The organism is Neobacillus vireti (genome assembly GCF_036962345.1).
GTDB lineage: Bacteria > Bacillota > Bacilli > Bacillales > Cytobacillaceae > Neobacillus > Neobacillus vireti_A.
The window spans coordinates 1-48,809 of sequence record NZ_JBALNB010000007.1; the positions used below are offsets into that span (position 1 = coordinate 1).

54 protein-coding genes and 1 riboswitch are annotated in these 48,809 nt (G+C 37.1%); of the genes, 36 read left to right on the top strand and 18 right to left on the bottom strand.

Going from position 1 to position 48,809, the window contains the following annotated elements:
• The first annotated feature begins 180 nt into the window (after positions 1-180).
• Positions 181-1,542, top strand: a complete 1,362-nt coding sequence (locus V7108_RS07395; RefSeq protein ID WP_335567770.1) for an aspartate kinase — start codon at positions 181-183, stop codon at positions 1,540-1,542.
• A 142-nt stretch (positions 1,543-1,684) separates the two neighbouring features.
• On the opposite strand, the gene V7108_RS07400 is transcribed toward V7108_RS07395, so the two are convergent.
• Positions 1,685-2,281: a hypothetical protein gene (locus V7108_RS07400; protein WP_335519283.1), complete on the bottom strand. Its 597-nt coding sequence runs from the start codon at positions 2,279-2,281 to the stop codon at positions 1,685-1,687.
• 139 nt (positions 2,282-2,420) lie between these two features.
• Here V7108_RS07400 and V7108_RS07405 point away from each other — a divergent pair, with 139 nt between their 5' ends.
• On the top strand, positions 2,421-3,038 hold the full coding sequence (locus V7108_RS07405) for a TrkA C-terminal domain-containing protein (RefSeq protein ID WP_335519280.1): 618 nt from the start codon (positions 2,421-2,423) through the stop codon (positions 3,036-3,038).
• Between the two features lie 32 nt (positions 3,039-3,070).
• Here V7108_RS07405 and V7108_RS07410 read toward each other — a convergent pair whose 3' ends face one another.
• Both V7108_RS07410 and V7108_RS07415 read right to left on the bottom strand, forming a co-directional pair.
• Positions 3,071-4,624, bottom strand: coding sequence for an ABC transporter permease/substrate-binding protein (locus V7108_RS07410; RefSeq protein WP_335567771.1), 1,554 nt, complete (start codon positions 4,622-4,624; stop codon positions 3,071-3,073).
• Positions 4,624-5,748: an ABC transporter ATP-binding protein gene (locus tag V7108_RS07415; protein ID WP_335567772.1), complete on the bottom strand. Its 1,125-nt coding sequence runs from the start codon at positions 5,746-5,748 to the stop codon at positions 4,624-4,626. Before V7108_RS07415 ends, V7108_RS07410 begins: the two co-directional genes overlap by 1 nt.
• 201 nt (positions 5,749-5,949) lie before the next feature.
• Between V7108_RS07415 and V7108_RS07420 the strand changes: the two genes are divergently transcribed.
• Positions 5,950-6,678 carry a M50 family metallopeptidase gene (locus tag V7108_RS07420; RefSeq protein ID WP_335519272.1) on the top strand — a complete coding sequence of 243 codons (729 nt, stop codon included), beginning with the start codon at positions 5,950-5,952 and terminating at the stop codon, positions 6,676-6,678.
• A 19-nt stretch (positions 6,679-6,697) separates the two neighbouring features.
• A complete protein-coding gene (locus tag V7108_RS07425; RefSeq protein WP_335519269.1) occupies positions 6,698-7,183 on the top strand; it encodes a nitroreductase family protein in 486 nt (161 codons plus the stop codon).
• Between the two features lie 47 nt (positions 7,184-7,230).
• Here V7108_RS07425 and V7108_RS07430 read toward each other — a convergent pair whose 3' ends face one another.
• The gene (locus V7108_RS07430) at positions 7,231-8,193 is read right to left on the bottom strand and encodes an NAD(P)H-dependent flavin oxidoreductase (RefSeq protein WP_335519306.1); all 963 of its coding nucleotides are present in this window, start codon (positions 8,191-8,193) and stop codon (positions 7,231-7,233) included.
• Between the two features lie 334 nt (positions 8,194-8,527).
• Between V7108_RS07430 and V7108_RS07435 the strand changes: the two genes are divergently transcribed.
• A complete protein-coding gene (locus V7108_RS07435; protein WP_335519266.1) occupies positions 8,528-9,502 on the top strand; it encodes an acyltransferase family protein in 975 nt (324 codons plus the stop codon).
• A 67-nt stretch (positions 9,503-9,569) separates the two neighbouring features.
• Here V7108_RS07435 and V7108_RS07440 read toward each other — a convergent pair whose 3' ends face one another.
• The 3 genes from V7108_RS07440 to V7108_RS07450 all read right to left on the bottom strand — a co-directional run bounded on the left by V7108_RS07440 (position 9,570) and on the right by V7108_RS07450 (position 12,176).
• The gene (locus V7108_RS07440) at positions 9,570-10,094 is read right to left on the bottom strand and encodes a MerR family transcriptional regulator (RefSeq protein ID WP_335519263.1); all 525 of its coding nucleotides are present in this window, start codon (positions 10,092-10,094) and stop codon (positions 9,570-9,572) included.
• Positions 10,095-10,145: 51 nt separating this feature from the next.
• Positions 10,146-11,183 (bottom strand): MerR family transcriptional regulator, encoded by a 1,038-nt coding sequence (locus V7108_RS07445; RefSeq protein ID WP_335519260.1) that lies wholly within the window; start codon positions 11,181-11,183, stop codon positions 10,146-10,148.
• A gap of 204 nt (positions 11,184-11,387) precedes the next feature.
• Positions 11,388-12,176, bottom strand: a complete 789-nt coding sequence (locus V7108_RS07450) for an HAD family hydrolase (protein ID WP_335519256.1) — start codon at positions 12,174-12,176, stop codon at positions 11,388-11,390.
• A 109-nt stretch (positions 12,177-12,285) separates the two neighbouring features.
• Between V7108_RS07450 and V7108_RS07455 the strand changes: the two genes are divergently transcribed.
• The 10 genes from V7108_RS07455 to helD all read left to right on the top strand — a co-directional run bounded on the left by V7108_RS07455 (position 12,286) and on the right by helD (position 22,971).
• On the top strand, positions 12,286-13,011 hold the full coding sequence (locus V7108_RS07455) for a polysaccharide deacetylase family protein (RefSeq protein ID WP_335519253.1): 726 nt from the start codon (positions 12,286-12,288) through the stop codon (positions 13,009-13,011).
• A gap of 164 nt (positions 13,012-13,175) precedes the next feature.
• Positions 13,176-13,317, top strand: a riboswitch (cyclic di-AMP (ydaO/yuaA leader).
• A 103-nt stretch (positions 13,318-13,420) separates the two neighbouring features.
• Positions 13,421-13,816 (top strand): sporulation protein, encoded by a 396-nt coding sequence (locus V7108_RS07460; protein WP_335567773.1) that lies wholly within the window; start codon positions 13,421-13,423, stop codon positions 13,814-13,816.
• 144 nt (positions 13,817-13,960) lie between these two features.
• Positions 13,961-14,305 carry a hypothetical protein gene (locus tag V7108_RS07465; RefSeq protein WP_335567774.1) on the top strand — a complete coding sequence of 115 codons (345 nt, stop codon included), beginning with the start codon at positions 13,961-13,963 and terminating at the stop codon, positions 14,303-14,305.
• 108 nt (positions 14,306-14,413) lie between these two features.
• Positions 14,414-15,940: an aminotransferase class V-fold PLP-dependent enzyme gene (locus V7108_RS07470; protein ID WP_335519892.1), complete on the top strand. Its 1,527-nt coding sequence runs from the start codon at positions 14,414-14,416 to the stop codon at positions 15,938-15,940.
• 36 nt (positions 15,941-15,976) lie between these two features.
• Entirely contained in the window at positions 15,977-16,471 is a 495-nt protein-coding gene (locus V7108_RS07475; RefSeq protein ID WP_335519889.1) for a L,D-transpeptidase family protein, read from the top strand.
• Positions 16,472-16,600: 129 nt separating this feature from the next.
• On the top strand, positions 16,601-17,047 hold the full coding sequence (locus V7108_RS07480) for a DUF3784 domain-containing protein (protein WP_335567775.1): 447 nt from the start codon (positions 16,601-16,603) through the stop codon (positions 17,045-17,047).
• Between the two features lie 534 nt (positions 17,048-17,581).
• Positions 17,582-19,102, top strand: a complete 1,521-nt coding sequence (gene ltrA / locus V7108_RS07485; RefSeq protein WP_335567776.1) for a group II intron reverse transcriptase/maturase — start codon at positions 17,582-17,584, stop codon at positions 19,100-19,102.
• 97 nt (positions 19,103-19,199) lie between these two features.
• Positions 19,200-19,475: a PH domain-containing protein gene (locus V7108_RS07490; protein ID WP_335567777.1), complete on the top strand. Its 276-nt coding sequence runs from the start codon at positions 19,200-19,202 to the stop codon at positions 19,473-19,475.
• Between the two features lie 121 nt (positions 19,476-19,596).
• Positions 19,597-20,466 (top strand): hypothetical protein, encoded by an 870-nt coding sequence (locus tag V7108_RS07495; RefSeq protein WP_335567778.1) that lies wholly within the window; start codon positions 19,597-19,599, stop codon positions 20,464-20,466.
• A gap of 177 nt (positions 20,467-20,643) precedes the next feature.
• Positions 20,644-22,971, top strand: coding sequence for an RNA polymerase recycling motor HelD (gene helD / locus V7108_RS07500; protein ID WP_335567779.1), 2,328 nt, complete (start codon positions 20,644-20,646; stop codon positions 22,969-22,971).
• A gap of 48 nt (positions 22,972-23,019) precedes the next feature.
• Here helD and V7108_RS07505 read toward each other — a convergent pair whose 3' ends face one another.
• Positions 23,020-23,157 (bottom strand): BA3454 family stress response protein, encoded by a 138-nt coding sequence (locus V7108_RS07505; RefSeq protein ID WP_335518573.1) that lies wholly within the window; start codon positions 23,155-23,157, stop codon positions 23,020-23,022.
• Positions 23,158-23,249: 92 nt separating this feature from the next.
• On the opposite strand from V7108_RS07505, the gene V7108_RS07510 reads away from it, so the two are divergent.
• Positions 23,250-23,717 (top strand): GNAT family N-acetyltransferase, encoded by a 468-nt coding sequence (locus V7108_RS07510; RefSeq protein ID WP_335518570.1) that lies wholly within the window; start codon positions 23,250-23,252, stop codon positions 23,715-23,717.
• A gap of 39 nt (positions 23,718-23,756) precedes the next feature.
• Here V7108_RS07510 and V7108_RS07515 read toward each other — a convergent pair whose 3' ends face one another.
• Positions 23,757-23,987: a hypothetical protein gene (locus V7108_RS07515; RefSeq protein ID WP_335518566.1), complete on the bottom strand. Its 231-nt coding sequence runs from the start codon at positions 23,985-23,987 to the stop codon at positions 23,757-23,759.
• A 250-nt stretch (positions 23,988-24,237) separates the two neighbouring features.
• Here V7108_RS07515 and asnS point away from each other — a divergent pair, with 250 nt between their 5' ends.
• Positions 24,238-25,629: an asparagine--tRNA ligase gene (gene asnS, locus V7108_RS07520; protein ID WP_335518563.1), complete on the top strand. Its 1,392-nt coding sequence runs from the start codon at positions 24,238-24,240 to the stop codon at positions 25,627-25,629.
• A 51-nt stretch (positions 25,630-25,680) separates the two neighbouring features.
• Here the strand turns inward: asnS and V7108_RS07525 are convergent, their stop codons facing one another.
• Entirely contained in the window at positions 25,681-25,854 is a 174-nt protein-coding gene (locus V7108_RS07525; protein ID WP_335567780.1) for a hypothetical protein, read from the bottom strand.
• A gap of 167 nt (positions 25,855-26,021) precedes the next feature.
• Here V7108_RS07525 and V7108_RS07530 point away from each other — a divergent pair, with 167 nt between their 5' ends.
• Entirely contained in the window at positions 26,022-26,243 is a 222-nt protein-coding gene (locus V7108_RS07530; RefSeq protein WP_335567781.1) for a helix-turn-helix domain-containing protein, read from the top strand.
• A 254-nt stretch (positions 26,244-26,497) separates the two neighbouring features.
• Entirely contained in the window at positions 26,498-26,698 is a 201-nt protein-coding gene (locus tag V7108_RS07535) for a cold-shock protein (protein ID WP_335518555.1), read from the top strand.
• Between the two features lie 85 nt (positions 26,699-26,783).
• On the opposite strand, the gene V7108_RS07540 is transcribed toward V7108_RS07535, so the two are convergent.
• Positions 26,784-27,398, bottom strand: a complete 615-nt coding sequence (locus V7108_RS07540; protein ID WP_335567782.1) for a PH domain-containing protein — start codon at positions 27,396-27,398, stop codon at positions 26,784-26,786.
• Between the two features lie 227 nt (positions 27,399-27,625).
• Between V7108_RS07540 and V7108_RS07545 the strand changes: the two genes are divergently transcribed.
• Positions 27,626-28,594, top strand: a complete 969-nt coding sequence (locus V7108_RS07545; protein WP_335567783.1) for a DMT family transporter — start codon at positions 27,626-27,628, stop codon at positions 28,592-28,594.
• A 47-nt stretch (positions 28,595-28,641) separates the two neighbouring features.
• Here the strand turns inward: V7108_RS07545 and V7108_RS07550 are convergent, their stop codons facing one another.
• From V7108_RS07550 to V7108_RS07570, 5 genes are all read right to left on the bottom strand, one after another.
• Positions 28,642-29,502: a DUF421 domain-containing protein gene (locus tag V7108_RS07550; RefSeq protein ID WP_335567784.1), complete on the bottom strand. Its 861-nt coding sequence runs from the start codon at positions 29,500-29,502 to the stop codon at positions 28,642-28,644.
• A gap of 20 nt (positions 29,503-29,522) precedes the next feature.
• Positions 29,523-29,726 carry a DUF1657 domain-containing protein gene (locus V7108_RS07555; protein ID WP_335516093.1) on the bottom strand — a complete coding sequence of 68 codons (204 nt, stop codon included), beginning with the start codon at positions 29,724-29,726 and terminating at the stop codon, positions 29,523-29,525.
• Between the two features lie 82 nt (positions 29,727-29,808).
• Positions 29,809-30,012, bottom strand: coding sequence for a DUF1657 domain-containing protein (locus V7108_RS07560; RefSeq protein ID WP_335516090.1), 204 nt, complete (start codon positions 30,010-30,012; stop codon positions 29,809-29,811).
• 76 nt (positions 30,013-30,088) lie between these two features.
• Entirely contained in the window at positions 30,089-31,342 is a 1,254-nt protein-coding gene (locus V7108_RS07565) for an erythromycin esterase family protein (RefSeq protein ID WP_335516087.1), read from the bottom strand.
• Positions 31,343-31,454: 112 nt separating this feature from the next.
• Positions 31,455-32,237: a GNAT family N-acetyltransferase gene (locus V7108_RS07570; RefSeq protein WP_335568123.1), complete on the bottom strand. Its 783-nt coding sequence runs from the start codon at positions 32,235-32,237 to the stop codon at positions 31,455-31,457.
• 1,107 nt (positions 32,238-33,344) lie between these two features.
• Here V7108_RS07570 and V7108_RS07575 point away from each other — a divergent pair.
• The 3 genes from V7108_RS07575 to V7108_RS07585 all read left to right on the top strand — a co-directional run bounded on the left by V7108_RS07575 (position 33,345) and on the right by V7108_RS07585 (position 35,377).
• Positions 33,345-34,217 (top strand): YitT family protein, encoded by an 873-nt coding sequence (locus tag V7108_RS07575; RefSeq protein WP_335516100.1) that lies wholly within the window; start codon positions 33,345-33,347, stop codon positions 34,215-34,217.
• 96 nt (positions 34,218-34,313) lie between these two features.
• Positions 34,314-35,180, top strand: a complete 867-nt coding sequence (locus V7108_RS07580; protein WP_335516086.1) for an SPFH domain-containing protein — start codon at positions 34,314-34,316, stop codon at positions 35,178-35,180.
• A 14-nt stretch (positions 35,181-35,194) separates the two neighbouring features.
• Positions 35,195-35,377, top strand: a complete 183-nt coding sequence (locus V7108_RS07585; RefSeq protein ID WP_335516084.1) for an Arc family DNA-binding protein — start codon at positions 35,195-35,197, stop codon at positions 35,375-35,377.
• Between the two features lie 355 nt (positions 35,378-35,732).
• Here the strand turns inward: V7108_RS07585 and V7108_RS07590 are convergent, their stop codons facing one another.
• Positions 35,733-35,984 carry a sigma-G-dependent sporulation-specific acid-soluble spore protein CsgA gene (locus tag V7108_RS07590; protein WP_335516081.1) on the bottom strand — a complete coding sequence of 84 codons (252 nt, stop codon included), beginning with the start codon at positions 35,982-35,984 and terminating at the stop codon, positions 35,733-35,735.
• Positions 35,985-36,119: 135 nt separating this feature from the next.
• On the opposite strand from V7108_RS07590, the gene pssA reads away from it, so the two are divergent.
• Together pssA and V7108_RS07600 are read left to right on the top strand one after the other, a co-directional pair.
• Positions 36,120-36,611, top strand: a complete 492-nt coding sequence (pssA, locus tag V7108_RS07595; RefSeq protein ID WP_335567785.1) for a CDP-diacylglycerol--serine O-phosphatidyltransferase — start codon at positions 36,120-36,122, stop codon at positions 36,609-36,611.
• A 119-nt stretch (positions 36,612-36,730) separates the two neighbouring features.
• A complete protein-coding gene (locus V7108_RS07600) occupies positions 36,731-37,000 on the top strand; it encodes a hypothetical protein (RefSeq protein ID WP_335567786.1) in 270 nt (89 codons plus the stop codon).
• Positions 37,001-37,250: 250 nt separating this feature from the next.
• Here the strand turns inward: V7108_RS07600 and V7108_RS07605 are convergent, their stop codons facing one another.
• On the bottom strand, positions 37,251-38,135 hold the full coding sequence (locus V7108_RS07605) for a VanW family protein (protein ID WP_335520593.1): 885 nt from the start codon (positions 38,133-38,135) through the stop codon (positions 37,251-37,253).
• 211 nt (positions 38,136-38,346) lie between these two features.
• Here V7108_RS07605 and V7108_RS07610 point away from each other — a divergent pair, with 211 nt between their 5' ends.
• From V7108_RS07610 to V7108_RS07660, 11 genes are all read left to right on the top strand, one after another.
• On the top strand, positions 38,347-38,541 hold the full coding sequence (locus V7108_RS07610) for a hypothetical protein (protein WP_335510171.1): 195 nt from the start codon (positions 38,347-38,349) through the stop codon (positions 38,539-38,541).
• A gap of 251 nt (positions 38,542-38,792) precedes the next feature.
• Complete coding sequence (locus V7108_RS07615) at positions 38,793-39,494, top strand: response regulator transcription factor (protein ID WP_335510173.1); 702 nt, start codon at positions 38,793-38,795, stop codon at positions 39,492-39,494.
• Positions 39,466-40,884: a HAMP domain-containing sensor histidine kinase gene (locus tag V7108_RS07620; RefSeq protein WP_335510175.1), complete on the top strand. Its 1,419-nt coding sequence runs from the start codon at positions 39,466-39,468 to the stop codon at positions 40,882-40,884. The genes V7108_RS07615 and V7108_RS07620 overlap by 29 nt, the downstream gene beginning before the upstream one ends.
• A 209-nt stretch (positions 40,885-41,093) precedes the next feature.
• Positions 41,094-42,455 (top strand): S1C family serine protease, encoded by a 1,362-nt coding sequence (locus V7108_RS07625; RefSeq protein ID WP_420489177.1) that lies wholly within the window; start codon positions 41,094-41,096, stop codon positions 42,453-42,455.
• Between the two features lie 17 nt (positions 42,456-42,472).
• Positions 42,473-43,366, top strand: a complete 894-nt coding sequence (locus tag V7108_RS07630; RefSeq protein ID WP_335567788.1) for a peptidylprolyl isomerase — start codon at positions 42,473-42,475, stop codon at positions 43,364-43,366.
• A 19-nt stretch (positions 43,367-43,385) separates the two neighbouring features.
• Positions 43,386-43,802: a hypothetical protein gene (locus V7108_RS07635; RefSeq protein ID WP_335567789.1), complete on the top strand. Its 417-nt coding sequence runs from the start codon at positions 43,386-43,388 to the stop codon at positions 43,800-43,802.
• Between the two features lie 119 nt (positions 43,803-43,921).
• Positions 43,922-44,056 carry an RAxF-45 family protein gene (locus tag V7108_RS07640; protein WP_335510182.1) on the top strand — a complete coding sequence of 45 codons (135 nt, stop codon included), beginning with the start codon at positions 43,922-43,924 and terminating at the stop codon, positions 44,054-44,056.
• Between the two features lie 142 nt (positions 44,057-44,198).
• Positions 44,199-46,073 carry a ribosomal protection-like ABC-F family protein gene (abc-f, locus tag V7108_RS07645; RefSeq protein WP_335567790.1) on the top strand — a complete coding sequence of 625 codons (1,875 nt, stop codon included), beginning with the start codon at positions 44,199-44,201 and terminating at the stop codon, positions 46,071-46,073.
• Between the two features lie 119 nt (positions 46,074-46,192).
• A complete protein-coding gene (locus V7108_RS07650) occupies positions 46,193-47,509 on the top strand; it encodes a Na+/H+ antiporter NhaC family protein (protein ID WP_335567791.1) in 1,317 nt (438 codons plus the stop codon).
• 94 nt (positions 47,510-47,603) lie between these two features.
• Positions 47,604-48,182, top strand: coding sequence for a YitT family protein (locus V7108_RS07655; protein WP_335567792.1), 579 nt, complete (start codon positions 47,604-47,606; stop codon positions 48,180-48,182).
• Between the two features lie 64 nt (positions 48,183-48,246).
• Positions 48,247-48,753 (top strand): mismatch-specific DNA-glycosylase, encoded by a 507-nt coding sequence (locus V7108_RS07660; RefSeq protein WP_335568124.1) that lies wholly within the window; start codon positions 48,247-48,249, stop codon positions 48,751-48,753.
• Positions 48,754-48,809: the final 56 nt, after the last annotated feature.

Sequence of the window (48,809 nt, forward strand, 5' to 3'; positions counted from 1 at the left end):
GTGTTTCCTTTATCTCAGTTAGAGCGCTCCAGGCCATACGCCGCTGACCAGGGCGCTTCCGCTTTTCCCTTTGTCTTTCCTAGAAATACAAATGTCTTTTTGTGGAAGAAAAAAACACTTGATTATTTTCTGAATAGGATTAAAATTAAGATTATACTTTTTGGGATAGGTGATGTTGTAATGAAGGTAGTAAAGTTTGGTGGATCCTCTTTAGCGTCCGGAGAACAAATCGAAAAGGTTTTTCAGATTGTAATGTCTGATCCTGAGCGGAAGGTAGTGGTTGTATCTGCTCCTGGAAAGAGATTTTCTGAAGATGAGAAGGTAACGGACCTGCTGATAGAGTGTGCGGAGTTGTGTCTGCAGGATAGTAATCCAGAGGAAAAGTTTAACGCCGTTATATCTAGATATTCCTCCATTGCAGCAGAGTTAGATCTCCCTGATGAGGTAATTAGTGAAATTCATCACGATTTAACTGAAAGATTAAATGGAGACAAAAGTAAACCTGATCGGTTTATGGACTTAGTAAAAGCTAGTGGTGAGGATAATAATGCAAAATTAGTTGCTGCCTACTTTAGGGAACAGGGTGTAGAAGCGACTTATATAAATCCAGGGAAAGCAGGATTGCTTGTAAGTGATGAACCTGGTCATGCTCAGGTGTTACCAGAAGCATATGTTAATTTATATTCCCTTCGTGAAATCCCAGGTATCATTATTTTTCCAGGATTCTTTGGCTATAGCAAACAGGGTGAAGTGTTCACCTTTTCACGTAGCGGCTCAGATATAACAGGTTCGATTTTAGCCAATGGAATCAAAGCGGCTTTATATGAAAATTTCACCGATGTGGATGCTGTATTCTCAGTGAATCCTAATCTTGTAAAAAATCCAAAGGAAATTAAAGAATTAACGTACCGTGAGATGCGTGAACTTTCTTATGCAGGATTTACCGTTCTGCACGATGAGGCGTTAGTACCTGCGTTCCGTGCGGGTATTCCTGTTCAAATAAAGAATACAAACAATCCGACTGCACCTGGTACTCGAATTGTATATACACGGGATAATACTAATGGACCGGTTGTTGGAATCGCTAGTGATGAAGGGTTCTGCAGCATTTACGTAAGCAAATACTTAATGAACCGAGAAATTGGTTTTGGACGCAAGCTATTAAGTATTTTAGAAGAATATGGTCTTTCTTATGAACATACACCGTCAGGAATTGATGATGTTTCCATAATCTTAAGAGAATCTCAGCTAGATCCTGATATGGAAAATGAAATCATCTGGAGAATTGAGTCAGAATTGAATGCCGATGAAGTGAAGATCGAGCATAGCCTCGCATTGATTATGGTGGTTGGTGAAGGAATGCGGAGAAACGTTGGAACAATGGCACGAGCTTCTAAAGCCTTAGCAAAAGCAGAGGTTAATATTGAAATGATTAATCAAGGTTCTTCAGAGGTAAGTATGATGTTCGGTGTGAAAGAAGTCGATGAAAAAAGAGCCGTTCAGGCCCTATACGAAGAGTTTTACGCAGCAGTACCTGTATAACATGGAAAAGCAGATCTAAAAATTTATTTTTAGGCTGCTTTTTTGTTGTTTAAAAATTTATTTCGGTGTTTAATCTTGTATATCTGTGGAATTTCGATTATATCTGCGGTAATTGAATATATCCGCAAGACCTTTTTTGGATTCATGATAATTGGGGATAATCTCGATTTTTCTTGAGCTTTACCTTCGTTCTTATCCCGGCCAAAATGGCTATAATCAATCCACCACCTGTATCGGAGATTAAATCGATCATGGTATCGTCATTTCCCCCGCCTTGCAAGGTCATATTGAAAAATTGATCACAGCTAAACTCATAGATTTCCCATATCACACCGCCTAAAGCTGCGAAGGATAAGGTAAATAGGAAGATAATCCAAGGTGATATTTCCACTTCCGCATCTCGATGTACCAGACGTTCATATAATGCGATTCCAGAAAACGCAAGAATGGCACCACTAAGGAAGTGCACAAAGGTATCCCACCAGCCAAGACCATACCAGCCTAGAATTGAGCCGCAGTATTGTGAACCGACCAAGAATAGTAAATAGGAAATAACAATGGGCAAATTGAACTTGAGTTTGGTAAATAGGGCTAAGAGAAGTGGAACGGCCCCACAAACCATTCCGCCTATGGCAACGGTTGATTTATAAGATTCCCCGTCCGAGCGATAATGAAAAAATAGGAAAGCCATAAAAGCTACATAAAGTAAACTAAGAATTAAGACTAACTTTTGATTCATATTTTCACCTCGTGTTGATTACACAGTTCTTGTTTACTATGATTATGTCCAAACGTTATACAGCTATTCCATCCCCATTTTTTTTAGCGTATAGTGGAAATATAAATTAACATTGACTCAGTGAAAAGTGGAGGCATATATGCAGAGGGCACAAATACCAACGTATGAAAGGATTGCCATTGATTTAGCGAATCGAATTTACGACGGAAAGTACAAAGTCGGTGAAAAGATTCATGGAAGATCCACATTGGCAAGTGAATACAAAGTTTCACCAGAAACGGTTCGAAGAGCCATCAAAATTTTAGAAGATGTAGAGATTGTTATATCAACTAAGGGCAGCGGAATAGTGATTTCCTCAAGGGAGAACGCCTATAAATATATTCATCGTTTCTCCAATTTGGCAAGTATCAAGGACCTAGAAAAAGAAATTAACGCGCTTGTGAAAGAGAAAAACAAGATTGAAGTACAGCTTTTGGATACCGTACAGAAAATCATGGATTATTCTACAAAGCTGCGTCATACCAACCCATTGGCGCCGATTGAGGTGGAGGTATTTCCAGGATGTATACATACCGGTAAGACAATATCTGAAGTGAAGTTTTGGCAAAACACAGGGGGAACCGTGATTGGAATGAAGCGAAAGGGAGAATTAATTATTTCTCCGGGGCCTTATGCACTGATTCAAGAGGAAGATATTCTACTGATTATTGGTGATGATGAAACCTACGAACGGGTTGTACATTTTATGGAGGAATAGAAAAAAGCCGGCTTGTATGCCGGCTTTACTCATTAGATTAATCCTTCTTCTTTTAAAAACTCTTTTGCAACCTTTGCTGGTGATTCCTTCAGGCTGTCAACTTTGTAATTCAGATTTCGCATTTTATCATCTGTCAATGTACCAGCAAGTGAATTTAGAACATCTTTTAATTCAGGATGTTTCTCTAGAGTCTCTTCTTTGACAATGGGAACGGCATAGTATGGAGGGAAGAAGTTTTTATCATCCTCTAATACCTTTAAACCAAATTCCTCAATCAATCCATCGGTTGAAAATGCGTCGATTACATCACTCTTTTGATTATCAAGAGCCGTATAGCGCAATCCGCCATCAACTGCTTGAACATCCTTAAATTCCATATTATAGGCTTGTTCAAGACCAATTAATCCATCTTCTCGGTTAGAAAACTCAATCGTTGGCCCCATAATCAAGCCATTGCTTATTTTAGCAAGATCGGAGACAGTGTTCAGATTAAATTGTTCTGCTGTATCCGGACGAACTGCTATTGCATAGGTGTTATTAAATCCAAGAGGTTTAAACATGTCAATACCATATTTCTCTTTGAATTCCTTTTTTACGTAGTCATACACTTTATCAGAATCACTTTGTGCAGGTTGATTCAGTATATTTACAAGACCAGTCCCGGTATATTCCACATATGCATCGATGTTGCCGTTATTTATGGCACCAAAAGCTACCTGCGTACCGCCTAGATTCAGTTTTCTTTCAACTTCAAGATCAGTCTTGCTTTCAATTAATTCCGCCATCATATTTCCTAAAATCAGCTGTTCACTGTAATTCTTTGACCCAATGACAATTTTCTCCGCTGCATTTACCTTCGAATAAACCGTAAACGCGCCTCCAGCAACGATCAGTACACTTGCAAGGCTTATTACTAAACGTTTTACCTTTTTACTAACTGCTGAAGAGGATTTCTGCTTATTCGTATAAGAGAATGAAGTTTCAAGTTTACCAACGATAAAGTCAATAAGCAGTGCCAGAATACAGGCTGGGATGGCACCGGCTAGAATCATGTTGTTATCAACAGTTTGTACGCCTGAGAATACGAGATATCCAAGACCGCCTGCGCCAACGAAGGCAGCGATGGTCATCAAACCAACAGCGGTAACGGCAGAAATTCTGATACCCGCCATAATCATCGGAAAGGCTAGCGGCAGCTGAACCTTTTTCATGGTTTGACTCTTGGTCAGACCGATACCTTTGGCGGCTTCCAGAATATCAGAATCAATGTTTGTTAAACCTGTATAAGTGTTTTTCACAATTGGAAGCAGCGAATAAAGAACAACCATAACGATAGCAGGGGCACTGCCAATTCCAATGAAGGGAATTAGGAACCCAAGTAAAGCCAAGCTTGGTACAGCTTGAATAACATTAGTCGTTCCGATAATTGGCTTTGAAAGCTTTGGCTCTTGTGAAATCATTATGCCAAGTGGAATCCCAATAATGACCGCAATCAGTACTGAAATGACACTTAAGTAGATATGTTGACCTAATAAATTTAGGATTTGTTCGTAGCTTGAACTTAGATAGTTATAAAAATCAGCCATTAAAAGGCCACCTCCAAATCAATTAGTTGGCTGCTTAATGCCGATAAAATACTGCTTCTTGTAATAAGACCTGTTAATTGCTTTGCATGGTTGATAACAGGAACATATCCAATTTTGTGTTCATTCATTGTCGCTAACACGGAAATTAAGTTACTTTCCTCTGAAACTGCAAGAATATTTTTTTCCATGATACTCTCAATCTCGGAATTTCGATTCAATAATTGGATTCCTTTAAGAGTCACTAGTCCTATTAAAATATTATTTTTGTCCGTTACCATAAGGCTATCTACTTTATTGGATTTCATAATCTCGATTGCCTGTAAAACAGTTCGCTTCGCGGTGATCTTAACTGGATTAGGAATCATAATATCTTCAGCCATTAATAACTCAGGGTTATTCCAAATTCGCCGCTTCCCGATGAATCCTTCGACAAATTCATTGGCTGGGTTTTTGAGAATATTTTCAGGAGTGTCAAACTGGAGAATATCGCCATCTTTCAAAATACAAATCTTATCGGCGATTTTAATTGCTTCGTCCATATCGTGGGTAACGAATATGATGGTTTTGTTAAGCTCTTTTTGCATTTGAACTAGTTCATCTTGTAGCGAGTTTCTTGTCACAGGATCCAATGCACTAAAAGGCTCATCCATCAAAATGATATCTGAATCGGTGGAAAATGCTCTTGCTACCCCAACTCTTTGCTGCTGTCCACCGCTTAATTCTTTTGGATAGCGGTGCAAGTATTCAGCAGGGTTTAATCCAACCACATGAAGTAGTTCTTCTGTTTTTTTGGCAATAGCCACTGGGTCTTCCCCTTTAAGTTTAGGAATCAGTTCCAAATTCTCTTGAATCGACATATGTGGAAACAGGCCAGTATTTTGGATCACATAGCCAATATTTCTCCTCAGCTCGATAGCATCGATAGTGGAAATGTCATTTCCATTTACAAAAATCTTTCCAGCAGATGGCTGGATTAATTTATTAATCATTTTAAGCAATGTAGTTTTCCCACAGCCACTTGGTCCGATAAAAACAACTAATTGGCCTGCATCTATATTGATTGAGAAAGGCTTAATAATCGTTTTGTTTTTATATTTTTTTACGATGTCTTTAAATTCTATCAAAGTCATTCCTCCTTTTTAATTGAACGTTCGTAATTTGCAACAACTCGATGGTAACACAAAAGTTGTTGGTTTGTCGAATAATGTGATTAATTGCCTATTTTTAATCAAGGTAAAAAGGGTCATAAATTTTTCAGAATATAAAGAAAAGTGTTAAGATGGAAATAATAATAGACAATAAACTGAAAAGAGAGGGGAAAGTAAATGGAATCAATAAAAGAAAAACTTAGTATTAAATTTTTCCTCTTCCTTGGGTTGGCATTCGTTTTAATACAAATCCCGCTAATCGGTGATTATTTTAGAATAATCAATACGGTAATTCATGAATCAGGACACGCATTTATGGCATTATTTGGCGGCAATATTGAATCCATTTCAATATTCATGAATGCAGATGGAGTAACACACGGAACTCAATCGATTTGGGTTATCGATTTTATAACATGCGTCGCAGGTTATATGATTTCTTCCCTTATGGCATATGTATCATTTTGGTTAATCAAAAGGAAAAGGTATATACTCTTCATTGATTTGCTATTGGGAGTCATCATTATTAATTTTATATTATGGGTACGGAATCCTTATGGTTTATTTTGGCTTGCCTCCTTCGGTTTGTTATTTCTCGCTTTCTTGATTAAAGGAAGTCAAAAGGTAATCCAAAATCTCTTACTGTTACTTGCTTCAGTATTATTAGTGGAATCGTTTTTTACAGCCTATGATATATTTATCATAAGTTTGTTGCAGCCTCATGCAGCAGGTGACGCGACAAACTTAGCTCAATTAACTCCTTTTTTTCCTGCGCAGGGATGGGGGATATTTTTCTTAGCTCAATCACTTTTTTTCATACTACTTGGATTCAAGCAAGGTTTGTTTAAAATAGGAATGGTTGAGTTAGAGACGAAATATCAATTAGAAGGAACGAAAGAATATTGAATATAGGAGGAAAAAATAAGTGAATGTACTTGAAGTGATCCAAAATCGGCGGACAATTAAAAAGTTTAAAACTGACGCTGTTCCAATCGATTTGATTTATTCTTGGTTGGAAGCTGCAAAAATGGCCCCTAATCACAGAATGACTGAACCTTGGGAAGTTTACTTTATTGGACCAGAGACGAGGGCAAAACTAAATCATAAGACGGATTTTGGAAATGCTCCTCTACTTATTGCTGTAACCTCGAAACATGGTGCAACAGCTGTGGAGAAGGAGGAAAATGCACTGGCGACGGCCTGTTTTGTTCAGAACTTTAATTTGGCTGCATGGGCTGGAGGGGTAGGCACATTCTGGTCATCGATTGGAATAACAGCGAAAAATCGAGGAATTCTAGGAGTTTCTGAAAATTATGACCTCATAGGGGTATTGGCTATTGGCTATCCAGAGCTTATACCTGACCCAAAACCAAGAACATCGATTATGAATAAAATCAAAAACCTGCCATAATAAAAGAAGAGACAACGAAATTTGGTTGTCTCTTCTTCTTTTTAATTTTAGATTACAGCGTTTTGATACTCTAACGTTAGATTATCAATGATGGTTTGAACAGGGAGGATTTCCTTGATTTCACCAACTCTTGCACCGGCGAAGACAAGTCCATTTTCCACATCGCCTTGTGCATCAGGAAAGACAAGACCATTTTCGGTATCGCCTCCAACAGTTCTGAACATGGAATCAAGCGTACAAAAGCGGTAAGAACAATTTTTCAAGCAATCATGGCATTTAGCGATTTTTAATTTGTCAGACCCGCTAATTAATTTAGTAAATTTATTGGCAATGGCTCTACCTTGTAACCCAACCGTCGTTTTAACTAAAACCAAATCTTCTTGACGGGCATTTACATATTTCTGTTTAAATGATAATGGGGCGTCACATTCTTCACTCGCTGCAAAACGTGTTCCCATTTGAACGCCAGAAGCCCCCATTGAAATGGCTTTGGCAATATCTTCACCAGTCATAATTCCACCTGCAGCAAGAACTGGAATCGATACTGCTTCCACTACCTCCGGAAGAATATCAAACATCGGCCGATCCGTACCAAGGTGTCCGCCCGCTTCAAAGCCCTCAACTACTACCGCTGCAGCTCCAAGCCTTTCAGAAATTCTGGCCAATTTGGCTGAAGAAACAATCGAAATAACAGGAATCCCAGCCTCTCGTCCCCAAGCATACATATCCCTCGATATTCCCGCCCCAGAAATAATGAAATCAACTTTTTCTTCAAGTGCAGCTTTCATCTTTTCCGCAAAATCATTCATCGCAAACAACACATTTACGCCAATATATCCTGCACCTTGAACTAAACTTTTTGCTTTTCTAATATGATCACGCATTTCATCGGTTGAAATACCTGTTCCAGAGATAATACCGACACCACCAGCATTTGCAACAGCTGAAGCTAGTTTACTTAATGAAATACCTACACCCATTCCACCTTGGAAGATGGGAACCTTTGGCATGATATGTGCAATTTTTAATTGTGGAAAGTTCAAAGGATTACCTCGTTTCTTTGTTAAATATTTAAAACTTACTCTGCATACTACCACTAAATATTCGTTGTGTATGTGATTTTTATCATCAGGTCATACAAGTTGGTAATAGCATTAATTACCAATAGTATTTTAAGCATAGGAATAAATGATTATTATTTCAGAATTGTAAATGGAACGAAATCGAAAGTAACCAATCTTAAATCCCCCTGTAACATTAATAAGGTAAAATGGAGAATAAGATATACAATTTAGTCGGATATTTTGCTAAAATAACTTTTGTTAAAAATTTAGGGGGGATAGGATGGCTTCAACTGAAAATAGAAGTAAGTATTTCGATAATGCCAAATTCATTTTAATTTTTCTTGTTGTTTTTGGGCATATGATTAGCCCTTATAAGGACCAAGATAAGATTTTATTTACATTATATACGGCAATATTTTTGTTTCACATGCCAGCATTTATTTTGATATCAGGATATTTTGCAAAGGGATATAAAAAGAAAGGGTACCTGCAAAAGACCATTCAAAAAATACTGATTCCTTATTTTATTTTTCAAGTCATATATTCAGTTGTTTACTACCTCGTAGGTAAGGAAAAAACACTTGAATTTGATTTGTTCCAGCCGCATTGGTCATTATGGTTCCTTTTAAGTTTATTCTTTTGGAATTTACTGCTTTATGTATTTGCTCGATTAAAATGGGTTGGTTTATTCATCGCCGTTATCATTGGTATTGGAATTGGTTATATCGATAATGTAGGAAGTTTTTTGAGTATATCTCGGACGTTTGTTTTCTTTCCTTACTTTTTATTAGGTTTCTTATTAAACGGAGACCATTTAAAAATGATTGTTCGGGCAAAGTATGCTGTACCGGCAGGAATAGCTATTATCGCAATGACATTCATATTTTTTGGATTAGGGTTCCCTCAAGATGCGGTACCATGGCTGTTAGGTGATACATCTTACGAAAATATGGGAGGGATGCAGATAAGCGATGGATTGTTGCGTGCATTGCAGTATGGTTTAACGTTGATTGTAGTATTTGCGTTCTTGCCGTTAATTCCGTCGAATCAGTACAAAATCACAAAGATTGGTGAAAGAACACTTTATGTTTATTTATTTCATGGGTTTATTATTAAATCGATTCAGGCCATCTTACCGAATTCTATCTCGGAAAATTATTTATTCTTACTCGCATTTTCCTTTATCGTTTGTATGGTCCTGGGAAGTTATATGATAAAAAAGTATACGAAACCGCTTGTAGAATTAAAGATATAAATGCAAAAAGCCGAATGTCTATGAACATTCGGCTTTTTTTTGTGTTCAAGGCGATTAGCTCTTTTAGTTATCCTAAAAATCCAAAAAAAGAACTGACGAAATTCTTCTTTTTCCTATTAACCTTTCCCTTTTCTAAGACTAACGGTTGGTCAGGCAAAATAGATTTCTTACTCTCATTAAGCTGTGTTTGGATGGATTCCACTTGTGCTGTTAAATCTTTAACTTGATTCTGTAACTCTTCAATTTCCCTGCGGTGCTGCAGCAACTGGTAGGAGGCAACGGAGTCGGCTTTAGAATTCACCTTTGCCTCCAATTCAGTAACGATCGTATACAATCTTTCCAGTTCAGCATTGTTTTCAGGTTCTTTAACGATCCCTTTGCGCGTTTTCTTTTCTCGGACAGGAGCTATTTCTTGAAGGAGGGTCCCATTTTGTATTTGCGTCTGAATATTTTTTAGAAGATCAATATCCTCTTTATTAAAATGATAATGCCCCCGTTCATTGCGCTCCATCGGCAATTCCAACTGTTTTACCCAGCGTTGAATGGTACTAGCAGATACCCCCAATAATTTTGCAACTTCGCTTGTGTTCATAATGATTCCCCCCGCCTAAAAAATGGACCAAAAGCAAAGCGACTTGACATCTTATTCCCAAAATTTCCACCATTTCTTTTCTTTTGCAGCGGCTACATCTCGGAAGCTAGTTAATAAATTCTGAAAAGCTGCTTCTCTTTGTGTAATATCATTTCGGAAGAGATCCCGTTCCTTCACGCGGTCTTCACGGTCTTTTTCAATTGTATCCGATAGGCCAATAATTTCTGTGTTTGTAATTTCTACATAATGAGCGAGTTCCTCAGTAGATTGCGATAACTGCTTTGATAGAATATAAATTTCTTCAGATGTTTCATGAGAGGCGTTGGCAATACTTTTAGATAAGTATAGAAGTCTATCTGTTGTCTGCTCTGTATTTTTGTCTAAGTTGACAGACAGTTCTTTGAGCTCTGCTTTCGTGGTAGCGGTAGATTGGTTTATAGATTCAGAAAGAGTGTTTACAGTGTAGTTCGTGCCAGTTGCAATTTCTTTTTTGACCTCTTCAACCACTTCTTTTCGAAGTACGTTTCTAATTTCCTCTTTTACTTCATTTAAAAAGGTTTGTTTATACGTATCCATTGCGAGGAAAAATTCATCTGCGCTTTTAATGGAGATTTCCTCATCCGCTACAGGGGTGGCATTGTGAGAAATAATTGCTAATTCTTGGGATTCAGTTTCATTGATTTCTTCTTCTGGTTCAGAGGTTACTGCGGCAGGTTTGTGAACTTCTTCATTGGGTTCTGAGATTTCTTCGTTCTGTTCAGCAACTGCTTCTTCAGGAAAATGGATTCGTTCTTCGAGTTCAGTATCAGTTTCTTCCAATTTAGAAATTTCGTCATCCAGTTCAGATATTACCTCTTTAATATCAGTTTCCCCTCGTAAAGTCTGTAAAATCATCGTGGTATTGAGTCTTTTATTGTGCAATGCCTTAATTTCTAAAAGTAAATCTATTTCCACTTGTGAATAGATTCTTGCTCCTTGTTTCGTTCGCGGTATTTCTAGATATTCCTCAAGTTCTTCTTCCCATTTTTTCAAAGTAGCCGGTTTAACATTTATTTTTTTGGAAACTTCCTTTAAGGTGAAAGTTCTCATTAGTTTTCAAATCCTCTCTATCTAATTTACGGTAAAACCTCTTTAGATAGTAAATTCTCTACTGAATACCCCATTTTCCTGCACGGTGACAAAAGCTATCAAAACAAGACGGATACCACGAAATAACAACAAATTCATGCAAAAAAAGCTGTGCGCTATGCACAGCCTTTGATAGCGAAAACCAAGCTTTTTCTTTGTTGGGATTCATTCAATAACCCCTAGCTTTTTTAATCCATTATAAATCCCTGAATCACTTACTGTTGTTGTTTTGTGTTTGGCAAACTGAAATAAATCCGGATGACCGTTACCCATCGCAAAACCTTCACCGACATTCATCAGCATTTCTTTATCATTCAAACCATCACCAAAAGCTATCGCATGTTCCTTGTTGACACCGAGGTGTTTAAGAATATATTGGACACCAATCCCCTTATTGATTTTGTCTCTAATTACATCATAACAATGGCGCATGCCCTCCACATTTACTTGAGTTAAATGAATACCATCTTCATTTCTATAAAAGGATAAATCCTTTGGGTCTACGTTTATCAATGTCATGCCCAAAACCTCATAATCCTTGGAAGGAGTAAAGGAATCGTTCTTATGTAAATGGAATTTCTCGATAAATTCTTGTACAAAATCCACGTTTAGATCCGTAAATATGTTTTTGTCTTTTGTATAAAGAACAGCCTCATGTTTATTATTTTTCGCTATTTCTAGGAATTGTTGGACACTTTTTTTATTCATAGGCTCTTGGAAGAGGTCCTTCCCTTGATAAATGCCATATGCACCGTTATATCCGATAAGGGAGCGAACATTTAGCTTCTTCGCAAGTTCCCTAATTTCATGTAGGGGTCTGCCTGTAGCTAAAAAGACTTCTATTCCTTTTTCCTGAACCTGTTGTATAGATTTAATTGTCGTTTCCTCAATAGAATCATCAGGTGTAATGATGGTTCCATCGATATCCAAAAATAAAACCTTGTATTCAGACATTGAAGATCTCCTTTAGTGTTTGTTGTTTTTTAGGTTTAACCTTAACGAATAGATAAAATGCTCTAAGTGAGGAATAATATTCGAGACATTGAGAAAAAGGGTGAAGCTAATGTTTAGGATTGTATTGGTTTTTCTTCTTATGGTTTGCCTTCCGGCACATGTTCAAGCACAGAATAAGGTTCCAATTTTAATCTACCACTCAATCGATGAATATAACGGTGTAGGCTCTAAGGAATTATATGTAACACCTGAAAATTTTGAAAAGCAAATGACCTATTTGAAAAATCAAGGATATACGTTATTAACATTTGAAAGATGGAAGGATATTAGTAAAATTAAAAAACCAATTTTTATTACATTTGATGATGGTTATAAAAATAATCAAAAAGCATTTGAAATTCTTCAAAAGTTAACAGATCATCACTTTAAACCTACCGCAACCTTTTTCGTTATATCCGATTTTGTCGGGCGTAGGAACCGTTTGTCACAATCTGAATTAAGGGATATGGCAGCCACTGGTGTAATTTCTGTTCAGTCTCATACAGCTACACACCCGGATTTAACAAAAGTAGAGAATCTTCAATATGAATTAAAAAGCTCGAAGGAAAAAATTGAAAAAATGACCGGTAAACCGGTTATAGCACTTGCGTATCCTTATGGAAACTTCAATGAACGTGTCGGATCAGAGGTAAAAAAGTATTATCAATTTGGTTTGACAACTACACCCTCACTCTATACGAAAAAAGGACTGAAAAATGAATTGTTATTTTTACCAAGAATGTATATAAAATATTCCACAGGCCTTGATGAGTTCATTGACATCCTTACAAAATAGGATTTCTTAAAGATAATCTATGCTGCAAGATAACGAAGATTCATGAGCAAACAATAGAAAAGCTCTTGTTTTTACTTTAAATTGGGGATTAAACGGGTATTTTAAGTGAATTTCACTCTTTACAACGGTTCAGGTTGGGGCTAGAATTAGCGTCATATTATGAATTTAATATTCGGCCAAAACCCATCACCCTGGGTACGGAGGAACCAATTAATAGGGGTTAATTCTACCAAGTAGAAAGGATGAGAACTTTTCTTTCGCCATCCTACCCGTCAGCTAACTTCGTCGGCTAAAGCGAAGGAGGTCATGGACCGCCAAGTACAGGGGCTTTTATGTTTTAACATTTGAAGCAGCTTGATTACAAATGCCGGTCTTTTATTATGCCTATTTTAGGGAACAGGTGGAGAAAATGACATTAAAAGATTATTTAACAAAATTGAAGATTGGTTTGCCAAAAACGATGGTTCATTTGGATAAGCAGGTTTACGAAGCCGGCAGTGTCATAAATGGGACGATTGAGATAACGGGCGGACTACTCAAGAATAAAATTAAAAGATATGATATCGATCTAATAGGGATTGATTCACAGGCTTTTGTAGAGGAAACTTTAAATAGTCATTCCGTATTCTGTTCTCTTGAATGCAGCCCAAACCAAACTGGAAAGATCCCCTTTTTACTCGATATTCCTGATGAAGTTCAATATAATGAAGACACCTTTAAATATTCCTTATTAATCAATATTGATTTAGGAAATGCAAATAATATTACACAAAGTGTCCCTATTACCATTAATACCATTTCTTAATGTGCGTCTATTAACCTAAATTTATATGTAAATCGGAACAAATACCTATTATTTGATATAGCTTTGTAAACTACTAGACACTAGGATGAAAACTATTACCGTTATAATGAAGTTACATAAGACTTTATTAGGCGGGTGCAATCGATGGAAGAAACAATGGTTAAATCCTATCTGCAAAAATCACTAGAAGAGTGGAAGGATGATATATCGGTAGTCCTTACCGAAATTGATAAAGAATATGAAGAAGTGGCACAAGAATTAAAGGTCTATTCGTATAAATATGGGATTACCAAGCAAGTCATTCAGTCAACAGTGAATGAGGAATTAATTGAAAATATACGGCAAAGATATCATAAACCCTTTGAAGAAACCTATAATCAATTAAAAGAATATATTAAGGACTTGGAAGAAAAGCAGAGAGTTTTCCAAATGTTTGTTCAAAAAATTGATGAAGTCAATCGGAAGGAATCGGCAAGGAATTCAAATTAATAAATAAAGGAAACAGTCTGATCCCATGGGATCAGGCTGTTTTTATTATCGGTAAAAGAAAGCTTTGCATATAGTAATTAGCAGGATTTAATGGAGAGGTGCTGAACTATGATTACTGCAAGGATCGGAAGTAAATACTTTCGGCTGCCGGACAATCTTGAGGAATACTTTCAAAAATTTCGGTCTCAAGTTATTGGCAATCATCAGGAATTCGACCACCCATACGGAAGAAAACCTATAATATATGCAGATTGGACGGCAAGTGGAAGATTATTTCGTCCTATAGAAAGAAGAATTTCAGAGGTGTTTGGTCCGTACATGGCTAATACACATACTGAATCCAATTTTACTAGTCTTATGATGACTGGAATCTATAATCAATCAAGAAAAATTATCAAGGAACATGTAAATGCCGATGAGAACGACGTACTGATTCTTGATGGCTTTGGGATGACGGCTGCCATGAATAAATTTCAGAGATTACTTGGGCTGAGAGTCCCAGAGCAATGGAAAGCGAGCATTAAGATTAAGGATAATGAAAAACCCATTGTCTTTCTCACACATATGGAGCACCATTCAAATCAAACCTCATGGCTTGAAACGTTGGCTGATGTGGAAATTATCAGACCTGACCCAAAGGGTGCGGTAGATGTGAAACATCTCGAGCAGCTTCTTAACCAGTATCGGGATCGGGGTGTTAAAATTGGATCCTTCACTGCTTGCTCGAACGTGACTGGAATACAAACCCCTTATCATCAGTTGGCGAAAATTATGCACCAACACGGCGGTCTATGTTTTGTTGATTTTGCTGCCTCGGCTCCATATGTGAAGATGGATATGCACCCTAAAGACCCTCTGGAAAAACTTGATGCCATTCTGTTCTCACCCCATAAGTTTTTAGGTGGACCCGGAACGAGTGGTGTATTAATTTTTGATAAAAGAATGTATAGCAATAAGGTACCTGATCACCCTGGCGGCGGGACGGTTGCATGGACGAATCCGTGGGGCGGACACAAATACATTGATGACATTGAACATCGTGAGGATGGAGGAACACCAGGGATACTTCAAGCCATACGTACCGCCCTATGTATTAAACTAAAGGAACAAATGGGAGTTGAAAAGATTTTAGCTAGAGAGAAAGAACAGCTTGAACTACTGCTAACTGGGTTGGAAGATATACCGAATCTTCATGTATTAGAGAATCATCAGCGGAATCGAATCGGCATTGTTTCATTTACCATCACAGATATTCATTACAATCTTATTGTCCGTTTGCTAAATGATCGATATGGATTTCAGGTCCGCGGAGGATGCTCTTGTGCAGGAACATATGGTCATTATTTATTGGAAATTGACAAACATAAATCGAAACAAATTGCTGAGCAAATAGATCAAGGAGATATGTCTACAAAACCAGGCTGGGTCCGATTTTCACTGCATCCAATTATGTCGAATGCGGAAATTTTATTGTTTTTAGAAGCAATGAAAGAGATAACTAGGAACATAAAGGATTGGAAGAAGGATTATATTTATGACCCGCATACGAATGACTATTTTTATACAAAACACACTCGTCAGGATATGGCTCATTTATTTAGGCTTGAGGAAGAAGAATTAAGCAACGGTTATTAAATCCCAACATATGCTAGTTAAAAAAGGTGGGATAGTATGATTCACATCGTAAAGCCTGGTGATACCCTTTATCAACTTTCATTGGACTATCGGGTAAGCCTGGCACGGATTTATGCGGCAAATCCAGGTGTCAATCACCAGCAGCTGTACGTAGGACAAAGAATTCAAATCCCCGGGCTTCCAGATCCAAGTACAATTCCAATTTCTATACAAATTTCCGTTAGTAAGCGAAGACTTTCTTTATATAGGAATGGAAAATTGGAAAAAATCTACCCGATTGCTGTAGGGAAAATGCTGACAGCTACACCAACTGGTGATTTTGTGATTGTTAACCGCCAAATGAACCCCGGCGGACCGTTTGGTGTTTTGTGGCTATCGTTATCTAAACAAGGTTATGGTATCCATGGAACAAATGATCCAAGTTCGATAGGAAAAGCGGTTTCGCATGGTTGTGTAAGAATGCATAATCGTGATGTTCTTCAGTTATCAGAGAAGGTTCCAAATGGTACTAGGGTAATGATCCGACCCTGATGATTAAAACAAGTTTGGCCGATTACAAAATATCGGCCTTTTTGATTCGGGATGAATCCAATTAAGGTACTCGTTCGTATAGTAGATAGAATAAAATATTCAAAATTCAATACATATGGGGGTTTTTGCGTGTGGGGAATAGTAGGTGTCCAAGCCGTTGTCATTTTGCTATTTCTAATTCTAGGTTGGGCCGTTAGAAAGAAGGAAGGATATTGGCTTATTTCCGGATTCGCAACACGCCCGAAGGAGGAACAGGAGCAATTAATTAAAAGCGGGTACCCGAAAAAGGTTGGTGGATTGCTGATATTAACAGCAATTGGCATGTTGATTCTGCTGCCGCTCCTGTTTACTTCTTTTAAATTTGCAATGGAAGTTCAATTTGGTTTTATGTTCATTTTTTTGATGGGTGGATTGATTTACCTAACTAAATATGAAGTTCCAAAAAAGCGCAAACGCAGTTATATCATTAGTATTTCGCTATTAATTCTGGTTATTGGCGGAATTAGCGTGGTTTCTTATTTTAGTTATCAGGGCTACGAGCTAGTAACGAAAAAGGATAGCTTCGGTGCGACTTGAAGTCGTTGTGTAAATTGTCATTATATGACTGCTCCTTCCGTTTGGAGTATTCCTACTGTCACATGCGATGGGAGCAATCCTCTGGTTTGAAGCTGACAGGACAATGTGAGAACTAGATAAACCATATATCTATATATTGCTAGGAAAAGCTTTCCTATGGTTAACTTATGTGAACTGATGTAAGAGTCGTTACCTTTGCTGAGCGAAATATGGTTGACACGCTCTACCCAAAATGGGGCAGAATTAGGCATTAATCACTCGACGCGGGTTAATGAAAACGGACAAACAATTCTCGGCTTATAGTCAGAACCTAAGGGAAAGCAAATTATTTACACATCGGAACAAGGTAAGCCCTATGAACTCTCAAAGGAGTAGGTCAACCGTAAGGAAGATACAATTGTTCAGAGGGTAAAGGAAATTGGAGAAAGCGAATGATTATCTGTAATTGATAATATAAGGGTTCAAACTTTGCCCTGTACTGAAAGGTAGCTGACTTCCAATAGGTGTTCAATCGTAAGAATGAAAGGAATAACTATGAATGTAAATGCGTCAATTGCATGTGGGTCCCCACGTGAGAACATTACAAACAGAATGCTTGAATTTCAATGGAAAAACATAGATTGGAAACAAGCTGAAAGATTTGTTAATAGAATTCAAATCAGGATTACGAAGGCAGTTCGAGATGGGAAACAAAATCTTGTGAAACGACTTCAATATTTATTGGTTAACTCATTCTATGCTAAGGCTCTCTCTGTAAAGAGAGTAACAACTAACAAAGGAAAGAACACCGCAGGTGTAGATGGAATCAAATGGAACGAACCTCATGAGAAGATGAAAGCTGTTCTAAACTTAAATAATAGGAACTACAAATGTAAACCATTAAAAAGAGTCTACATAGAAAAGTTTGGAAAAGAGGAGAAACGTCCACTCAGTATACCTACATTCCATGACAGAGTAATGCAAGCGTTATATCTTCTATCACTTGAACCTATCTCAGAGATAACTGCAGATAAGATTTCCTTTGGTTTTAGGAAATATCGTAGTACGCATGACGCAATGTCCAATATCTTCAACCTCCTCTCTTACAAAAGAGCTGGCACTTGGATATTAGAGGGAGATATCAAAGGCTGTTTTGATAACATTCAACATAACTGGTTATTAGACAATATACCTATGGACAAGAAAATTCTAAACAAGTTCCTAAAAGCAGGCTTCATCTTTGATAAAAAGTTATTTCCCACTGATTCTGGAGCCCCACAAGGCGGTATTATCTCCCCTACTCTAGCTAATATGACATTAGATGGTATGGAAATGGCAATTGCAGAGAAATATTGGATGAATAGTAAAGGGAAAATCGATAAAAAACACAAAAATCACAAGAAAATAAATATCATACGTTATGCAGATGACTTTATTGTCAGTGCAGTTGATAAAGAAACTCTAATTGAAATCCAAAGCATTATAGAATCTTTTTTAATTCAAAGAGGGCTAACCCTCTCTAAAGAAAAAACACTTATTTCACACATTTCCGAAGGCTTTGACTTCTTAGGATGGAATTTCAGGAAAAGAAAGACCAAATTGATTATTAGCCCTTCTCAAAAATCGTTCAAGAAAATAATCCGAAATATAAGCAATGTCATTAAATCAAATAAGGCGATTGAACAAAAGGAACTAATAAAAAAACTAAACCGGAATATCAAGGGATGGTGCAATTATCATCAAGCCGTATGTTCAAAGCAGACATTTAAAAATCTAAATCACTTAATATGGAACATGTTGTGGAAATGGTGTAAAAGAAGACACCCTAACAAAGGCAAAAGGTGGATAATTCGAAAATACTGGAAAAAAATCGGTTCACGACAATGGGTCTTTATGGACGGTAATGAAAGACTGCACAACGCAGGAGATACTCCTATTGTAAGACACATTGCTCTAAAACTTGATATGAACCCGTATTTAGATAGGAATTATTTTATCAACAGAAAAGAAATGCAACGCAAAAAGAAATCTATAGCGTATCTCAGAACAACTGCCGCCCACTTATTTAATGGGTGATTGAATGCTTGAGCGGTATGACATCGAAAGAGTCACGTACCGTTCTTAGGCGAGGGAGGGATAGTGATATCCCTTCCTTAGCCGACAGATTACCGGAATGTATGGGGATGAGTGGACATATAAAGAAATTATTTCGATTGAACTAATGGATCATTTACCTGAGGTTACAGTAAGGACAAATGGAGTGGGACTCCCTGCGCTTTCTAAAGGACAATTTAAAGTAACTGGATATGGAACCAGTTTACTCTTTATCCAAAAAGGGTCATCTCCGTATATTTATATTGAAATGAAGGATAGAAAAATATTTATAAATGATAAAGATCCTGAACAGACACAAATCTGGTATCAGCAGCTTATAGAGAAAATGGATTAACACAAAAGGCCACCGTTCAATGAACGATGACCTTTAATGTGGAAATATTATATGAAAGTGGAATGAAAAGGGAGGCAAATCAAATACTACTATTAAAACAACATTGAAATGGGATATGTGAATGAAGAATCCAAAATATAATAAAATACCTTTTATTATTTTATTCCTAATCCACTCAGGTTTACTGGGTTATTCTTTTTTTAAAAGTAAAAACAAAATGCAATTATTTATCTTATTAATGTCGAATATTGGTATGGCATACTTATTTGAGTTTTTTGTATTAAATCTGTTTAGAGCCTATAAATATAAGCCAAGAATTTTAAAAAAAAATTATTTTGATAATATCCTTGGTGCTATTTTATCGCAGGCTATTTTTGTGCCCTTTACTGCCTTATTCTTTACAGCCCAAAAAATTGGAGGGTTTGGAAATTTATTAGGCGGTCTATATTTTGCATTGGTAGAAGTTCTTTTTTTGAAGTTAAAAGTATATAAACATAAATGGTGGAGAACTGTTTATACCTTAATATTAATTCCTTTATACTTCAGATTGAGTGATGGATGGAACAACTTTTTAAATAAAAGAAATCCAGTGATTCGCTTCATTTCACTATTCTTCACGATCTTGATAACCGAAGCAAATTTACTATTTGTATTCGCTGTCTCTCGGAAAATTCGATTTGGATTAGGGAAGTATCATTCCTGGAACGAACATTTTGTATTGGTCCCGTTATATGCGATTTCGTTGTCATTTTTTTCAACATTATCGTTTTTGAAGCAAAATAATTGGATTTCCCAACTTAGAGTATTGGTCATGACAATGTGTTTAGATCTGGTTTTTAAAAAGTTAACACTGGTTAAAGAAAAATTTCATACCATTGATTATATTATCCTAAGGTTACTATCGATTCTGTTATATGGTCAATATAGAGATTGGGTTTATGGAGATTTTAGACCAGAAGAAGGTGAGGAAGTATCGAATAGGAAACAGTAAAAAAAAACGCCATAGCGGCGTACGTATCTATTGTAAACAAAAAAAATTCATGATAAAATGAATGTTGGTCTTGTTACGAATATTATTATATTGCACAATATTCCTATAATAACTATAGCACGAAAAGAGGATGGTTGTCAAATAATATAGACCAAAATTTTTCTGGAGAGTGGTTATATGAGCGATATGCAGAATAAGGATTTGCAATTCGAGCAGGAGCGAGTGAACTTTGTTATCAAGGAGATTGAGAAGAAAAAGCAAAAACTCCAGAAAAATACAGGTGGTGTCAGTTCAGACGTACTTGAGCTTCGAAAAACTTTCTGGGAAGATGTCACGGTTAATATGGATGAACCGGATGACGTTATTGAAACAGCAGCGAGTATAAAACAACAAGCAGAGTTGTTATCAGAGCGTGAACGAACGTTTAGGCAAATGGATAAGCAGATTAGAACCCTCGAACGATTAAAATATTCACCGTATTTTGGACGGATTGATTTTTTAGAAAATGGAGAGACTGCTGTTGATCATGTATATCTCGGAATTGCTTCTTTTATGGATGAACTGGATGAGAATTTTTTAATTTATGACTGGCGGGCGCCCATCTCCAGTCTCTATTATGATTATGCTCCAGGTCCGGCAGAGTACAATACATTAGATGGAGAAATTAACGGCGAAATGAAAATAAAACGTCAGTTTATCATTCGAGCTTCTGAAATTAAAGCTATGTTTGATACAGGTGTAACCATTGGTGATGAAATGCTTCAGGAGGTCCTTGGTAATAATGCTAATGCCCAAATGAAAAGTATTGTGGCAACGATTCAGCGTGAACAAAATCAAATTATTCGAAACGAACGAAGCAAACTTTTAATAGTGCAAGGTGTCGCAGGAAGTGGTAAAACATCTGCTGCCCTTCAGCGGGTTGCGTATTTGCTTTATCGTCATCGTGATACGTTAAAGTCTGAAAATATTATGTTATTTTCTCCGAATCCACTCTTTAACTCTTATGTATCAACGGTACTCCCTGAATTAGGGGAAGAGAATATGGAACAGGCTACCTTTATGGAATACTTAAACCACCGCATTGGAAAAGCGTTTGAAGTTGAGGACCCATTTGACCAAATGGAATTTTTACTTAACCAGGAGGATACAAAGGACTATCATACACGAGTATCGGGAATTCGATATAAGGCTAGTCTTACATTTAAAGAAATCATTGATCAATATGCAGAGGCTCTATCAACCAAAGGTTTGCTGTTCAAAGATTTAGTCTTTCGCGGTGAAATTCTCATTTCGAATAAAGCAATCTCTGAATATTTTTACTCATTAGATTCGAGCTTTACCATCCCTAATCGGATGGAAATGGTGAGGGATTGGCTTTTAAGAGAGCTAAAAAGACGAGTTAAACAGGAACGATCAAAAAGCTGGGTGGAGGAAGAGGTACAATATTTAGAAAAAGAGGACTATCAAGAGGTGTACCAGGAATTACAGGGTAAAAACCGATACAGTCATAATAGCTTTGATGATTTTGAACAGGAACAAAAATTTCTTGCTGAACGGGTAGTAAAAGTAAAGTTTAGGTCGTTATTTTCTAGAGTGAAAAAGCTGAATTTTATAGATATGCAGGGATTATATAGCCAGCTATTTACGAAGGGTACAAATCATAAAGAAATTCTTCTTGATGAATGGACACAAATTTGTATGCAGACTGTAGACAAATTAGCAAACTATATAATTGCCTATGAAGACGCAACACCTTTTGTTTATTTGCAGGATTTGATTAAGGGAAGGAAGTCTTCATCAGGTATTCGTCACATATTTATTGACGAAGCACAGGACTATTCACCTTTTCAATTTGCATTCATCCAAAGGATGTTTCCCTATAGTAAAATGACGCTTCTTGGCGACTTTAATCAAGCTATCTTTTCAGGTGCGACAGGTTCAGCTACAGTAATTTCTGATTATAAAGAGAAGGTAGAGGATGTAGAAAAGATCGTTTTGACTAAAACCTATCGTTCTACAAAGGAAATTGTTGATTTCACCAGCAGTTTGGTTGAAGACGGGGAACTGATTGAACCATTTAATCGTCATGGCAGAAAACCAACCATAAAGATTTCCGATTCAGACTTATTAGATCGTTTAATACCGGAGAAGATCAATGAGTTTTTGTTAGAAGGCCATCGTACGATTGCTGTTATTTGTAGAACGGCAGCAGAAAGTATAAGGGTATATGCCGCACTTAAAAATGAGCTACCTCTTCATCTAATCGAGAAATCGACCATTGCATATGAAAAAGGGATATTGGTGATTCCATCCTATTTGGCAAAAGGGATTGAGTTTGATGCGGTAATTCTCTTTGATAGTTCTCAGTATGAAAATGAAAGCGAACGGAAATTATTCTACACGGTGTGTACCCGTGCGATGCATAGGCTGCATTTATTTGTAACGAAAAGTATCAGCCCATTAATGAAGGATGTTCCGGAGACATTATATGAAATCGAAGCATAAAACACAAGAAACAGCGTCCAAATAATGGCCGCTGTTTTTACTGGTATTTTAATTGTTTTTCCATTGTTTTTCAACCTGTTCAAACGCTAGGCGGTATATTTCCTCTTCGGAAGTGTTGCGATTGGCTAAGACATTGGTTAAATATATTTTTCCTTCGAATGTTACTTTTACATTAACTTGAACCATAGAATCACCTTTCTCATTATATATTTTTAAAATTTAAATCTAATTAAGGTAAAATAAAAATACCGGTTTTATTAAATGATTGGAGGACAAATATGTCAGTGCAGTTTGAAGAGATAACAAAAGAAACGCTATACATTGCGCTTGAAATCATAAATTCGAATACAGACTATAATGTTCTTGAAAATGGAAATGCCAAAAGGGAACTTGCGGATATGGAAAAGGCATTCTTGAATTCTGTAACAACAAGTGTATTTATTAAGTTGGATGATACGTATATCGGGGTTATAGACTACATAATGGAAAGTCCAAAAGATCGGTGCCCTTGGCTGGGGCTTTTAATGATTCATCGTGATTACCAAGGATTTGGTTTTGGTACACAGGCATATTCACTTTATGAAGGTGAAATGCATAAAAGAGGCCTAGAACGTATTCGCATAGGAGTCCTAAAAGAAAATGGAAAAGCTAAGGAATTTTGGAAATCTTTAGGTTTAATTTCTATTAAAACAGCTTTGAACGAAAATGGCAAGGAAATTTTTGTTTATGAAAGGTTGTTTTTATAAAGGAAAAGAGCCTTATGAAAAAAACTTCCCGAAGGAAGCTTAGACCTCAAGTAACAAAAATTCTTCGGCAAATTTCTGAACTTGCAGTTTGTCGAAGTTATTCTTTCTTAGTGTAGATTCTGCCTGTATTAATAAGGCCTGGGTGGTCGTATTTCTTTTTAATTCCCTTATAGTTACATCACCATTCAATAATTGAATCGCTTTTTCTTGGATGGTTTGATTCTTAGAAGAATGATACAGAAGATAGGCAATACAAGTAACTTTATCCACAATCAACACTCCCATTATCAAGAATCGAACATTTCCTAATTATTTCGACTCCTCATAAGAAAAATCCTGCAAATATTCTGAAAAATATCTAACAGATTTCAGGAAAAATTGTAGAATATTGCTTATTTGTTGTGAGTTTTATATAATATTGAAGGGATAAGAAACAAAGATACTGTGAAAAATCATTACCTTGCGTCCCACGGACGGGAGGATTTTTATTTTTACGTGAGAGTTGGAGGTACAAAAGAAAATGAAACAAGCCCTAATTAAGGATTTGTACAGAAATACAGAAAGCTACATAGATCAGAAGGTTCAATTATCAGGATGGATCCGTACCGTTCGCGATTCAAAAACCTTTGGTTTTATTGAATTGAATGATGGTAGCTTCTTTAAAGGTGTTCAAATCGTATTTGACGAGCAATTGGAAAATTTCAAAGAAATTGCAAAGCTTCCAATTAGTTCATCCATTAAAGTAGAAGGAGATTTTATCCATACTCCTCAGGCAAAACAGCCGTTTGAAATTAAAGCGACAAATATTGAGATTGCAGGACTTTCAAATGTTGACTATCCTTTGCAAAAGAAAAAACATTCATTTGAGTATTTAAGAACCATTGCACATTTAAGACCACGTACCAACACGTTTTCAGCTGTTTTCCGTATTAGGTCTTTAGCTTCCTATGCGATTCATAAGTTCTTCCAAGACAAAGGATTTGTTTACGTACACTCACCGATTATCACGGGAAGTGATACCGAAGGTGCAGGTGAAATGTTCAGAGTTACGACACTAGACATCGATAACCCTCCAAAGAATGATGAGGGAAAAACAGATTTAACTAAGGATTTCTTCAACAAAGAAACGAACTTAACTGTTAGTGGACAATTATCTGCAGAGGCATTTGCATTAGCGTTCCGTAATGTTTATACGTTTGGACCGACTTTTAGAGCGGAAAACTCAAATACTGCAAGACATGCAGCGGAATTCTGGATGATTGAACCTGAATTAGCATTTGCTGAGCTTCCTGAAGTTATGGATCTTGCAGAAGAGATGGTTAAGTATGTAATCGGCTACGTTCTTGAACAAGCTCCAGAAGAAATGAACTTCTTTAACAGCTTTATTGAAAAAGGGCTATTAGATCGCCTGAAACACGCACATACATCTGACTTCGGCCGTGTAACGTATACAGAAGCGATTAAAATCTTAAAAGAATCTGGTGAAGATTTTGGCTACCCTGTTGAATGGGGGCTTGACTTACAAACAGAACATGAGCGTTTCCTATGTGAAAAAGTGTTCAAAAAGCCTGTGTTTGTCACGGATTATCCGAAAGAAATTAAAGCTTTCTATATGAGATTAAATGAAGATAAAAGCACAGTTGCGGCAACAGATTTGCTTGTACCAGGAATTGGGGAATTAATCGGCGGAAGTCAACGTGAAGAGCGTGAAGATATTCTTGCTGGAAAAATAAATGAACTTGGTATGAACGAAGAGGACTATTGGTGGTACCTAGAACTAAGAAAATACGGTGGAACAAAACACTCAGGCTATGGTCTAGGATTTGAACGATTAATTATGTACCTAACCGGTATGTCAAACATACGAGACGTTATACCATTCCCAAGAACAACAGGAAATGCAGAATTTTAATATGAAGAATAAAGAAGACCAATCCTCTGGATTTGGTCTTTTTACGTTAATCTATTGACTTTGAAATTCTTCTTCGAAAAAGAATGTCTCGGGATGCTCCTTAACGGTGTAAGAATACCTTTTCATATTTTTTACATATTGCCATTTTAGAATGGTAACTTCTTCGCCGGTGTCCTTAAGCTTCACAGTTTGCCCGCTATTGAATCTGTTACTAGAGTTTCTCAAATTAACACCCCTTTTTTTCATCAATTTAATTATACCACATTTTTATTTTAGTTGCTTGTTACTATCTTATGAACGCTTTTAAGTCCCTGCTGTTTATGGCGGATGGTAGTGATTCCTTTCATTTACATTTTCATTGTGTTACACTAATTAAAAAGTGAGGTGTCATTTTGACTAATTATAAAGCGAAAAAGAGTAACCTCAAAGCCTTGTTAACGAAGAACAGCATGAATATTGAGGGCTTAGAAAAAAATACACAAATTCCTTTAGAACAGCTTAACGGCTACATGACTAGGAAAGTAATGAATCTCAGTACAGCAATGACCATTTCAAAAGAATTAAATTGCCGTATTGAAGATTTATACGACTGGGAATTAGAAGAAAAAATTTAATATTGTTTGATTTGTCACTAGGGTTTATCCTAGTGACATTTTTAATAAGTTCACCATCTACTAACATGTTTATTCAGGTATTATGTGTAAAGTAATAGACGAGACCTTGCTTAATTTTTCTTTTTTTGGTATGATTATGAAGAATTATTTTTGTTCGGTAGTAAAGGGAAGATTAGTTATTGCTTTTCGCCTGGATCACAAAGAGCAAGAATAGTAATACAATTGTGTGGATTACACACGAGGAGGCAACAAATATGGAAAACGGTAAAGTAAAATGGTTTAATGCAGAGAAAGGTTTCGGATTCATCGAGCGCGATGGCGGAGAAGATGTATTCGTTCACTTTTCAGCAATCCAAGGCGAAGGCTTTAAAACACTTGAAGAAGGTCAATCAGTAACTTTCACTGTTGAGCAAGGTGCTCGTGGACCTCAAGCTGCTAACGTACAAAAAGCTTAATCACATAGCATGTGGAGGACAGACCCAATTGGGTCTGTTTTTTCTTATATAAAATACCTCTAAAATATAGAGGTATTTTTTGTGTCTAATTATTAATGTATTTTTCAAAAACAAAGCCGTAGTCTTTTATGTTATATTGCTTTTTACTATCCTCCAGCCATTGGAAAGCTGCTTGATTTAACATCTTGAATTGAACAACCAAATTGTTATCAGAACTAGTAACACGTCCTAATGTCGTAGATGCAATATCAAGGCTTTCTTTGGCATAGCGAAGGGAAATTTCATTCTCGTAAGCAATTTCTGAGATTTTAATAAGTGCTTTGTATAGGTCCTTTACTTCTTCAATGTGTTTTTTATGGACATCAATAGAGAAGAGCTCCGAACCAATCTTAAATTTAATTTCAATATCAAGGTCGACTGTACCAGCAGTTTCCAGCTTCACATCAGAAATTCTATTTGTTGCATAACTATAGCGATGAAGCATTCTCTTTTTGCTTGTTGCACTTGTTCCGTCAAGGTGAATCAGGGCATTATTTGTAAAACAATATTCATCTGATTTGGATTTAATTAAAAAATATATCTTTTCGTTATCTTCATGCATAACATAATCATCGGAATCCACTTTATCGTAATTTTCTGGTCTAATAACAGAACCTACATCGCTTAATCCTAAAATATCTGCTGCTACTTTTCCAAACATTCTATCAACCTCACTTAAAGAAATTTTAATTGCCATCCAACTATACGAATATGTACGTAAGAAGTTTCAAGCTTTTTGAACGACGAAACAATTTATGCTTTGCATTTTTGACTTATGCTAAGATTTTAAATATCAAATAATTCAGATATTTGTTATAATAAAAAAATGTATCCATAGAATTGGACTTATTCTATGGAAGAAAACCTAAGTCAGAAGGGGAATAGAAAATGCGTCCAGTCATCCTTGGCGTTTTGGCTGCATTCTTTTTTGCGTTTACGTTCATCATTAACCGTTCCATGGAGCTGGAAGGAGGGAGCTGGATATGGAGTGCTTCATTACGGTACTTCTTTATGGTTCCTTTTCTGCTGCTCCTTGTGATGGCAAGAAAGAATCTTAAACCTTTATTTCTAGAAATGAAAAAAAATCCGAAAGCCTGGCTTTTGTGGAGCACAGTAGGATTTGGACTTTTTTATGGTCCAATTTGTTTTTCAGCAGCCTATGCACCTGGATGGCTCATTGCATCAACCTGGCAAATTACGATCATTTCAGGTTCCTTATTAGCACCGCTTTTTTTTGAAACAATAATGACAAAAAAAGGTCCGTTGCAAGTGAAAGGCAAAATACCCTTAAAGGGAATGTCTATGTCGATGGTTATTTTGGCGGGGATAATCTTAATGCAGGTGGATCAAGCAGATTCGCTTTCATTTAGAGAAATCCTTTTAGGGATTGTACCAGTTCTGATTGCCTCGTTTGCCTACCCTTTAGGGAATAGAAAAATGATGGATGTGTGCGGGGGAAGGCTCGATGTTTTTCAACGGGTATTAGGAATGACAATTGCAAGTTTGCCTTTATGGATTATTTTAGCCATTTATGGCTTGGTCACGGTCGGCCCGCCTAGTTTGGGTCAGACCTTTCAATCTGGTATTGTAGCCATCACCTCCGGCGTGATCGCAACCATTTTATTTTTCCAGGCAACAGACCTTGTGCGAGGAAATATGCAAAAATTAGGGAACGTAGAGGCGACACAGTCAATGGAGGTTTTATTTGCGTTAATGGGCGAATTACTCCTTTTGAAAGCGGCATTTCCATCTGTCATATCGTGGACTGGGATGGTACTGGTCATGGCAGGAATGGTGCTTCACAGCTATGTATCACATAAAGGGGATATCCCGGATGGGAAAAAAGCGAGTGCGTAATGATATTAAGCCTAATCTGATACATGATTAGGCTTAATAAGTAACGATTAACTTGAAAGGTAAGGAGTCAGTTTGTCGATGGCTTCCTGCACCAATTTCGCATTCTTCGTATACATAGCTTTTGCATTTTCGTCTTCGGTTCCAAGTGAAAAAATCTCTAAATCTGCTTGCGTTTTTTTTAGCGTAGCTAATAAAAGCGGTCTCTGTGAAGGAGAGGGGACTTGGATTTTGTCATCATATAAATCTACCGTTAATTCTCCATATGAGTCCACTTGACCGATAAAAACATTATCGAGGGTAACTTCAAGTTTTTCTAATTCTGTGGTGAGCCAGCCCCTGCTTTTTCCGGCGGACCTTAATGCCTCATCTAAAATGCTTCCATCCATAATGATGGTTTGGGGTTCCTTTTCTGTAGGGACCTTCATATTTAAGTCTTTGGGAGTCAAGGGGCGGTTTTCTTTTTTCAATAGAGTACTGAGATCACCTCTAGGTTCTAGGACAGCAAATTCAACGTCGGCAACACGAAAAATATCTTTCTGACGAAGTAAGGCAGACAATTCATCAATCGTGTATTTTTCTTTCTTTAAATTCTCTTCTAATACCTTGCCATCTTTTATTAAAACAGTTCCTCTTCCATCAACAATGTCTCGAAAGGATTTACTTTTTAAAGCTAAAATGTCAACCAATAGTGTTGCAAGACTGAAAATAATAATAGCCGCCATTCCTTGAAACATATTTTTTTCTAATCCAGTTATTGCTTCTCCTGCTATGCTGCCAATTGTAATTCCAGAAACATACTCAAAGAAAGAAAGTTCAGATATTTGTTTCTTACCAAGTATTTTTGTCATTAAAAATAAAAGTGCCATAAAGACAAAAGAACGAATGATGAGATCAACCCAACTAGGCAAATTTATTCACCTCAAAACTTTCAACTTTTATATTGTGGCTCAAGTCGTTCGAGCTCTAAAACCCGTGTCTGTAGATCTTTATTCACAGATGCAATTGTCTCCATTGATTCATGAAACACCTTTTTGGTATCTTCATCCATAGAAGTTAAAGCCAGGGATGATAACTGCGCTTCAATTCCCTTTATATTTGAAAGGCATTGCTTAACGTTTGCTGCAATGGTCATGAATGAAATTCCTTTCTTCTAGAGGATATACGTTACAATATTAAAAGGGTTGGCAGTGCTGCCAACCTTTACGCTCTAATATTTATTGATTGTATTGAGGCTCTTCTGCTAAGATTTCCTGAAGACGTGGTTCAAGACTGTCCAGGACGGATTGAGTTTGTTGAGCAGCATCCTGATAAAGTTTTTTTGCGTTTTGATTATCTGTTGCTAATGAAAAGGCTTCAAAACTAGCTTGTGCACTTTTTAAACCTGCTAATGCTTGTTTAACTTGAGTTCCAACTGTCATAGAGTAAATCCTTCTTTCATTTTTTTTTACTTACAGAACGTAGTATGTGGATTGCCTCATAAATTATGTGACTTTTTTATTTAACAAGACTTTCTAGTAAAAAAGGATGTAGGGCATGAGTTTTATCTACAAAGATAAATCCATCGTAGCGTTCACTCATGATGGATGGAACATAGTTTCCATATCTTTCATATTCAGGTCTGTATACAACACCGATTGCGCGATGACCGATGGTTTTAATGAATTCTTCACGGTTATTCTCATTAAATAATAGATACTGGTTCTTTCCCTCAGCTCTATGCATTAAATCCTCCCAGCTCCCAGGTTGAGCATGGGGGACATCGGTAACACGGAAATCTACTCCCCACTCTGTTGATGCAATCACCGTACCACGGTGCGTTCCAAAGCCAACGATGTAAACATCTTCGGGATCATTTTGTTCTCGAATCAATTGCCCCACATTTACCATCCCTGCATCTTTCATATCAGTAGCCCGGGCATCACCAACATGGGTATTGTGTTCCCAGATGATTACTTTTGCATCATCACCGTAATACTTCATCACAGCATTCAAAGCTTCAACCATATGTGTGTCTCTTACGTTCCATGACTTTGAATCGCTTGAGACCATCGTCCGGTAATATTCTTCTGCGTTTACCGTAACAAGCGCATTAACTTCCATGTTTAAACTGCTTTCTTCATCATCGTCGTATTTCCACTTGTTTTTTTGTATGGTAGAGAGAAGGGCAAGGGCTTCTTTGATACAATTTTCTGATAAATATCCTGCAGAAACCGCATAGGACTCATTATTTCTGTTATAGGGCTCAAAGCAGGTAAATGCATTTCTTGCCTGTTTAAGGCCTGAATTGCCAGTCCGTTCAAAATATTTAATAATCTCATCCATACTTTCCCAAAGACTATAGACGTCTAGTCCATAAAATCCAACTTTGTTCTTTCGTTTGGTTTTTTGATTATAATTTCTTAACCATGAAACTAGTTCCATGATTTCTTCATTGGCCCACATCCACGTGGGCCACCGATTAAATTCTTCAAATGCCAGTCTAAGATCTTGGTGGGGTGACCCAATGTTTTTTATATACGTATTGATTCTTTGACAGGATGGCCAGTCTCCTTCAACGGCTATCACATTGAACCCTTTTTCCTTAATTAATTTTTTCGTAAGTTCAGCCCGAATCGTATAAAATTCGGATGTACCGTGGGATGATTCACCAAGGAGTACGTATTTGGCGTCGCCAATTGCCTGAATTAGCGGGTCAAGATCATGAATAGTATCGAAGGGTCTAGCATGTTTTTTTATGGCCTCCAGCATTGATAAACATCCTTTCAGAAACAGTCTTATTGGTAATTTCCCTCAGTCGATAGAAGCTTATCCAAAAATAAATAAACCCCCTGAATTTTATCAGGGAGTTTTGGTGGTGAAATCATCGGTACATGGTCCACTTGCCGATATCTTTGAATCCAAGTCGTTTATAGATTCGTCCGGCTTCAGGATTATCATAAAATAGGCAAAGTAACTTGCCTTCATTTAATACATCTCTAAAAAGTTTATGCATAATTGCTGTTGCTAATCCTTTACGGCGATACTCTTTTCTGGTACAAACACCGACAATCATAGCTGAAAATGAATTTTCTGCTGTGGTTGATACACAAGCGGTCATAGTTCCATTTTCTTCAGTGAAATAGCTTCGAGATGTATTGGATTGCATGGAGGTTAGTAATATTTCCTGAGCATCATCTCTGATTTGAAATTCGTCAATGGATTTACGAAGAGATAAAATTTGGTCAACATCAACGATGTCAGCTTTTTTAATTTCTATATTTGTTTTTTCAAGATATTCTATATTCTTACATTCTGCAAAAAAAGTTTCTTGTTTTTTTCCAAGCTGCAACTCTTTATAAGGTTCAAATTTCTCGACGATTTCAGTTTTACCGGATAAAAGACGGGGTTGAGGAAAGGAGGTAATAATTGAGACAAAGGAATCCACATCAAATTCATCTTTGGCATATGGAATAAATGATTGATAAAATCTGAGAAGAACGGCCTTTATTTCTCCCTGTTTATTGAATTGCGCCCAAATATCTTGAAAATCTGGATCATAGCCAAAAACTTCTAAGTCCCCAATGATAAATAAATTAATGGATGGTTCGCCACTTAAGAATCCCATGATGTGATTATGGTCATTTTTGGTCATTTTTCTAATGATAAAAATCGCCCCTTTTGCTATACTACTCGTATTCAAATATTAGCACAATTTCATTCGTAATAAACTAATAGTTTGCTATGTTGAAGGTATTTTTAATAGTCTATTAATTTTGAAGAATTCACCAATTCGTCACAAAGAACCTGTGTTATCGTAAGATTCCGGTGATATACTATAAGTGTAAAGAGAAATAAAAAAATTAACTCTCTTAGGAGACTCAACCATCCGTGTTCGTTCCGTACGTGAACGAGTAGTAAAAGTTTTTCTTTGTAATGTTTGGTAGGTGGAGCGATGTAACTGGAATTGGAAAGATGTAACACCTAACAAATCTTTCTTTTTAGGAAAGAGGAAATCACTTTTATCAAAATGAAGGTACAATGTTATTGGGAATTGGGAGTAAAGTGAAAATTTATCTACCTATGAAAATGTACGTAGATAAATTACTCAAACCAAATGATCTTTTTTAATATTATTATGGAGCTTCCATTTGCGAAGAAACCTAAGTAATGAACAAAAGAAAGAATCATAAAACCAATAACGTAAACAAATAGGTAGAATTTCACTATTTGGACCTAATTGGAGTAAAAGTGCTCACCAAAAAGGTTAAGATTTTGTTCCACGATAAAGATACATGATAAATGAATTAACTTTATCACTATTTTTATCAAAATCAATTCCAGACCTATATTGCCAAGATGCTGACCTAAACAATGGATAAGAGTCAATGGTAAAATACCAGTAAGTTTGTTTCTTTTTAGGAATTTGAATTCCATTAAATTTCATGCGAATTAATTCCTTCAACGGAACAGCACACATCGGCTAACGAATTCAACCTTCCATTAGATCGTAAAATGACTAAAAGGAAGAGGTGAAAACAATTTGGCTGATGTCAATGGTTGGGTCCCCTAAGAGGTTAATTATTCAAGAAGCTGTCTCAAATGAGGCGGCTTCTTTATTTTGATTAATAATAAAATAAATTGGTAAATAAAGTGTTTACATTCAAAGTGCGACTAAATTACTGTTATAATGGAATTAAAAAATAATCACGAAAGGGGCAAGATAATGTCAGGAATTCCGAACATTGATTTAAACGAAGAACGGAAAGTAATCATGGAAAAAGTTCAACAACACAGAGGATTGACAACCAGTAAAATTATTCAAAGAATTATGTTAATCACCATTGGTGCTGTTTTGATGGCCGTTGGACTTGAAATTTTCCTTGTACCCAATCATGTTATTGATGGTGGTATTGTTGGGATTTCGATTATGCTATCATATTTGACTGGTTGGAAATTAGGTATTTTTATCTTTATTCTCAATATTCCTTTTTTCTTTATCGGGTATAAACAAATTGGTAAAACCTTCGCCTTATCCACTCTTTATGGAATTATTATTCTTTCTATTGGTACTACATTACTTCATCCAGTACCCGCCTTCACCCAAGATATATTACTGGCTACTGTTTTTGGGGGAATCGTTCTTGGAATAGGGGTAGGGATAGTCATCCGCTATGGAGGATCCCTGGATGGAACAGAAATACTCGCCATTCTATTTAATAAAAAGCTTCCATTTTCTGTTGGTGAAATTATTATGTTTTTTAATTTATTTATACTCGGAAGCGCTGGATTTGTTTTTTCGTGGGACCGTGCTATGTATTCTCTTATTGCTTATTTTGTTGCCTATAAAACCATTGATATTACCATAACGGGTTTAGATGAATCAAAATCGGTGTGGATTATTAGCGATAATTCAAAAGAAATCGGCGAAGCGATTATGCATCGACTTGGTCGTGGTGTGACATATATTAACGGTGAGGGTGCTTATTCTGGCGATCACAAAAAGGTGATTTTCTGTGTAATCAACCGTCTTGAAGAGGCAAAATTGAAGGAAATTGTTACTGAAAGTGATGAAAATGCTTTCCTTGCGGTTGCGGATATTGCAGAAGTGCGTGGGGGGAGATTTAAGAAAAGAGATATCCATTAAAGTCGCCGTGAGGCGGCTTTTTCGCTTCCTTTTTTAATATTAAAGTGATATCATAATGATAGTAGATAAATATCATTTTAAAGGGGAGTGGCAGACTTGAAAGAAAAAGATCTATTTAAAATTAACGGTATATTTGGTGTTATCCTATTTCTTTTATGTGCTGGAATAGCGGTATTTAGTTTCCGTCAATTTATACTTAATGAAAATTTTCTTATGTTGGCAATTGTTATTGTTTTCTTGCTCTTAACTGTAATTGTTGTAACTGGTTTTACGATTATTCAACCGAACCAGGCTAAGGTTTTTACCCTTTTTGGCAGTTATTTGGGTGTAATCAAACAAGAAGGCTTCTGGTTAACCGTCCCATTAACAGCAAGAACAAACGTATCACTTAGAGTAATTAATTTTAACAGTGACAAATTAAAGGTAAACGATTTGGAAGGAAATCCGATTGAAATCGCTGCAGTGGTCGTTTACAAAGTGTTTGATTCAGCGAAGGCAGTTTTTGATGTGGAAGATTATAAAGAATTTGTTCATACACAAAGTGAAACAGGTCTGCGGCATATTGCCAGTCAATATCCATATGATAATTTTAATAACGACTATGAAATCTCTCTGCGCCAACATTCTGATGAAGTTGCGGATGAGTTAACAAAAGATCTTCAGCAAAGACTTCAGCTGGCAGGTGTGGAAATTATCGAAGCGAGAATCATGCACCTAGCCTATTCTAGTGAAATTGCTCATGCGATGCTGCAAAGACAACAGGCAAAAGCAGTGTTAGCTGCCAGAAAAGTGATTGTTGAAGGAGCCGTATCTATGGTTAAATCGGCGATTGACCAATTAAGGACAGAGGGAATCGTGGAGCTTGATGAAGAAAAGAAAGCACAAATGGTAAATAATTTAATGGTAGCTTTAGTTTCTGAGAAGGGGAGCCAGCCAATAATCAATACAGGAAGTATCTATTAAGGTTGTGACTTAAAGTGGCTGAGAAAAAGAGATTTTTACTTCGTATGGATCAGGAAGTCTATGATGCACTTGAGAAATGGGCAGAGGATGAATTCAGAAGTGTTAACGCGCAAATAGAAATCATCATTAAAAAAGGCTTGAAAGATTCTGGAAGACTAAAAAGACCGGGAGGCACCCGGAAGAAAAATAAGGATTAAAAAGTATTGACCTAAGCTCCTGTCGTTAAATGGCGAAACTTATCAAACTTGCCCCGGAATTTGTCATTGTATGCGCTTACCTAGGAAATAATAATAAGCAGTTCTTCAATATTTCCCAAAAAGAGATGTAGTTTTCAACTAACATCTCTTTTTTACGCTCTTTTCGTAAACTTTGTTGCTTTTTGTAACTAAATTTAATGATTTTGCTAATTTCTGCTGAAAATGAATTAATTTGATAAGAAAAGAGCTGCAAAGTAAATTCTAAAGCGTAAAATGACTATTTCCACGTTAAAATCGGCTTTAAGATTTTAACAACAATCATTACGAGAACAGACCTTTTTTATGTAACTTATTGTTAGAATAGCAACTCGAATACTTCATTTAATTCATATGCCCTTTTCTCATCCTGTTCTTCCTTGGCGTAGTTTATTTCCTTAGGCAGAATTTCATTTAAAAAGGTAATTTCTTTGTAGTTTAAGTGACGGACAAAATCTCCTTCCGAGGAAAATTTACCCTCCATTAATTTACGATATACCTGTCTGCCTTCGTTATGTCCGTCAACGTAGTTTGATAAAATTTCTCGTAAATACCCCAATGTATGATCCATTTTGTTCATCCATCCTTTCATTTTTTATGATTTGAAGAATTGTTAATTCTATACCTTGATTCACTTTTTATAAAATGGTGCAGAATAAAGGAGAGGTTATGTATTGGACCAGTTGTCACAAAAGGGGGGATCTGCTTGTTAAACCATCTGGTGAGAGCAGTACCAAATTTATTTACGCTTGGTAACTTACTATCTGGAGTTTTTTCAATTACGTTTAATATGAATGGATATTTGCAAATAGCGGCAATATTTATTTTTTTATCGGTAATTTTTGACTTTTTTGATGGGCGGTTGGCGAGAAGGTTGAAAGTCAATAGTGAATTTGGTGTAGAACTGGATTCATTAGCGGATATCGTTAGTCTTGGGGTTGCACCTGCCCTTCTTTTTTACTCTTTAGAAGCGCCCACTGTCTTCACAACCATAGCATTCATGCTATTCCCCACTATGGGTGCTCTAAGGTTGGCGAAGTTTAATGTAAAACCAACAAAAGGCTATTTCATGGGTCTGCCAATCACTGCAGCAGGATTAGTAATGGCTGCTATGGGAATATTTTTGTATAGTAATGCCTTTGTTACTTTTTTATTATCCATTCTAATGGTTACCCCTGTGAGAATAAAAAAACTATAATCTTTATACTACAATTTACCTGTGCATTACCATTCATATTCTACTCAAATAGGTAAAGATTAAGCTAATGGAAGGGCCGTTTCCCTTTCTAGTTCATGTTAGATAAAGGAGTGCTTCGGATGAGGAATATGATGAATCCGTTTTTCAATATGTTTGGTAGAAAACGAAATAGAAAGGGTACCATGTGGGCATCTCTTATTGGACTTGGAATAAGTGCCGCTGTTTTTGGACTAACTAGAGGAAAACGAAAAAATATAACAATGCCGATCCAACATCTAGTCCAAAGCTTCACACCCAAAACGAACCTTAACCATATGAACAACACTGCACTAGCAGAGTTCTCAGAAGAGTTACTAGCGAGTGCATTGCGAAATGATAAAGATCGTTAAAGAAAAAGTCCGCATTTGCAAATGCGGGCTTTTTATAAAAGATAAGTATAAGTTTTTGAACTTAGTTTACTGTCCAGCTCCAGCGCCCTAGCGGCTAGTGTCCTTCGCTCTCCGCGAGTAAAAATCCCTTCAGGATTTTTACCTACCTACGATAAGTCAAGCACGAACGCGCCTCCGGCTCTTCGTGTTTCCTTTATCTCAGTTGGAACGCCCAGGCAATACGCCGCTGACCAGGGCGCTTCCGCTTTTCTTATAATGGCGGGTTAGGGACTTTTTTTGGTTGATATTCTATAACATCTGATGAGAATAACGTGATGACTAAAAGATTCCCCATCGTTCTTGCTCGGATGATAATCGGCTGATTATACATATTTTTAAATTCAAAGTCAGGTCCATACCAGCTTACCGTGGCATCGCGCCCAGGTGGGATATAAGGAACATGTCTGCTGTGAGAAAACCGTTGTACGATTTTTAATCCTGCGCTATCGACTGCATTGAATAACGTGGAAGAAACTTGACAAATTCCACCGCCAATATCTTCTGCATATTCACCTCTTACGATTACTTTAGCCTTTTCATAGCCCTTTGCTGCAGTCCGCCTTCCAACTACACGATTAAAAGAAAAAGTCTCTCCTGGAAAAACGACATGATTATTAATAGCCTCCACGGCAAGTTTGATATTGATGGTCCGTTTTTTATTACTAGGATTAAAAGAAGTGAAATAACGTCCAATTCGTATACTCCGAATATCTGCTAGAAGTTCAGTATCAACTTTTGGATAAACAGGGTACATGGGAATCTCTAATGTTGAAGTTTGATTTTCGAAAAAATAAGTATAGAATTTTTCAGTAAATGCCTGACGATTGATACTCTGACCAACCTGCTCAGGAACAATATTTTCATTTTTGTCCAATTCTGCGTCTTTAGGCAAAACCGAAAACTTTTTCTCTAATTGTTTTAACAGGTTATCATACTTTTGGGTATCCAAAATTAAATAATGCGGCCCGCCAATTGAATATTCTTCTCTATTGATAGTGGAAACGAAATTCCCATCTTTTGTAATGTGTAAACTAGTTTGTGGGATTACTTGTTGTATCAACAGTAAACCACTAAATAACCATGTGAAAAAATACATAATACATACCCCCTCCTGATAATTTGGTGCAAGATGGTTATTTTTATGTAAATTAGCTTTCTTAATTTTTAAGTGGCGGATTAGGGAACAGGTATTAGTCTTTTTTTAGGTTTTGTTGAAAAAAATGCAGAATAATAGTATATAATCAAGTAATAAAACGAATTACGCAAAGTGCTAGCGCTCTGCTATATAAATGATAGGAGTGTCTCCCTTGGCTGAAAACGGAAGAATACAATTAAATGTAAGGATTACAAGAGAAACATCAGACAAACTGGATGAAATAGTCGAATATTATCAAGAAAACCTCAAATTAGGCCGAGTATATAAAGGTGATGTGTTGACGGATATAATTGAAAAATCCTATGAAGTGATGAATAAACAAAAGAAAGGAATTAAGAGGTATTAATTATTAAAACAAAGGAAAAGTATTTGTCATTGCATAGGCATTATCCATGGGAACCATTTGCAGAATTGGCTGTAACAGTAGAAGAGAGCAGGTGAGGTCTGGAAGTATCCAGGTCTCTTTTTTATGAAAAATATTAACAAACCATGAACAAACTATTAAATCCCTGGGAAGATTTTGAGGTATAGTTGATATGTATGAAAAATGTTATAAACTGAAGAATAGAAGAGTTTTTGCTAGGAGATGAAGCGATTTTGAAAATCCTTGTGATTGAAGATAATACAAGTGTTTGTTCGATGATTGAAATGTTTTTTGCCAAGGAAGGAATCGAAGGGACTTTTGTAAATGATGGTCTTGAAGGGTATAACACGTTTAAAACAGGAACGTGGGACGCTTTGATTGTTGATTGGATGCTCCCTGGTATGGATGGAGTAAGTATTTGCCGGAAAATCAGAGAAGAGAAATACACGGTGCCAATTATCATGTTGACCGCGAAAGATACAGAATCTGATCAAGTACTTGGACTTGAAATGGGAGCAGATGATTATGTGACGAAGCCATTTAGCCCGCTAACCTTAATGGCAAGAATAAAGGCAGTTACACGCAGGTATCAAACCCAAGTAAGTAATCAGCCGGAGGAATTCCTTCAGACAGATCATTTTAAGATCAGTAAAAATACCCGGGAAGTCCTTGTTGATGGAACTCCTGTTACAAACTTAACTCCAAAAGAGTTTGATCTTTTATATTATATGGTTGAACATCCTCGGCAGGTTTTTTCAAGAGAGCAGCTACTAGAACGGGTTTGGGGATATCAATTCTACGGTGATGAACGAACAGTAGACGTTCATATAAAGCGGCTGCGGAAAAAGGTAGAAACCACTGCGCAGCCATTCTTCCATACTGTATGGGGAGTAGGTTATAAGTTTGATGAATCGGCTCAGACAGATAAGAATTAAATATTTTTCTCAACAATTCATCAGCCATATTAGTATCATCATTGTTGCTTTTTTAGTCTTAAGTCTTTTGTTTGCCCATTATGTTGGGAATTTGGTGTATGAAAATAAAGCAGATGAATTGATCTCCTATGGAGAAGCCATTATTTCAGATATTGATCGTAATCCTGTTATGTCGGATCAAATAATCAATCAATATAGTAATGTTTTACGATCTAGAAAAGTTAGTTTTAGTATGTTTGATCAAGAGGCCAATCTGTATGCTGTCGGAAGAAGTGGACCAGCGATCGAGTTAAACCCTTCCGAATGGGAAAAAATTAAAAACGGGAAAACGATCATCGTCCAAAGTGATTATAAACGATTTGACCAAGGTGTTACCTTTGTTGTCTTGCCCTATATCGATCGCGGCAGGTTTGTTGGCGGAATTTTGTTAACCTCGCCAATCAGCGGTTCCAGTACAATGATCAGGCAAGTGAATCAATTTTTAATTTATACGATTCTAATCGCACTTGGCGTCTCCTTCCTACTGAGCTGGCTACTATCGAAAATACATGTGAACCGAATAAAGCGGCTACGTGAAGCAACATCGCTTGTCTCTGCTGGAGATTACCATGTCCATGTGCCTTCCTCTAATTTTGACGAAATCGGCGAATTGGCCAATGATTTCAACCATATGGTGAAAAAATTAAATCACTCGATGGAAGAAATCGAAAGCCTCGAAAATCGCAGAAGGCAATTTATGGCCGATGTTTCACATGAAATGCGGACACCCTTAACCACCATTAGCGGTGTCGTTGAAGGATTGAAAAATGACATGATTCCTGAAGAGGATAAGGAAAGAGGAATTAATTTAGTCAGTCAGGAAGCGAAGCGGCTGATTCGTTTAGTAAATGAAAACCTAGATTATGAAAAAATTCGCTCCAATCAAATTCAGTTATATCGCGAAGATATTCAGCTGTTGGAACTCTTAGAAATCATACAAGAACAATTGTCCGTACAGGCTGAAGAGAAAAATGTTCAAATAATCGTTGAGGCAAATGTGGACGTAATGGTCAATGCTGACTATGATCGACTTGTGCAAATTTTAATCAATATCACGAAAAACAGCATCCAGTTTACGTCGGATGGTACGATTTGGCTTAGAGGACGAACAGAACAGAATAATGTCATTATTGAAGTAGAAGATACAGGAATTGGTATTGACCCGAGTGAAGTTGAAAAAATTTGGCGGCGATTTTACAAAGCTGAAATATCCAGAACCAGTAATCCTTATGGTGCATTTGGTCTAGGTCTCTCTATCGTTAAACAGCTCGTTCTTCTTCATAATGGAGAAATTGAAGTACAAAGTGAAAAAGGAAAAGGAACGAAGTTTACCATTACCTTTAACCAGTAAACAGCAGAGAATTCTGCTGTTTTTTCTTTTTTTACGAAATAATTATTTTGTCTTAAAAATTTCCAATTCCCGTTATAATTTGTTAACAATTTTTTCATATTTATGGGCTAAAGTATAGATATAGAAATCAATTACACAAGATTTTAGTGTAAAGGAGAAGAAAACGTATGAATTACAAAGATGAATTCGAAAAAGATAATGAAAATAACATTGAAAAAGCATCAGACTTTGAAAATATTCAGCCTGAAAGTGAATCTATTTCCCAGCGTGAAGAAAGCAAGCCTGGACCACAACTTACTAATGAAGTGCCAAAAAGTGAAGAGTTAGTGGAAGAAGACGAGGTAAGGACAGAAGTATCTGAACAACAAGCTAACCGTATAGAGTTTAAAAATCATACCAAGAAAAAGAAAAAAGGTGTTAAAAGTTTTGCCTCCATGGTAGCGGCAGGGGTGGTTGGTTCTGTAATAACGTTAACGGTGCTTCCTTATACCGACTATATGGAAAACTTTGTTAATACAGGAACTCAGTCGAATGGTCTTACAGTGCAGAACACGAATCCTGAAGTTAATACCGTTACGGCACAGCCTACCTCAGCAAAATCATCTTCATCAATTGCGGATACGGTTGAGCACTTATCAAAAACAATTGTAGGGATCGTCAATTTTCAGCAGAAGCAAAGCAGAGGTTTTTATGGTAGCAGTACATCTCAAGATGTGGAGAGTGGGACAGGTTCAGGAGTTATTTTTCAAAAGAATAATGACATTGCCTATATCGTAACCAATAACCATGTTGTAGAGGGTGCAACAAAACTTGAGGTATCATTATACAACGGTGAAAAAGTAAATGCAGAAGTGGTTGGAACCGATGCTTTAACTGATTTGGCTGTTTTAAAAATTGATAGTAAAAACGTTGAAGCTACTGCCCAGTTTGGTGATTCCTCCAAACTTCGACCTGGGGATGAAGTTTATGCGATTGGGAACCCGCTAGGACTAGAGTTCTCAAGAACCGTAACACAAGGTATCGTTAGTGCGGTAAACAGGAGTATTGATGTTTCTACCTCAGCGGGAACGTGGGAAACCAATGTTATCCAAACAGATGCAGCGATCAATCCGGGAAATAGCGGCGGTGCGTTAATTAACCCTGATGGCTTAGTCATTGGAATCAACAGCCTGAAAATTGCTAACAGCGGTGTCGAAGGATTGGGATTTGCGATTCCAAGTAATGATTTAATTCCGATTGTGAATCAATTAATTGATAACGGAAAAGTAGAAAGACCTTATCTGGGAATTGGACTCGCTGATTTAGCGGAAGTGCCGCAATTATACTGGGAGAACCTTCCGGATAGCGTAAAAGAAGGGGTAATGATTACTGCGGTTGAACCTAACTCCGCTGCAGGAAATGGTGGATTAAGAGCGCAAGATGTGATTGTTTCGATGAATGGAACCAAAATCGCCAACAGCTCAGATTTAAGAAAATTCTTATACTCAGATGTAAAAATGGGTGATGACGTTAAATTTGAAGTTTATCGTGACGGAAAGCTTACCACGGTGAACGTTAAGCTAACGAAATAATATAAGGGAGCAATCCAATGACTTTTATTGAAAAAAACAAAAAATTACTTTTTATCATCGTGGTACTCATACTTGCGATGAGTGTGTTTCTTAGCTTAGCACTAACAAAGGACAAAGCCATTGCCAAAATTGATGGTGAAACCATCAGTAAAGACGAACTTTACGATGAAATGGTTAATCAATATGGTGCAGCAACTGTCGAGCAAATGATCTCCGATAAAATCGTAGCTTTAGAAGCAAAAAAACAAAAGGTTAGTATTTCTGATAAAGAGTTAAATGAAGAACTGGATAAATTAAAAGAATCATATGGCGGTGAAGAGGTTTTTGACCAGATGCTGGAAGCGAATAATACATCACTTGATGCCCTTAAAGAAGACTTGGAAAATTATTTAACGTTACGTAAACTTCTTGAGCCGCGAATCGAGATTACCGACGAAGAATTAAAAACCTATTTTGACGAGAATAAGGATTCATTAGGTGAAGCAGAACAAGTGAAAGCTAGCCATATACTTGTGGGAGATGAGGAGACTGCAAAGGAAGTCAAACAAAAGTTAACCGATGGAGCTGATTTCGCTGAATTAGCGAAGGAATATTCAACGGATGAAGGGTCAAAGGAAAACGGTGGGGAACTTGGCTTTTTCCCTAAAGGAACCATGGTAACTGAATTTGAAGATGTGGCCTTTACTCTGCCAATTAATGAAATTAGTGACCCAGTAAAATCTGATTATGGGTATCATATTATTAAAGTGGAAGAAAAGAAGGAAGCAAAAGAAGCAAAGTATGAAAATAGTCAAGCAGCAATCAAAGATATGCTGATTGATCAAAAAATGGAATCGGAATACTCCATTTGGCTTGAAGATAAGAAAAAGGATTATGATATTGAAAATACGCTAGAATCTGTAATGGGGTAACTCTTATAATGAGGTGAAAATGGTGAATCAGGTCGGAAGATATGCAGCTAGTGATGAAGTAGATGATTTCCTACTGATGAAGATGGTTATGGAACTCCCAGAAAAGGACAAAATGGTTATGTGGTCGCAAGGGTATTTAGATTCAGTAATCGAAAAATTACCTGAGTATGCGCGCGACATTTTGGAGAACCGCAAGCAAAAATGGGAAGATACGAAGGAGTTTTACCAACAACAGATTGAAGAAATTCTCAGCGATGAGGAATTCATAAAACAGTCAAAGGGCGAACGGAAGCAGTTTGCCCTTTTTGTCATGGAGCATTACCGTGAACTCCAGTCTTTATTGTTTGCGGCTTATGATGGAAAAATAACAGATGAAGACATTAGGAAATTTGTATATCGGAGACGGTTTGGCGGCAGGAAAAAGTATCTTCATTAAGGTCTGTCTCGCGGGATTAAGTTTAAAAGCTTTTGATTAGTCAGACAAAATAGGCTTGCAATGATTACCAATAATATTTACAATATAACTATCTTGAGTTGAAACGGAGGTGTAAAGAGATGGTTCGTTCTATTTTTGTACGTGTAAAGTGGCTTGAAGCGCTATATTTGTGTCGTGCAATTTTTCATGATGTAGTTTTCAAAGGGGGGAGTCTGCCCTTTTTACCTAACTGCAAATTGAATATAGAAAGATAACACATCTCTTTACCCATTAAAAAATATGGATAAATGAGGGTGCATTTTTGCACTCTTTTTTCATGCCATTTTTCAAGTGCGCAGGTATCTATAGATGCCTGCGCCTTTTTGTAAAGAGAGTGTTCAAAAAAGGAGAATGAACATGATCGTATGTAGTGTAAATCATATAGAAAAATCATTTGGCGGAACGATTATATTTGAAGATTTATCCTTTGAAATTTACGAAGGGAATCGAGTGGGCTTAGTTGGACGAAATGGAAGCGGGAAAACCACTTTGTTAAAATTGCTTGCCAATCAAGAAGGTGTTGATGGGGGAGTCATTCATTGGAAAAGGGGTCTGAAAATCGGCTATCTGGCTCAAATTCCTGATTATCGTGACTTAACAGTTAAAGAAGTCCTAAAAACAGCTTTTGAAGAATTAGTGGAAACAGAAGCAAAATTGCAGAAATTAGAAGTTGAAATGGGACAGGAACTTCCCCCTGTTCAATTGCAAAGGTTAATGGATCAATATGGTAAGCTGCAGGATGACTTCATCTTAAACGGCGGGTATGAAATGGATGCGCAAATGGACACTGTTTCACACGGTTTAAAGATCACAGATTTGATTGATAAACCTTTTTCACTTTTAAGCGGCGGTGAAAAGACAAAGGTCGGTTTGGCATTAAGCTTATTAAAGAAGCCGGAACTGCTGTTGTTAGACGAACCGACTAACCATTTAGACTTGATGGCGATTGAGTGGCTTGGAACTTTTCTCAAGGAGTATTCTGGAACGATTATATTGATTTCCCATGATCGTTACTTTTTAGATGAGGTCGTAACGAAAGTACTCGACATGGAGGATGGGGAAATAGAGCTGTACCATACAAATTTTAGCGGCTTTGTTAAAGAGAAGGAAGAGCGCTTGTTACGGGAGTTCCAGGAATATCAGGAACAGCAGAGGAAGATTAAGAAAATGAAGGAAGCAATTAAACGGCTAAGGGATTGGGCAAATCGGGCCAATCCGCCAAGTGCCGCGCTTCATAAACGGGCTACCAATATGCAAAGGGCACTCGACCGAATAGAAAAACTGGATCGTCCAAAGCTGGATGTAAAGAAAATGGCCATCGACTTTGAAGCGAATGACCGCAGTGGCAAAGATGTCATTAAGCTTGAGGGTGTTGCGAAAAGTTTTGGCAGCCGGACGCTTTTTGAAAATGTAAATATGCTTATTCAGTATAAGGACCGGGCAGCAATTGTCGGTGAAAATGGAACGGGGAAATCGACACTTTTAAAGATGATTCTTCGCGAAAGTGAAAGTGATATAGGAACAGTTAAGGTTGGCAGTAATGTGAAAATCGGTTATTTATCTCAACATGTCTTCAATACGATTGGTGATGATAAAGTAATCGATGTTTTCCGTTCCGAAGTAACGGTAAATGAAGGGGAAGCTCGGCATATTTTAGCACGGTTCTTATTTTACGGACCAGCAGTTTTCCGCAAGGTGAATCAATTGAGCGGTGGGGAAAGAATGCGATTGCGTCTTGCTCAGCTGATGTATCAGGACATAAATCTTTTGATTCTGGATGAACCGACGAATCACCTTGATATTGATTCATGTGAGGTGTTAGAAGAGGCTTTAGAGCAATTTAATGGCACAATTTTAGCTGTGTCACACGATCGTTATTTTCTTAATAAATTGTTTACGAAAATTTATTGGCTTCAGGATGGGACTGTCCACTTTTTTGATGGCAACTATGACTGGGCAAAAGGAAAGTTAAGTACAGTAAAAGTAATTAAACCTGCAGAACCAAAAAAAATCCAGCAAAAAAAGGTTGAAAAGCCCCAAGCTGCGAAAGCTCCTGTCCAGGTGGAAGCTATTGAACAACAGCTGGAGGAGCTTGAAGCCAAAATTTACTCGTTGAAACTGCAGATGGAAAGTGTGCTGGATATAGGAATGCTTCAGAAGTATTATGCGGAAATTGAGGTAATGGAGGGAGAAAGGGATCAATTATACAGGCAATTAGATGAAGTGGTATGACTTTTCAGTGTCGACACTTACCTTTAAATGGAGCCGAAAATGCGGCTCCATTTATTTTGCTTTTCGAAAGATAAACCAATGATTATAATTAGTTATATTAAAAATAAGGTTGGTATGAAATGAATAGTTTTTCTATTAGTCATTTAATTTTTCTCCTCTCGGTGACGTTAGCGGGTGTGAGTTGGTCGGTCTTCTTTCATCAACCGCTCGTCATTGGTTTTCTGCCGGGATATATAACCCTTGTAATTCTATCTAAACAGAAAAATCAATCATTAAAAAAAATCATCAGAATTAGCTTGAAAGGAGTTTACAAGACAAGGATTGTTATTCTTATTCTTTTTCTAGTTAGTTTTTTACTCCCATCCTGGTATTTGTCTGGAACGATTGATCAAATGGTAAGACTTGCCCTTTATTTTATTAATCCTGATTATTTTTTTGTTTTAACGTTTATAGCTGCCATGGTGTTTTCGATGCTTCTAGGTACGACAGTTGGAACTCTTAGTGCGATTGGTATTCCGATTCTAGGGACAGCTTTGGTGCTTAACCTACCTTCTGAGGTGGTAGCAGGAGCATTGGTTTCAGGGGCATTCGTTGGAGACAGAACATCACCTTTTTCTAGTGCTCATCAACTATTGGCCCATACGCTAGAATTACCGGTGAAAAAACAATGGAACGCGATGCTGCTTACAACGGTTATGGCTGTGGGTATGTCGTTGCTGTTTTACGGGGCATTTGACTACTTTTCAGTTCCCAGATTGCACCAGGTTGAAACCTTGCATGGGTATGAGTTTTCCTTGATTAAGTTTATTCCACCCATCGTGTTGCTACTTTTGGTTCTTTTTAAAGTAAGTATTCTATATGCCTTTCTATCTAGTATTCTTTCTGCTGCTATTATTACGTTGTTGGAGGGAGCCGGAGTTCTGGAAATAGCTCTAGCATTTTGGAGTGGAATTGAAGGTCTTGGCGGGGGATTCATACATATGTACCAACTCTTGCTGTTCCTTGCTTTGGCTGGTGCCTATAATGGTCTGTTGGAGGAATTGAATGTTATCCAGCCCTATCTTGATAAATGGATGAAAAATTCATCATCTTTAACAAGTGATACGTTAAAAACCCTCTTTGCTACTCTATTAATTAGTTTAATTGCGGCTAATCAAACGCTTCCGATTATCCTGACGGGCCGGTCCTTCCTGCGTCATTGGACCAATAAATACGGGAAAGAGGAATTGGCTAGAGTGATGGGCGATACGACCATGCTATTCCCAGGAATGGTGCCATGGAGTGTGCTTGCCATCATGTGCAGTACGATTTTGGGAATACCAATCTTGGGATTTCTGCCATATGCGTTCTTTCTATGGATACTACCTTTATTAACATTGGTAGTGTCCATAGCCAAACATTTCCGAAAATCAAAAAAAATCGTAACAGTGTATTGAACGGAGTTCTAGTCTCCGTTCTTTTTGTTGCGAATGAACTCCCTTGTCCAAACATATAAGTGATTATAGAGAAATTTGGACAAGGGATGGTAGGATGCTGAAAAAATTGGCTGTAATTGGATTTGGTAGTACGATGATTGGCATTGGGGTTAACGGATTTATATTGCCATTCCATATCATAAATGGCGGTATGTTTGGAATTAGTATCGTGTTCAATTATTTGTGGCAATTAAATATTGGAATAACCTTTGTGTTTTTAAATATTCCTGTTTATCTCTATGCATACAAATCAGATTTTAACTATTTCTTTTACGGCTTAATCGGAGCCTTTTTTTCCGGTTTCATGATTGAATTTTGGTTCCCTTTAAGGGATGCGTTCCATTTACCGATTATTAGTTCGGTGATTCTTGGCGGACTGATCATTGGGATTGGAGTAGGGACGATGCTCAGGAATCACATAAGTCCCGGCGGAATGGATCTTCTTGCCTTATTACTAGCAAAATGGACAAAAATAAATGTAGGGATCATCGGATATGTAATAGATACAGTGATAATCATTTCGAGCCTGCTCCTGCTCAAGGAACCCAGATTACTATATTCGTTGTTAGTTGTATCGATAGTTGGTATATTAGCAACTGCGATAACATCATATGGTTCAGATGAATCGATATGAAAAAAGGGTGTAGTTTAGTATTATAAGGTGAGAAATGTATTTTGAATTGAGGTTTGTTTTTATGTTGAAACCAGTAAAGGATCATGTAAAAGAGAAATTAAACATTCTATTTGTTGGATTTAATCCGAGTATTCGTTCTAGTGAAACAGGACACCATTTTGCCAATCCGAATAACCGGTTTTGGAGAATCTTACTTGAGGCGGGATTGACTCCACGAAAATTTGAAGCTTCTGAAGACGCGAAGCTATTAGAGCTGGGCATGGGTATTACGAACATTGTGGCTAGACCAACAAAAGCAGCGGATGAAATTACGAAGGAAGAATACAAAGAAGGAAAAGAAATTCTTCGAAGAAAAATTGAGCAGTTGAAGCCGCGTGTGGTGTGTTTCGTCGGGAAGGGGGTTTATCAGGAGTATAGTGGGTTGAAAAAAGTTCCTTGGGGGAGGCAGGAGGAAGCGGTCGTTCCGGGAACGATTGACTTTGTCGCCCCTTCTTCGAGTGGATTGGTGAGGATGAAGCTGGAGGAGATTGTTGACATTTATAAGGGACTAGGAGCACTTTCTCTGGATTGAGCTAAAATTAGATGGGACAGGGTTTGCAGAAGTACACCGCCGTTGATTGTGCCGAT

What these genes read in the sequence shown, in the direction of transcription:
- V7108_RS07475 (WP_335519889.1), top strand. Translation starts at nt 15,977, where the DNA reads ATGATTCACATCGTAAAGCCTGGTGATACCCTTTATCAACTTTCATTG.
- V7108_RS07445 (WP_335519260.1), bottom strand. Translation starts at nt 11,183, where the DNA reads ATGAGAACTTTCACCTTAAAGGAAGTTTCCAAAAAAATAAATGTTAAA.
- V7108_RS07565 (WP_335516087.1), bottom strand. Translation starts at nt 31,342, where the DNA reads ATGCTGGAGGCCATAAAAAAACATGCTAGACCCTTCGATACTATTCAT.
- abc-f (WP_335567790.1), top strand. Translation starts at nt 44,199, where the DNA reads ATGATCGTATGTAGTGTAAATCATATAGAAAAATCATTTGGCGGAACG.
- V7108_RS07455 (WP_335519253.1), top strand. Translation starts at nt 12,286, where the DNA reads ATGTTTAGGATTGTATTGGTTTTTCTTCTTATGGTTTGCCTTCCGGCA.
- V7108_RS07470 (WP_335519892.1), top strand. Translation starts at nt 14,414, where the DNA reads ATGATTACTGCAAGGATCGGAAGTAAATACTTTCGGCTGCCGGACAAT.
- V7108_RS07540 (WP_335567782.1), bottom strand. Translation starts at nt 27,398, where the DNA reads ATGTTTGGAAAAGTAGCAGCAGATATTTTAGGATTAAGCGATGTAGGT.
- V7108_RS07535 (WP_335518555.1), top strand. Translation starts at nt 26,498, where the DNA reads ATGGAAAACGGTAAAGTAAAATGGTTTAATGCAGAGAAAGGTTTCGGA.
- V7108_RS07400 (WP_335519283.1), bottom strand. Translation starts at nt 2,281, where the DNA reads ATGAATCAAAAGTTAGTCTTAATTCTTAGTTTACTTTATGTAGCTTTT.
- V7108_RS07655 (WP_335567792.1), top strand. Translation starts at nt 47,604, where the DNA reads ATGCTGAAAAAATTGGCTGTAATTGGATTTGGTAGTACGATGATTGGC.
- V7108_RS07460 (WP_335567773.1), top strand. Translation starts at nt 13,421, where the DNA reads ATGACATTAAAAGATTATTTAACAAAATTGAAGATTGGTTTGCCAAAA.
- V7108_RS07605 (WP_335520593.1), bottom strand. Translation starts at nt 38,135, where the DNA reads ATGTATTTTTTCACATGGTTATTTAGTGGTTTACTGTTGATACAACAA.
- V7108_RS07420 (WP_335519272.1), top strand. Translation starts at nt 5,950, where the DNA reads ATGGAATCAATAAAAGAAAAACTTAGTATTAAATTTTTCCTCTTCCTT.
- ltrA (WP_335567776.1), top strand. Translation starts at nt 17,582, where the DNA reads ATGAATGTAAATGCGTCAATTGCATGTGGGTCCCCACGTGAGAACATT.
- V7108_RS07635 (WP_335567789.1), top strand. Translation starts at nt 43,386, where the DNA reads ATGGTGAATCAGGTCGGAAGATATGCAGCTAGTGATGAAGTAGATGAT.
- V7108_RS07430 (WP_335519306.1), bottom strand. Translation starts at nt 8,193, where the DNA reads ATGCCAAAGGTTCCCATCTTCCAAGGTGGAATGGGTGTAGGTATTTCA.
- V7108_RS07650 (WP_335567791.1), top strand. Translation starts at nt 46,193, where the DNA reads ATGAATAGTTTTTCTATTAGTCATTTAATTTTTCTCCTCTCGGTGACG.
- V7108_RS07590 (WP_335516081.1), bottom strand. Translation starts at nt 35,984, where the DNA reads ATGGATCATACATTGGGGTATTTACGAGAAATTTTATCAAACTACGTT.
- asnS (WP_335518563.1), top strand. Translation starts at nt 24,238, where the DNA reads ATGAAACAAGCCCTAATTAAGGATTTGTACAGAAATACAGAAAGCTAC.
- V7108_RS07495 (WP_335567778.1), top strand. Translation starts at nt 19,597, where the DNA reads ATGAAGAATCCAAAATATAATAAAATACCTTTTATTATTTTATTCCTA.
- V7108_RS07395 (WP_335567770.1), top strand. Translation starts at nt 181, where the DNA reads ATGAAGGTAGTAAAGTTTGGTGGATCCTCTTTAGCGTCCGGAGAACAA.
- V7108_RS07490 (WP_335567777.1), top strand. Translation starts at nt 19,200, where the DNA reads ATGTATGGGGATGAGTGGACATATAAAGAAATTATTTCGATTGAACTA.
- V7108_RS07575 (WP_335516100.1), top strand. Translation starts at nt 33,345, where the DNA reads ATGGAAAAAGTTCAACAACACAGAGGATTGACAACCAGTAAAATTATT.
- V7108_RS07555 (WP_335516093.1), bottom strand. Translation starts at nt 29,726, where the DNA reads ATGACCATTGCAGCAAACGTTAAGCAATGCCTTTCAAATATAAAGGGA.
- helD (WP_335567779.1), top strand. Translation starts at nt 20,644, where the DNA reads ATGAGCGATATGCAGAATAAGGATTTGCAATTCGAGCAGGAGCGAGTG.
- V7108_RS07630 (WP_335567788.1), top strand. Translation starts at nt 42,473, where the DNA reads ATGACTTTTATTGAAAAAAACAAAAAATTACTTTTTATCATCGTGGTA.
- V7108_RS07450 (WP_335519256.1), bottom strand. Translation starts at nt 12,176, where the DNA reads ATGTCTGAATACAAGGTTTTATTTTTGGATATCGATGGAACCATCATT.
- V7108_RS07620 (WP_335510175.1), top strand. Translation starts at nt 39,466, where the DNA reads ATGAATCGGCTCAGACAGATAAGAATTAAATATTTTTCTCAACAATTC.
- V7108_RS07640 (WP_335510182.1), top strand. Translation starts at nt 43,922, where the DNA reads ATGGTTCGTTCTATTTTTGTACGTGTAAAGTGGCTTGAAGCGCTATAT.
- V7108_RS07560 (WP_335516090.1), bottom strand. Translation starts at nt 30,012, where the DNA reads ATGACAGTTGGAACTCAAGTTAAACAAGCATTAGCAGGTTTAAAAAGT.
- V7108_RS07465 (WP_335567774.1), top strand. Translation starts at nt 13,961, where the DNA reads ATGGAAGAAACAATGGTTAAATCCTATCTGCAAAAATCACTAGAAGAG.
- V7108_RS07435 (WP_335519266.1), top strand. Translation starts at nt 8,528, where the DNA reads ATGGCTTCAACTGAAAATAGAAGTAAGTATTTCGATAATGCCAAATTC.
- V7108_RS07505 (WP_335518573.1), bottom strand. Translation starts at nt 23,157, where the DNA reads ATGGTTCAAGTTAATGTAAAAGTAACATTCGAAGGAAAAATATATTTA.
- V7108_RS07440 (WP_335519263.1), bottom strand. Translation starts at nt 10,094, where the DNA reads ATGAACACAAGCGAAGTTGCAAAATTATTGGGGGTATCTGCTAGTACC.
- V7108_RS07510 (WP_335518570.1), top strand. Translation starts at nt 23,250, where the DNA reads ATGTCAGTGCAGTTTGAAGAGATAACAAAAGAAACGCTATACATTGCG.
- V7108_RS07405 (WP_335519280.1), top strand. Translation starts at nt 2,421, where the DNA reads ATGCAGAGGGCACAAATACCAACGTATGAAAGGATTGCCATTGATTTA.
- V7108_RS07545 (WP_335567783.1), top strand. Translation starts at nt 27,626, where the DNA reads ATGCGTCCAGTCATCCTTGGCGTTTTGGCTGCATTCTTTTTTGCGTTT.
- V7108_RS07410 (WP_335567771.1), bottom strand. Translation starts at nt 4,624, where the DNA reads ATGGCTGATTTTTATAACTATCTAAGTTCAAGCTACGAACAAATCCTA.
- V7108_RS07600 (WP_335567786.1), top strand. Translation starts at nt 36,731, where the DNA reads ATGAGGAATATGATGAATCCGTTTTTCAATATGTTTGGTAGAAAACGA.